The following is a 57,671-nucleotide window of genomic DNA, read 5'->3' as shown; positions in this document are numbered from 1 at the left end:
CTTGAAAGAAGAATATTATTTATGCATATGTTGCATTTCATAGATAAAAGTATCTGCATCCACTTTTTTGTCTACCAATGACAATGCTTTTGCAATAATGTAATCTACGTTGCTTGGTGTAAATCCAAGGGCAACACTTATCTTTTTTAGAAGCACTTCTTGTTTATCTTCAAGATGATGATCAACATGAACCATTCTTGTTAAATCATATAAACGCTCTAAACGTTGAACGTAAGAATACGGTGGATTGATCGGATATTTTAAAGGATCGCTAAGAATTTCTTCGTATTCCGATTCTGTAATTTCTAAACGAGCAGCAAGTTTGTCTAAAAAGGCTTTTTCTTCTGGATATACAACTCCATCTGCTAGTGCTACACGTACGATAGCAGAAAAGTGTCCTTTATTTCTTTGCTTGAATTCGCTATCAAATAATTCTGAAAATGACATAATTAAAAGTATTTTTGTTAAACAAAGATAAATTTTATTTTAATTTAACAATTTTAAAATTCTCATAAATTTAACTTTTCTTTATTGAAGGATTTGGCTTCTCGAATATTTAAGTTTGAAAATTAATCGTAAGTTTACAGCCCCTAATTATTTAATTGCAATACACCTATGTCACAATTTTGGATTTATTTTCAAATAGGATTAAAACACGTTTTAGATATCAATGCTTACGATCACGTTCTTTTTTTAATCGCCTTAACCGTTCCGTATTTATTTAAAGACTGGAAAAGGATTTTTTTATTGGTTTCTCTTTTTACAATTGGTCATACCTTGGCTTTAATTCTTTCTGTTTACGGAATAATTGCCATAAAAGTAAATATTGTAGAATTCCTGATTCCGATTACAATTCTCGTAACAGCTCTTTATCATTTATTTACAGCAGGAAAGACCTCAAAAAATGATGGCGTAAATCTGGTATTTTTCATAACTTTATTCTTTGGAATTATTCACGGACTAGGTTTTTCTAATTATTTCAAAATAATTTTAGGAGGTTCTGCAACCTCAAAATTGTTACCTTTGGGAGAGTTTGCCTTAGGAATAGAAGCTGCTCAACTAGTAGTAGTTTTTGTTGTTCTGGTAATTTCATATATAGTGCAGACTGTTTTTCGTTTTTCAAAACGCGACTGGGCACTTGTAATGTCGGCTTTTATTATTGGAGTTGTAATTCCGATGATTATTGAAAGCCCAATTTGGAACAGATAAATTAAATGGAAGTAAAAAAACGGAATAAATACGATAAAGCATATCTGAGAATTGCAAAAGAGTGGAGTTTGCTTTCTTATTGTAAACGTAAACAAGTTGGAGCTATTATCGTAAAAGACAGAATGATCATTTCTGATGGTTACAATGGTACGCCATCTGGATTTGAAAATTGTTGCGAAGACGAAGACGGATTAACCCGCTGGGATGTTTTACACGCCGAAGCAAATGCCATTCTAAAAGTAGCTAGATCGACTCAGTCTTGTGAAGGCGCAACATTGTATATCACGCTTTCGCCTTGCAAAGAATGCAGTAAATTAATACATCAGTCAGGAATAAAAAGAGTGGTGTACAAAGATGGATATCGTGACGATTCTGGAATTCAATTTTTAATAAAAGCAGGTGTAGAAGTAGAACATATTCCTGTTTTGGAAGAGTAATGAAATTTAATTCGAAATATTTGCCGATCGTAATAGGAGCAACTTTTGCCCTTGGAACAATTGCCGGAAGCCTTATGAATGCTCCTGCAAGCGACCAACTTTTGGCTAAAAATTACTCTAAAACCAAGCTTAATAAACTTATTGATTTTATCAATACCGAATATGTTGATAGCGTCAATACCGATTCGATTGTAAACCTTACAGTCGATAATATACTTTCTAAATTAGATCCGCATTCAGTTTATATTCCGCCAAGTGAACAGGCTGAGGTTGCCGAAAGCATGAAAGGAGATTTCGTCGGAATCGGAATCAATTTTTATATGTATAAAGATTCGGTAGCGATTATAAAGCCAGTCGAAAACGGTCCTTCAGCTAAAGCGGGAATAAAATCTGGCGATCGTATTTTATTTGCAGGAAAAACCAAATTATATGGCAGAAAATTGCCTTCTGATAGTTTGTTTTCTAAATTAAAAGGCCTTCAAGGTTCAGAAATTGAATTGACTGTTTTTAGAAAATCAGAACAAAAGAAATTAAAGTTTAAAGTAAAACGAGATATCATTCCGATTAAGAGTGTTGATGCTTCTTTGTTAGTTGGGGATAATGTAGGTTACATCAAAATAAACCGTTTTGCAGAAACTACTTTCAACGAGTTCAAAACAGGTTTAACGAGATTAAAACAAAAAGGAATTCAGTCCCTTGTAATTGACCTTCGCGACAATGGAGGCGGTTATATGGAAGAAGCGATTGCCATTGCAGATGAATTTTTGAAAGACAAACAATTAATCGTTTTCACAAAAAGTAAAAACGGTTCTACCGAAAAAACATACGCCACAAAAGCAGGAAGTTTTGAAACAGGTAAGGTTTATGTTTTAATTAATGAAAATAGTGCTTCTGCAAGCGAAATCTTAGCTGGAGCAATTCAAGATAATGATCGCGGAATAATTGTCGGAAGGCGCTCTTTTGGAAAAGGTCTAGTTCAAAGAGAAATGGATTTCAATGACGGATCTGCAGTACGATTAACTGTAGCACGTTATTATACTCCGACAGGAAGATCCATTCAGAAGCCATATAAAAAAGGAAATGAAGAATATTTTAAAGAATCTGAATCTAGAATCGCAACTGGCGAATTGTATGCAAAAGATAGCATAAAAGTGGCCGATTCTTTAAAATTTAAAACTCCGAAAGGTAAAATTGTTTACGGTGGCGGCGGAATTGTTCCTGATGTTTTTGTTCCAATCGAAGCAGAGCACGGAAATGAAAATGTTGCTTATTTATTGCAAACAGGAATTGTTGGTCATTTTGTTTTTGAAGAATTAGACAAAAACAGAAATGCTTTTGCAGGAGATAGTTTTGCTGGGTTTTTAGCTAAAATGAAAACTTCAGATGTGTATTTCAAAAAATTCAAGAATTATATCCTAATGACAGGTTTAGATTTGAAATTGGATAAAACGAAAGCACTTGTGAACCGTTATATTACCGCTGAATTCGCCCGACAGCTTTATGGAGAATTGTATTATTATGATGTAATCTTAAAAGAAGATGCCATGATGAAAACAATTCTAGCTCCAAAGAAATAACTTCAATCTTTATATCATGAAAATAGAAACCGTTGTTAATGCAGAAATCGAACTTCTAACTGCCATTAAAAAATCGGATGTTTTGGCTTTGGATACAATTCTTCATGATGATTTATTGTTCAATATGCCAGACGGACAAACCATCACTAAAGATTTCGATTTACAGACCTACCGTTCTGGAAAGATTAAAATTGATTCTTTGGAAGGTTCTGATCAAATCGTTAATATAATTGGAGATTCGGCCGTAGTTACTGTTACAGTCGCATTAAATGGGTCTTATGATGGCAATCCGATTAACGGAGTTTTCAAATACATAAGAGTTTGGAAAAAAATAGGAAAAAATCTAAAGGTTATTGCAGGAAGCTGCGTCCAGCTGGCATAATTTTGAAATAATATGAAGCCACAGATTAAAAAAATTAACACGGATTATAAAATCCTTTTAATCTTTTTAATCTGTGGCTAAAGAAAAAATAGTAATCTTGGAGATTATTACACATTTAAATATTTAAAAATGAAAAATCTAAAAAGAATAAGTTTTCTAGTGCTTTTAATGACTTTTGTAATCTCTTGCACAACTATGAAAAACGATACAAATGCTGTAGTTTCAGGAAAAGTGGATGGTATAGAAGCTGGTAAAGACGGCTACACAGCCAAAATTACAACAGATGCTAAAGAAGTTTATTTTGCCACAATTAGCATTGTAAACGTTGGTGGACCTCAAAACTACAAACAATTAAAAATTGGAGATGTAGTATCTGTAAAAGGAGAAAAATGGAAAAGTGAGGACGAAAATCACATTAAAGTGACAGAAATTGTTTCGGTTAAATAAAAAAAGTCACTCAAAAAAATAAACCATATAAGTGATATAAGTTCACATTATACTTTGCGTATAGATTAAATGAACTTATATCACTTATCTGGTTTAATGATTTTATCGAATACTATCGTGAGCGTGAGTCTGCACGCCGTTATTCCATAAAGTAAGAATATCTGTTGCTACAGCAGCGCCACTTCCGGCAGCAATTGCCAATTGACTTCTCCATCCGGCTAAAGTTCCGATTACATAAATGCCGTCAGCAACTTTATGATCTTCGTTTTTTAGTTGAATTCGTTGTTTTTCTGGAAGTGCTTTTTTGTGAGGTTCAACAAATTGCATTAAACCTTCAATGTCGAAAGTATTGGCTGAACCAATTCCGACCACGATATTTTTTGTTTTGTATGAATTCTTGTTGGTCACTACTGTAAATTCAGGATAACTGCCCTCAATTTTCATTACTTTCTCATTTGGAATCTGAGTAATATGTGGGTAAGTTGTTGCTAAATCCTGTGTACTTTCAGTTAGAAGCTCAGAACCTAATTTTCCTGGAGTAATTCCGTAAGCGTTGTAAAATATTGCCTCTTGTAAAGAAGAATTTTTCTGATGAGTAAAAATTCCTATTTTTTTGTCAGTAACAAAAGTTTTATTTTTTGCGGATCCTAAGACTAGAGCACAAGACATTCCAGATACTCCTCCGCCAATAATTAAAACATCAAACATATTATCTGTTGTCATTCATTTTTTCTTCAATTCTTTTCGAAATTCTAAAAATCAAAAGAATCAAAACAGCGCAAAATGAAGCGGCGATTCCAATAAAAGCTACCATACTATCTCCTTGAAAAGGGTTTTGAAAGTCTAATAGCGTAATATTAAAAACAATTAAAGCTAATGCCAAAAGCACTAAGATTGAAGTGAAAATTTTCATAAGGTTGTTTTGTTTTTGCCTAAAATAATAAAGTAAAACTTTATGGAGAAATTGCCTTAAAGTTGTATTTTAGAAATTTTACGGGGTAAATGTATAAAAATAAATTTTAGACAAACAAACCTTTAACATTAGCAGCGAATAATTTAACAGCAATTGCTAAAAGTATCACTCCAAATGTCTTGCGAACCACTCCAAGTCCGTTCTCTCCCAATAGATTTTCTATTTTTTTTGAAGACTTTAAAACGATGTATACCAAGGTGATATTCAATACAATTGCAATGATAATATTAATGGTATGAAACTGAGAACGAAGCGATAATAAAGTTGTCATAGTTCCTGCTCCGGCAATTAAAGGAAAAGCCAAAGGCACGATAGAAGCAGAACCTGGTTCTTCATCACGATAAATTCTGATTCCTAAAATCATTTCTAAAGCAAGAAAGAATAATACAAACGATCCTGCAACGGCAAACGAATGAACATCGATACCAATTAAATTTAGTAAACCTTCCCCAACAAAAAGAAAAACAATCATAATAGCTCCTGCTACAATAGAAGCTTTTTCAGATTCGATGTGTCCGACTTTAGCTCTTAAATTTACAATAATCGGAATTGAGCCAACAATATCAATTACGGCAAAAAGCACCATACTAACGGTAATGATTTCTTTAAAATCGATTTCTAACATATCGCTTTGATTTTTAGGGTTTAAAAAACTGCTGCAAAAGTAGTTAATAAAGTTAGGTGTTTTTTCGACACAATGTATTTTTGTTATAAAAACATGTTTTATTGGTTAAAAAAGTGATATTTATAACAATTGATAATTTAACCGCAAAGATTCGCAAAGAAATTACGCAAAGTCCGCAAGGCTAAAAATTAATAATATTTTGCTCCCGATAGCTATCGGGATTGCGTAATTCTCCTACGCACTTTGCGGTTAAACATTTACAGTGTTTTATCTGTTTTCTTTGACTATCTTTGCGCTTTATAAATTACAGTATTTAATATCATGTTTCAGTTAGGTAAAACTATTATTTCAGAGGACATTCTGGAAAAAGAATTTGTGTGCAACTTGTCTGCTTGTAAAGGAGTTTGTTGTGTTGATGGAGATGCGGGGGCGCCTTTGAATGAGGCTGAAACCAAAATATTAGAAGAAATCTATCCAAAAGTGAAACCTTTTTTACGAAAAGAAGGAATTGAAGCAATCGAAGCTCAAGGAACTTGGGTAAAAGGAACTGATGGAGATCTTGAAACTCCGCTTATTGATAATAAGGATTGTGCGTATGTAATTTTTGACGGAAAAACTGCGTTATGCGGAATCGAGCAAGCATATAATCAGGGAGTAGTTGACTGGAAAAAACCAGTTTCTTGTCATTTATACCCAATTCGTGTAAAAGACTTCACAGAATTTGCAGCGGTAAATTACGATAAATGGGATATTTGCGATGACGCTTGTTCGTTAGGGAAAGAATTAGAAGTTCCGGTATACAAATTTGTGAAAGAGGCGCTTATTAGACGCTTTGGCGAAGATTGGTATTTGGAGCTCGAAAAAGTAGCCGAAGAGCATAAAAATTCATAAAAAAACAGCCTATTTGATAGGCTTTTTTTATGCGCTTTTTTGACTCGAAAAAATAAAATTTTGACTCAAAAAAAACTTTTTAAAACTATTCAAAATTTCTTGTTTTTTATATTTAAAAGTCTATATTTTACGGGCTATGAGCTTTAATTATTTTGTATAAATAATTCATTTACAGTATTTTGATTATTGTATGAAAAATGTTTCAAAAAATTAACGTTGTTAAAAACTACAGCAAATTGTGAATAAGTTTGACTTTCATTTTTGGCGTTAATTGACAATCTTTGTAGTCTATTGAATTAGTAAAAAATTCGGTATAAAAATTAAATAAAAATTGTCATGTCTCAAGTAGAACCAATCTTACAAGAAAATAAAAATCGTTTCGTTATTTTTCCTATCAAACATCATGATATTTGGGAATGGTATAAAAAAATGGAAGCTAGTTTCTGGACTGCTGAAGAAATCGATTTGCACCAAGACTTGACAGATTGGAATAATAAACTTAATGACGACGAAAGATATTTCATTAAGCATATTTTGGCATTCTTTGCGGCTTCTGACGGAATCGTAAACGAAAATCTTGCTGAGAACTTTGTAAACGAAGTTCAATATGCTGAAGCTAAATTTTTCTATGGTTTCCAGATCATGATGGAAAACATTCATAGTGAAACATATTCTTTATTAATTGACACATACGTTAAAGACGAAGCAGAAAAAACAGAATTGTTTAATGCTTTGGAAGTATTCCCAGCTATTGCAAAAAAAGGAGAATGGGCTTTAAAATGGATCGAGTCAGATTCATTTGCTGAAAGGCTTATTGCTTTTGCTGCAGTTGAAGGAATCTTTTTCTCAGGCGCTTTCTGTTCTATTTATTGGTTGAAAAAACGTGGTTTAATGCCAGGTTTAACTTTCTCTAATGAGTTGATTTCTCGTGACGAAGGTGTGCACTGTGATTTTGCAGTTCACTTGCATAATCACCATTTAGTAAACAAAGTTCCAAAAGAAAGAATTAAAGAAATTATCGTTGATGCTTTAGATATCGAAAGACAATTTGTTACAGAATCTCTTCCAGTAAGTTTAATTGGTATGAACGCTACTTTAATGACGCAATATTTAGAATTTGTTGCTGATAGATTATTAGTAGAATTAGGTTGCGAGCGTGTGTATGGATCAGCGAATCCGTTTGATTTCATGGACATGATTTCTCTTCAAGGAAAAACTAATTTCTTTGAAAAACGTGTTGCAGAGTATCAAAAGTCAGGTGTGATGAACAATGACAGCGATGCTCAAAAAATTTCATTCGATGCAGATTTTTAGACAACAAAGAATACTTTTAGCGTCTATCTTCTAGAGACGCTAAAAAAGATTACAGGAATATTTTAAGGTTGAATCTCTTTCCCCAAGTCGCAGGTTCAATAGCAATTTTTGACGCATTTAAATTCGATTTTCGAATTTGAAACGAGTGACTATTGAGAATTTGGTAATTCTCTAAAATTAATTTAAAAACACGCAATGTTTAAGTACTAGAGTTCGTTCTCTAGTTACTTTCATTTTTTCAATAACTATAAAAGGTAAGCTTATGTATGTAGTAAAAAGAGATGGCCACAGAGAGCCCGTAATGTTTGATAAGATTACAGAAAGAATCAAAAAATTGTGTTACGGCTTGAATGAGCTCGTAGATCCAGTAAAGGTAGCCATGAGAGTTATCGAAGGATTGTATGATGGGGTTTCGACTTCTGAATTGGATAATCTTGCAGCAGAAACAGCGGCTTCTATGACAATTGCGCATCCTGATTATGCTCAATTAGCAGCTCGTATAGCTATTTCTAATCTACATTCAAATACTAAAAAATCTTTCTCAGAAACGATGAAAGATATGTATCACTACGTAAATCCAAGAAATGGACAGGATGCTCCATTAATTGCAGATGATGTTTACAAAGTGATTCAGGATAATGCTGCTTTTTTAGATTCTCATATTATTTATACAAGAGATTTTAATTACGATTACTTTGGTTTCAAAACCTTAGAACGTTCTTATCTTCTTAAAATAAACGGAAAAATTGTTGAGCGTCCACAGCACATGTTAATGCGTGTTTCTGTTGGTATTCACTTAGACGATTTAAAATCGGTTATTGAAACTTACGACTTAATGTCTAAAAAGTTCTTTACGCATGCAACCCCAACGTTGTTTAATGCAGGAACTCCAAAACCTCAAATGTCTTCTTGTTTCCTTTTGGCAATGCAAGATGATAGTATTGATGGTATTTATGATACATTAAAACAAACAGCAAAAATCTCGCAGTCAGCGGGAGGAATTGGACTATCTATTCATAATGTTCGTGCGACAGGATCTTACATTCGCGGTACAAACGGAACTTCAAACGGAATTGTTCCGATGTTGAGAGTTTTCAACGATACGGCTCGTTACGTAGATCAAGGTGGTGGAAAACGTAAAGGAAGTTTTGCGATTTACATCGAAACTTGGCATGCTGATATCTTTGATTTCTTAGATTTAAAGAAAAACACAGGAAAAGAAGAAATGCGTGCGAGAGATTTATTCTTCGCAATGTGGACTTCAGATTTATTCATGAAACGTGTTCAGGAAGATTCAACTTGGACTTTAATGTGTCCTAACGAATGTCCAGGACTATATGATGTTTACGGAGAAGAATTCGAAGCATTATATACAGATTATGAATTTAGAGGAAAAGGTAGAAAAACAATCCGTGCACGTGAATTATGGGAGAAAATCTTAGAATCTCAAATTGAGACAGGAACTCCTTATATGTTATATAAAGATGCAGCAAACCGTAAATCGAACCACAAGAATTTAGGAACTATCCGTTCTTCTAATTTGTGTACAGAGATTATGGAGTTTACATCTAAAGACGAAATTGCAGTTTGTAACTTGGCTTCTATCTCATTACCAATGTTTATTGATAATGGAGAATTTGATCACCAAGCACTTTACAATGTTACAAAACGTGTAACTCGTAACTTGAATAAAGTAATCGACAGAAACTACTATCCAGTAAAAGAAGCTGAAAATTCTAACATGCGTCACCGTCCAGTTGGTTTAGGTGTGCAAGGTTTAGCAGATGCTTTCATTATGTTGCGTATGCCGTTTACAAGTGATGAAGCTAAAAAACTGAACCAAGAGATTTTCGAAACTTTATACTTTGCTGCTGTAACCGCTTCTATGGAAATGGCAAAAGAAGAAGGACCGTATTCAACTTTCGAAGGTTCGCCAATGTCACAAGGAGAATTCCAACACAATATGTGGGGAATGAAAGATGAAGAATTATCTGGCCGTTGGGACTGGGCTTCATTAAGAAAAGAAGTTGTAGAGCATGGAGTTCGTAACTCATTGTTGGTTGCACCAATGCCAACTGCATCTACTTCTCAGATTCTTGGAAACAACGAAGCTTTCGAACCATATACATCAAACATTTACACTCGTCGTGTATTGTCTGGAGAATTTATCGTAGTAAACAAACATTTACTAGAAGACTTAGTAAAACTTGGTTTATGGAACGAAGATTTGAAGCAAGAAATTATGCGTCATAATGGATCTGTTCAAAATATCGATAAGATTCCGCAAGACTTAAAAGACCTTTATAAAACAGTTTGGGAAATGTCGATGAAAGATATTATTGATATGTCTCGTCAAAGAGGATATTTCATTGATCAGTCTCAATCGTTGAACTTATTCATGCAGGATGCAAACTATTCTAAACTAACGTCAATGCACTTCTACGCTTGGCAGTCTGGTTTAAAAACAGGAATGTACTACTTAAGAACAAAAGCGGCTGTAGATGCGATTAAATTTACATTAAACAACGATAAAAAAGAAGAGACAGCACCATCTTTAGTTCAGGAAACTGAGGCAATCAGCGTTGAGGATTACAAAGCGATGCTTTTAAAAGCACAAGCTGCAGATCCTGAAGATTGTGAAATGTGCGGATCTTAATTATTTTAGATTGTAGATTTTAGATTTTTAATTTGATATACGAAAAGCAGTTATTGTAATGATAGCTGCTTTTTTTATAGCCACGAATTCACGAATTTTATTTGGAAAATCTGTGAAATTATATTTTATAATCATAATGATTTGAGTCAATTTGTGAATTCGTGGCAAAAAAAACTTAGATCCTCAGCATCTTAAAACCTCAGAAACTCATTTTAATATTCTCATTTTAAGCCGATTTTTTTATATTATCATACAAAACCTGCTAAATTTGTTAAGAAATCCCTTTTTGTTTCATAAAATGCAATCTTTTTTTTGGTGCACTAAAAATAATTTATACATTCGCAGAGAATTTAAAACAAAACACAAACAAAATGGCAAGTAACCGTTTTTATTTTAGCAACTCTTTTTATTTCTTCTTTAGTAGAAGTGAGGATTGTGCTATGGTTATTTGAGAAAAATTTTAAGACAAATAAAACTAATATACAATCCTGATGCAAATCAGGATTTTTTTTTGACTATATGACAACGAAAATTGCAATACAAGGTATTAAAGGATCATTTCATCATCAGGTTGTAAAAGAGTATTTCTCTGAAAATGTGGATATTGATGAATGTTTGTCTTTTGAAGAATTGATCGACAGCCTTATTGCCGGAAAATCTGATCAAGCTGTAATGGCGATCGAAAATTCAATTGCAGGGCCAATTATCCCAAATTATGCATTGATTGACAAGAATAATTTACACATAATTGGAGAGCATTATTTAAACATTCAGCAGAATTTAATGGCTTTAAAAGGTCAGAAAATTGAAGATATTAGAGAAGTTCATTCGCACCCAATGGCACTTTTGCAGTGTATGGATTTCTTGAAACAATATCCAAATATCAAATTGGTTGAGGATAAAGATACAGCTGAAACAGCAAGAAGAATTCAGGAAAAACAATTGACTGGAATTGCGGCAATTGCAAGTGTAACGGCTTCTGAAATGTACGATCTGGATATTATTGCGTCATCAATTCAAACGATCAAAAATAATATGACTCGTTTCGTAATTATTAAAAAGCAAAATTCATTTTTGCCAGAAAGCGAAATCAATAGAGCTTCTGTAAAATTTGAATTAGATCATAAAAGAGGAAGTTTAGCTGCGGTTTTGAATGTAATGAGCGATTGCAAACTGAATTTGACAAAAATCCAGTCGCTTCCAAAAATAGAAACACCTTGGAAATATTCATTCTTCGTAGACGTAACATTCGAGAAATACGAAGATTTCGCAAAAGCCAAAGCGTTATTAAACATAATGGCAGAATATTTCAAAGTGTTGGGAGAATATAAAAACACAAAACCTTTGACTGAGTCATAAATTTTAGTCATAAAGTTGGAAAGTCGAAAGTCTTAAAGTCAAAAAAATAAATTAAAGAGTTTAAAAGAGCCTAAAGCCTAAAGCTTACGGCCTAAAGCAATAAAAACAATGATTACAACAGCAAAACGATTAGACACAGTTGAAGAATACTACTTCTCATCAAAACTAAGAGAAGTTCGTCAGTTGATGTCTGAAGGAAAATCGATCATCAATATGGGAATTGGAAGCCCTGATTTGAGTCCGTCAAAAGCAGTAATTGAAGCAGTCGCTACAGCAATTCAAGACGAAAACGGACATGGTTATCAAAGCTATCAGGGATTACCAGAAATGAGGCAGGCGATGGCAGATTTTTATCGTGATCAGTTTGGTGTTGAAGTGAATCCGAATAATGAGATTTTACCTCTTATGGGTTCGAAAGAAGGAATTATGCATATTTCGTTAGCCTTTTTAAATGAAGGCGATCACGTTTTGATTCCGAATCCAGGTTATCCAACTTATACTTCGGTAACCAATTTGGTTCAGGCAGTTCCGGTTTATTATGATCTGAAAGAAGAAAATGGATGGGAACCGGACTTTGAAGCTTTAGAAAAATTGGATCTTTCGAAAGTAAAAATTATGTGGCTGGGTTATCCGCACATGCCTACAGGAGCTAGAGGAAGTTTAGCGTTATTTGAAAAATTGGTTGCTTTTGCTAAAAAACACAACATCTTATTGATCAACGACAATCCGTATAGTTTTGTTTTGAATGATAATCCGATGAGTTTGTTGCAAGTTGAAGGAGCGAAAGATGTGGCTTTAGAATTGAATTCGCTAAGTAAAACATTCAACATGGCTGGCTGGAGAGTCGGAATGGTTTTAGGAAATCCTGAAATTATCGATGCAGTCCTAAAAGTAAAAAGCAACATGGACAGTGGAATGTACTACGGAATTCAAAAAGGCGCAATCGCAGCGTTAAAATGTGATAAGTCTTGGTTTGAAGACCAAAATAAAATTTACAGACGCCGAAGAGAATTAACAGAGAAATTAGCTGAAAAGTTAAACTGTAAAGTATATAAAGAAGGAGTTGGTCTTTTTGTTTGGGCAAAATTGCCAGAAGGAATTGAATCAGCAGAAAAGTTCATTGACGAAATATTATATGAGAAGCATATTTTCATTACACCGGGAACCATTTTTGGAAGTAACGGTGAAGGATATATCAGATTCTCATTGTGTGTAAAAGAAGAAAAAGTACAAGAAGCGATTGATCGATTTTAAGTATTAAGATTTCCTGCAAGGTTTTAAAAACCTTGTAGGTGTGAATTTGAAAGCTTTAATTATAAACCTACAAGGTTTTTAAAACCTTGCAGGAAAAAGAAAGAATATGAAAGTATACGTAATAGGAATAGGGTTAATAGGGGGTTCGATGGTGTTAGACATCAAAGGACGTTATCCTGATGCGACTATTTTAGGAATCGATAATAACGAAAAACATTTGCAAGAAGCAATTGATCTTGGAGTTATTGACGAAGCAGGAAACTTTGAAGATTTACAAAAAGCAGATTTTGCAATTGTTTCGGTTCCTGTAGATGTAGCGCTAACGGTTTTACCTAAAGTTTTGGATGCCGTAGGAGAAAAAACGATTGTTTTTGAAGTAGGATCTACTAAAAAACCAATTTGTGAAGCAGTGGCCAATCACCCAAAAAGAAGAAATTTTATTGCAACGCACCCAATTGCCGGAACAGAGTTTTCGGGACCATCGGCAGCAATAAGAGGTTTGTTTCAAGGAAAGACAAATATTATCTGTGAAGTCGAAAAGACAGCTTTTAAATTACAGGAAAAAGCATTAAATCTTTTTACTTCAATTGGAATGAGAATTCGATATATGGATCCCGTTTCGCACGATAAACACATTGCTTATGTTTCGCATTTATCGCACATTAGTTCGTTTATGCTTGGAAAAACAGTAATGAACAAAGAAAAAGACGAACAGGATATTTTTGATATGGCGGGAAGTGGATTTGAAAGTACGGTTCGTTTAGCAAAAAGTTCGCCGGCAATGTGGACACCGATTTTTAAGCAAAACAAAGAACACGTTCTGGAAACTTTAGAAGCTTACATTGCAAATCTCAGTCGGTTTAGAGATTTGTTAAAAGATGAAAATTATAATGCCATTTTTGAAGAAATGGAAAGCACAAATAAAATAAAAGAAATACTAAACGGATTAACAACAACTAAAAAGTAAATTAGAATTAAGATGGAAAATAAAAAAGAAATGAGAAAGTGGTTAGAAGATTTCAATTTAAATCACCCACTTGTGATAGCTGGACCTTGTAGTGCAGAAACTGAAGATCAAGTTTTGAAAATCGCTCACGAATTGAAAGATTCAAAAGTAAGCGTATTCAGAGCTGGAATCTGGAAACCAAGAACTCGTCCAGGAGGATTTGAGGGTATTGGAGAAATTGGATTAAAATGGTTGCAAAAAGCAAAAGCTGAAACTGGTTTATTAATGGGAACTGAAGTGGCAACTGCGGCTCACTGTAAATTAGCTTTAGAATACGATATCGACGTTTTATGGGTTGGAGCACGTACAACTGCAAACCCTTTCGCAGTTCAAGAAATTGCTGATACACTAAAAGGAACAGATAAAATTGTTTTGGTTAAAAATCCTGTAAACCCAGATTTAGCTTTATGGTTAGGTGGTGTTGAGCGTTTACACATGGCAGGTATCGAGAAATTAGGTGTTATTCACAGAGGTTTCTCTACTTACGAAAAAACAAAATACAGAAACATTCCAGAGTGGCAAATTGCTATCGAATTGCAAAATAAATTCCCTGATTTACCATTAATCATCGATCCATCTCACATTACTGGAGATCGTAAAATGATTTTCGAAGTAACTCAAGAAGCTTTAGACTTGAACTACGATGGTATGATTATCGAAACACACATCGATCCAGATAATGCTTGGTCTGATGCAGCTCAGCAAGTTACTCCAGATGCTTTGAAACAAATCATTAAAGATTTGACTATCAGAAAAACGGATGATACTACAGACGAGTACAGCCAAAAAATGAAAAAACTAAGAGCAAACATCGACGTTTTAGATGCTAACTTATTAGAATTGTTAGGAAAACGTATGAAAGTGGCTGACGAAATTGGTCAAGTGAAAAAAGATGCAAACGTTGCGATCCTTCAAAATAACCGTTGGAACGAAATCTTAGGAAAAATGATTCTAGAAGGTGAGAAAAAAGGTCTTACTGAGGAATTCGTTTTAAGAATGTTTAAAGCAATTCACCAAGAAAGTATTGGTCACCAAGAGAAAATTTTCAATGCATAATTTTTTCTAAAACACATAAGTGGTATAAGATAATTTAAGATTGAAAAATTTTTGTTATTGAGTTTAATTATATCACATATTTAAAATTAGATTGTTTTTTAAAATCCCTATTGCTTTGAAAAAAGTGATGGGGATTTTTGTTATAAAAAAGCTTGTGTTTATATTCACTTATATAACTTATATGGTTTAAATTATTCATTTATCTTTGCAAAGAATTTAGTTTTAATCTAAAGTCCGCAATCTAAAATTAAAGAATGACAGGAACCGTTTATAAATCTACAGGAAGTTGGTATACCGTAAAATCGAAAAATGGAGATTTTGTCGAATGCCGCATGAAAGGGAAATTCAGAATAAAAGGTATTAAAAGTACCAATCCTATTGCTGTAGGTGATATAGTCGATTATGAATTAGAGGAAACATCTGATGCCGTAACAGGAATGATTCATAATATTCACGAAAGAAAAAATTATATCGTTCGTAAATCGGTTAACTTATCTAAGCAGATTCATATTATTGCTTCAAATATCGATCAGGTTTTTTTATTGATTACAATCGATAATCCGCCAACAACTACAAGTTTTATTGATCGTTTTTTAGTTACAGCTGAAGCATACGGAATTGAAGCTATACTTGTTTTTAATAAAATTGATACTTTAACAGAACAGACTTTAGACGATCAGCTTTATTTGCAGCATATTTATTCTGAAATTGGATACAAATGTCTTCGTATTTCTTCGACAGAAAATAAAGGCGTTGACAAGCTAAAAGAAATGATGATCGGTAAAGTTAGCATGTTCTCTGGACACTCAGGCGTTGGAAAGTCAACTTTAGTAAATGCACTTGAACCAAGTCTTCATTTAAAAACTTCGGTCATTTCAGAACAAAGCAAACAAGGACAGCATACAACTACTTTTGCCGAAATGTATGATTTATCTTTTGATGCCCGAATTATCGATACTCCAGGAATTAAAGGTTTCGGAATCGTTGATATGGAACCATCAGAAATTAGCGGTTATTTTCCAGAATTTTTTAGACTTAAAGATCAGTGTAAGTTTAACAACTGTTTACATAAAGAAGAACCGCATTGTGCCATAAAAGCAGCTTTAGAAAAAGACGAAATTGCTTGGTCTCGCTACAATAGCTATCTGAAAATTCTTGAAGGCGACGAAGAGCATTATCGAACTGATACTTATGGAGAAGATCGTGCTGCGAGTGATGAAACAAGAAAGTAAATAAATTCCAATTTTTAAATTCCAAATTCCAAAACAGAATACGGAAATGATTTTATTGTAGAGATGCACTGCAGTGCATCTAATACGTTGATATCAAAATCTTTTTAATCCGTGTAATCTGTGGCTAAAAATAATAGTAAAGAATGAGAGTAGTTATTCAAAGAGTTTCTCAGGCATCTGTAACAGTTGATAGTCAAAAAACAGCAGATATTAAAAAGGGTTTATTGGTTTTAGTCGGAATAGAAGATGCCGACACGCAAGAAGACATTGATTGGCTTGCGGGTAAAATCATTAAAATGAGAATTTTTGGAGACGAAAACGATGTTATGAACTGCTCAGTTCAGGATATTGACGGCGATATAATTGTTGTTAGTCAGTTTACGCTTCACGCATCAACAAAAAAAGGAAACCGTCCATCGTATATAAAAGCTTCAAAACCGGATTTTGCAATTCCTACCTACGAGAAGTTTGTTCAAACAATAGAAAAAGAGTTTGGCAAGAAAGTGCAAACAGGGATTTTTGGTGCAGATATGAAAGTAAATCTTTTAAACGACGGACCTGTTACCATTGTAATGGATAGCAAAAACAGGGAGTAAAAATATTATTAAACATTTGTTAAGGATTTCTGAAAATAATATATATTTGACGAAAATCCTTACTAATGAAAATCCTTTTTTCCGCATTATTTTTACTCTTCATAAACCTTACTTCATTCGCTCAAAAGAGCACTTATCCTATTCTTTCTATTCCAGATAGTTTAAAACAGAATGCAAATGCAGTTCTTCGTTTAGACCAAATGGATATTGTTATTGCTTCACAAAGAAGTATGAATATCAAGATCCAAAGAGTTGTTTCTGTTTTAAATGAAAAAGGATTAAGAGACATCAATGCCTACAATCATTATGATAAAACAACTTCGGTAAAAAATATTGAAGCTGTCGTTTATGATGCATTAGGGAATGAGATAAAAAAAATCAAAAGAAAAGACTTTAAAGATCAAAGCGCGGTAGGAGGAAGTACTCTTTTTTCAGATAGCAGAGTGCTTTATTTAGATTATACTCCTATTTCGTATCCTTTTACGGTTGCCTTTACGTGCGAAGTCGAAACTTCGAATACTGCATTTATACCAAAATGGTATTTTGTTGGAGGTTATAATGTAAGTATAGAAAAATGCTTGCTGAATGTTACTTTTCCAAAAGGATTGGGCTTTAAGAAAAAGGAGTTCCGATTTGATGACTTCAATATAAAAAAGACAGCAGACACAGAAACCAATTTAAGTTACTTAGCGACAAATATTGTAGCTCAAAAACAAGAAGATCTTAGCCCTTCCCCTTCAGATCTTTTTCCTAAAGTTATGATGGGGTTAGAAAATTTCCACTTAGAGGGAGTTGACGGAAATGCAACTACTTGGGAAGCATTTGGTAAATGGTATGGTGATAAAATCTTAAGCGGTACAACTGTTTTAACAGAGGAGACAAAAACAAAAATCAAAGCTTTGGTTGGCGATGAAAAAGACCCAGTTAAGAAGGCTAAAATAATTTACGATTATATGCAGAAAAAATCGCGATATGTGAATATTGCGATTGGAATTGGCGGCTGGAAACCGATGTTGGCCAACGACGTTGATCGCTTAGGATATGGAGATTGTAAAGCATTATCAAATTATACAAAGGCACTTTTGCAGGTTGTAGACGTTCCATCGTACAACACGATTTTATATGGTGACCGTTACAAGGAAGATATTCAAACTGATTTTGTGTCGATGCAAGGAAATCATATGATTCTGGCAATTCCTAATAAAGATAGTTACATCTGGTTAGAATGTACTAGTCAAGATGATCCGTTTGGATATCAAGGAACTTTTACAGATGATCGTAATGTTTTGGTTGTAAAACCAGAAGGCGGTGAGATTGTAAGAACTAAAATCTATGATGATAAAGGAAATATACAAGATGGAAAAGGGGTTTACACAATCGATCAGGCTGGTAATTTTTCTGGTGTTTTAAAAATTGCATCACAAGGAAGTGTATATGCTTCTAAATCTCGAGTAGAAACGATGCCACCAAATGAAAAAGAAGAACATTATAAAGATTACTGGGATAATATTAACAATTTGAAATTAGGTAAAATCACTTTTACAAATGATAAAGAAAATATTCGTTTTACTGAAGATGTTCAATTAAGCGCAGCAAATTATGGTACGCTTTCGGGCAATAAAATGATGTTTGTAGTTGACGCTTTTAATCAATATACAGGAAGTGTAAAACGAATTAGAAACCGTAAAAATCCATTTCAAATCCAGCGCGGTTATTTAGATACAGATGAAATTGAAATCAATCTTCCAGAAGGTTTTAGCATCGAATTTCTACCTTCAAATTATGAGCTAAAAGGAAAATTTGGAGAATATAAAACCGAAATCATTAAGAAAGACAATAGCAAGCTAACCTACAAAAGATCTATGTTGTTAAACAAAGGAAAATATTCTAGCAAAGAATATGATGAGTACCGCTTGTTTATGGAACAAATTTCTAGAAACGATAATGCCAAAATAATATTGACCAAAAACTAACAATTATAACCCAAAACCAACCAAAAATTACCAATGAAAATTATTAAACTATTTACGTTATCTGCGATTTTATTATTTTCTCCCAAAATAATTTCGCAGGAATTCAAGCTTGGAAAAGTAACTGTTGCCGAACTTGAACAAAAGGTGCACCCGAAAGATTCTTCGGCAGTTGCGGCCATACTTTTTGAGAAAGGACAAAATGTTTTCGACTACGATCAAGACAATGGTTTTACAATGCAGTTGGAAGTAACAGCTAAAATTAAAATCTATAAAAAAGAAGGCTACGATTGGGCCACAAAAAAAATAAGATATTATATAGCAGGAAACGGATCTAAAGAGAAAGTTCTTATTTCTGACGCGACAACATATAATTTAGTTAACGGAAAAATTGAGAAAACTAAATTAAAAGGTGAAGCCGAATTTGATGAAGCAATCAATAAATATTGGGCTCAGAAGGTTTTTACTATGCCAAATGTTAAAGAAGGTTCTATTGTTGAATTTAAATATATAATAAAAAACAACAGTATTGGAAGTCCAAGAGATTGGAATTTTCAGAGCACAATTCCTGTAAATTATTCGGAGTTTAAAATGTATGTTCCAGAATATTTTGTTTACAATAGAAATTTTAAAGGATATGTAAGTCCAAAAATTATTGAAGAAAAAAACAATAGATCAATCCAATATACATACAGAGAAGGCCGAAATGGAGTTGTGAGCGGAAGTGCTTCACAAGAAAAATTGGATTTTATAGAAACAAGAACAGCTTATATTGCAGAAAACTTGCCAGCGTTAAAAGATGAAAATTATGTTAATAATATTGATAATTATACTGTAAGTCTAAGTCAAGAATTATCAATGACAAAATATCCTAATTCACCATTTAAGACCTTTTCTACAGATTGGAATTCGGTGGTAAAAACAATCTATGATTATGACGATTTTGGACCTGAATTAAATAAAACAGGATATTTTGAAGAAGATTTGAAAAAACTGCTCGTAGACTCGAAAACGCAAGAAGAGAAAATATGGACTATTTTTAATCATGTAAAATCGAACGTTAAATGGAATAACTATTTTGGTTATGGATGTGACAACGGAGTTAAAAAAGCGTACAAAGAAAAAACAGGAAATATTGCTGATATCAATTTGATGCTGACAGCAATGTTACGCTACTCGGGTTTAACTGCAAATCCGGTTTTAGTTAGTACGCGTTCAAACGGAATTGCTTTGTTTCCAAACAGAACGGCATTCAATTACGTAATTGCGGCAGTAGAAACTCCTAATGGATATATTTTATTAGATGCATCAGAAAAATTTTCTACACCAAATATTTTGCCTCTTAGAGTTCTAAACTGGTCAGGAAGATTAATACGAAAAGATGGAACATCTGAAGAGATTAATTTAATGCCGGAAAAAACATCTTCTGATAATGTTTTTATGACTTACAATATTGAAGCCGATGGGAAAGTAACAGGAAAAACCAGAAGACAGTCTGTAGATTATAATGCCATGATTACAAGAAGCAAAATAAGCAATCTTAAAGAAGAAGAATATTTAGAAAAACTTGAAAATGGAAATAATAAAATAGAAATAAGTGAATATTCTAAAACCAATGAGAATGATATATTGCTTCCTATGGTTGAAACTTATTCATTTACTGGAAATAATTTTTGTGAGCTTATTGGAGAGAAAATTTATGTAAGTCCAATGTTATTTTTTACCAATGATAAAAATCCTTTCAAGCAGGAGGTAAGAGAATATCCAGTTGATTTTAGCTATCCTTTCGCCGAGAAATATAATATTACAATTAAAATTCCAGATGGTTTTGCGGTTGAAACATTGCCAGCTCCTGCTGCTGTAACAATGGAAAGTAATCTGGGCGCTTTTAAGTTTAATATATTGGCTAATGGGAATACCTTACAGTTGGCTATTTTACATCAAATCAATGAAGCTATTGTATCTCCTGAAAAGTACGAAATGTTGAAGGAATATTATAAAACAATGATTGCAAAAGAAACAGAAAAAATCGTTTTAAAACGTATTTAAAATGAGAACTTTCTTAATTTCTATTCTTCTATTTTGCGCATTTCTGAAAATGAATGCGCAAAACGTTTCTTTAGGAAATGTTACAATAGCGCAGTTAGAAGAAAAAAGGCATCCTAAAGATTCTGCCGCTGTTGCTGCTATTTTGTATAGTAATATTGCTATTGATCTTAATGCAAATGGAAACTCCCAAAAGACGACTACAAAGAAAGTTAAGATCTATAAAAGTGAAGGATATAATTTGTCAAATGTCCTGATTTATTTTGCAGCCGGAAAACTTAGTTACGTAAATATAGTAAGCGCTTATACCTACAATTTGGTAGACGGAAAAATTGTAAAGACAAAACTGAAACCTGAAAACGAGTTTATCGAAAAAACGAACAGCAGTTATTGGATCAAAAAAATAGCTTTTCCAGAAGTAAAAGAAGGTTCTATTATAGAGTATCAATTTACAGAAGGAGGAGGGTTTTCAAGTCTTTATCATTGGAATATTCAGGAAAATATTCCAGTTAATTATTCTGAATTAAAAACAACTCTTCCAGATGCTTTTGAGTTTAAAAGAAATCTGAAAGGTTTTTTTCCTCCTAAAATAACTTCAAAAATAGCGAACACTTACCATTATATTGCAACAGAAACCACTTATGTTTTTCAGAATCTTCCAGCAATGCGCGAGGAAGCTTTCGTAAATAATATGGACAATTATAGAACTGGAATTTCTTTAGAGTTAGAAAGAATTGCTGTTCCTGGACAGTTTTATAAAACATTTTCATCAGACTGGACAAGTGTTGCCAAAACGATTTATGATTTTGATTCTTTTGGAGTAGAATTGAACAAATCTGGCTATTTTGAAGATGACCTGAAAGTTGTATTAGAAGGAAAAGTTAAACCTGATGCAAAAATTACAGCGATTTTAGAATATGTAAAATCAAATGTAAAATGGAATCAGCATAATGGATATTCTTGCGAAAAAGGAGTTCGAAAAGCCTACAAAGAAAAAACAGGAAATAGCGCAGATATTAATTTGATGCTTACAGCAATGCTTCGAGCGGCTAAACTTACTGCGAATCCTGTTTTAATTAGTACACGCTCTAATGGGATTGCTTATTTTCCAAATTTAAATGCTTTCAATTATGTGATTGCCGCAGTTGAAACTGGAGACGAAATGATATTGCTCGATGCAACCGATCCATATTCAACTCCAAACGTTCTTCCTTTAAGAGATTTAAATTGGATAGGAAGATTGATTCGTAAAGACGGAACGTCAGAAAGTATTGATTTAGCACCTAAAAAATTTGCTGCAGATAATATTGCAGTAGATTATACAATTGAAGCGGGAGGAAGAATAAACGGAAAAGTAAGATGTCAGTACACAGAGCACAAAGCAATGAACTGCAGAAATAGTTTTGAAAATCTTAAAGAAGACGTTTATCTAGACAATCTTGAAAATAAATATGATAAAATTGAAATAAGCGATTACAGCCGTACAAATGAAAAAGATGTTTTGCTGCCTGCAGTAGAAAGCTTTTCGTTTACAAGTGCCAATTTGTGCGAGGTAATTGGAGATAAAATATACGTTAAGCCAATGCTTTTTTTTGCTAGTACAAAAAATCCGTTTAAGCAAGAAACAAGAGAATATCCCGTAGATTTTGGATTTCCTTTTTTAGAGAAGTACAATATTAGTATTCGAATCCCAGAAGGATATACTCTAGAAACAGTTCCTCTTGCAGGCGTATTGGTTATGGAGGAAGATCTTGGAGTTTTTAGATACAATATTGCAGTCAACGATAATGTACTGCAATTATTAGTGTCACATCAAATTAACTCCTCTATAATATCTAGAGAACAATACGGAATTCTGAAAGATTACTACAAAGAAATGATCACAAAACAGACTGAAAAAATAGTTTTAAAACGTATTTAATTATGTTGCGATTTCTCCTAGTTTGTATTCCCCTTTTTTGGAGTACAATGACAATTCAAGCTCAAAATTATGAATTAGGCAAAGTAACAATTGCAGAATTAAAAGAGAAAGTTCATCCTAAAGATAGCAGCGCACCCGCTGCTATCTTGTTTAAAAAAGGAAGGACTTATTTTGGTTATAACAAAGATGTTGGGTTTTATGCCAATCATGTCTGTGAGGTAAAAATCAAAATTTATAAAAAAGAAGGTTTAAGCTGGGCCGACCAGAAAGTGCGTTTTTATATTGGTTATGAAAAATTAAATGAGGACCGTTTAGAATTTTCTGAAGCGGTTACGTATAATTTGGAAAACGGAAACATTGTAAAAACTAAATTAGACAATCAAGGAACATTCAAAAATAAAATTAATCAATACTGGAAAGAAAAGACTATTACATTGCCAAATGTAAAAGTAGGTTCTGTTATAGAATACAAGTATGTTTTAAGATCTGAGAATCTTGGGAAATTTCCAGATTTTGATATTCAGTTTAATATTCCGGTAGACTATTTTTATTATAAAACTCAAATTCCAGAATTTTATATTTATAAACCAATTTTAATTGGAGGAATTCCACTCGAAACAGAATCTAAATTCACAAATGGCAGTCAGAGTTTTGATAACGCTTATAGTCAGACAAGCTCATTTAGCTATAAACAAATTGAAACCTTTTATACAGGAAAAGATGTTCCCGCTTTAAAAGAGGAACCATACATTAATAATCTCGAAAATTATCGCGGAAGCATTCAGCAAGAACTAGAGAGAGTTCGACTTCCAGATCAGCCTATAAAAGATTACAGTTTAACATGGGAAGGGGTAGCAAAAACTATTTTTAAAGATGATAGTTTTGGTAAACAGCTTAATCAAGCCTCTTTATTTACAGATGACTTAAATAAATTGCTGCCAAATGTAGAGGATAAAAATGAAAGATTAAATCTGATTTTTACTTATGTCAAAAACCGAATGAATTGGAATGAGATTAATAGTTGCTACACAGAAAAAGGAGTCGAAAAAGCGTATAAAGATCAGACAGGAAATGTTGCTGAAATTAATTTTATTTTGATAAATATGCTTCGTGCGGCTGGTATAGAATCCAATCCTGTTTTGGTAAGCACAATTCAAAACGGACTTCCGGTTTATCCAACAAGAACAGGATTTAATTATGTTATAGCAGCAGCCGAAATTGATGGTAAAAGAATTCTTCTAGATGCATCTCATAAACTCACAGCTCCCAATATTTTACCATTAAATGTATTAAATTGGAAAGGAAGGCTGATCAAAAAAGATGGAGCTTCTGAGGAAATCGAATTAGATCCAATAATACTATCTAAAGAAATTTATAGTCTTATAGTTAAAATACATCCCGATGGTAAAATGAATGGCCAAGGCAGGATTCAACACACAGATTACGATGCTTACAGTTTTAGAGTAGAAAACAATGCAAAATCAGAAGACGCTTATCTTGAAAAATTTGAAAATAGATTGGGAGGTTTGTCTGTCTCAAATTATAAAATAGAGAATCAGAAGTCAAATTTAGATCAATCGGTTATAGAGACTTTTTCTTTTGATTCAAGCAACCGTTCAGATATTATTGAAGGGAAGATTTTCGTAAATCCTCTATTGTTTTTTACTCAAAGTAAAAATCCTTTCAATCAGGAAAAAAGACAAATGCCTGTCTATTTTGGATATAAAAACTTAGAAAAGTTCAATTTTAATATTGAAATACCGCAAGGATATACTGTAGAATCACTTCCAAAACCAGTCAGAATAGCATCAGAGGACAAGAAGATGTCCTTTATCTTAAATTTTTCGGCTACAGAAAACAAAATTCAAATTGTGAGCCAAAAAGAAATCAACAGTAGTATTTTTGCAGCGGAGGATTACGGAATGATAAAAGAGTTTTTTCAGAAGATGATCGTAAGCCAAAATGAAAAAATAATTCTTAAAAAGATATAAAAGATGGATTTGAAAAATGCACAGTTAGATGTTGATACTTGGATAAAAGAACACGGAGTTCGTTACTTTAATGAATTGACTAATATGGCGCAGCTAACCGAAGAAGTTGGTGAAGTTGCCAGAATTATTGCTCGCCGTTATGGAGAACAATCTGAAAAAGAAAGCGATAAAAACAAAGATTTAGGAGAAGAACTTGCAGATGTTGTTTTTGTTGTGCTATGTTTAGCAAATCAGACAGGAATTGATTTACAGGCTGCTTTTGACAAAAAAATGGATCTAAAATCGGTTAGAGATAAAGATCGTCATAAAAACAATGATAAATTGAAATAATTGTGAAATATCGCTCATAAGTTTTGAATTATGAGTTTTGAATTTTGAATTATGAATGTGGAGTGGTAAATTGCGGGGCTGAATTATGTTTCTAATCATTCCTAATTCATAAGTCACAACTTACAATAAAAAAAATGAATTTAAAACTAAGCACGAATTCAATATTTACTATTGATGATTCGCAACTAAATATTACAGGTTCAAAAAGTGAAACGAACCGTTTATTGTTATTAAAAGCATTATTTCCAAATATCACTTTAGCCAATACTTCAAACTCTGATGACAGCGAAGTGATGCAAAAAGCTTTAGCAGGAAATGACGAAATTGTAGATATTCATCATGCTGGAACTGCAATGCGTTTCTTAACTGCTTATTTTTCGGTTAACGAAGGAAGAGAAGTAGTCTTGACAGGTTCTAGCAGAATGCAGGAGCGTCCGATTAAAATTTTGGTTGATACTTTAAGACAATTGGGTGTTGAGATTTCTTATGAAAAAGAAGAAGGATATCCGCCAATTCGAATTAAAGGAAAAAAAGTTACGGCTTCAAAAGTAAACTTGGCAGCAAATGTGAGCAGCCAATATATTTCGGCTCTTTTATTAGTGGCTTCAAAATTAGATAATGGTTTAGAATTGACTCTAGAAGGAGAAATTACTTCGATTCCGTATATCAAAATGACTTTAGCATTGCTTAATGATTTAGATATTAAAACAAGTTTTGAAGGAAACGTAATTAAAGTTTTCCCGAAAGAAACAGTTGAATCTAAAGAAATGGTTGTAGAATCTGACTGGAGTTCGGCTTCTTATTTCTTTAGTCTTGTAGCTTTGGCAGATGCTGCAAAAATAACTTTAAGCAGTTATAAAGAAAATAGCCTTCAAGGAGATTCAGAATTAGTTTCTCTTTACGAAAAAATGGGAGTGAAAACGACTTTCCAAGACAATAAAATGACTTTGGAGAAAGTAGCTGGATTTAATTATCAAGATGTAAATTTCGAATTGAATAATACGCCAGATATCGCTCAAACTATTGTTGTGACTTGTTTAGGTTTAGGAATTGGATGTCACCTAACAGGACTTCATACTTTAAAAATCAAAGAAACAGACCGACTAGAAGCTTTAAAAATTGAGCTTACAAAATTAGGAGCTAATATTTCTGTGACTAATGATAGTTTGACTTTAGAACGTTCTGATAATATAAAACACGATATTCACATTGCAACTTACAACGATCACCGTATGGCAATGGCATTTGCACCTTTAGCAATAAAAGTTCCAATTATTATTGATGATGCCGAAGTAGTTTCTAAATCCTATCCAGATTTTTGGAATGATTTAAAAGCCTTGAACTTTCAAATTTCAGAATTGTAATTTTTGAACCATATAAATTCATTTAAATTAAAGTTCGATAAAACATAGCCTCTGGTTTTAACCAGAGGCTTTTTTATTTGTGAATTTGATTGTACTCATAAAGTTTGTCATTTCGACGAAGGAGAAATCTCCACAAGAAGCTCTACAAAGATTAGCTTATTGGAATGGAGTTACTTACTAAGATTTCTCCTTCGTCGAAATGACAATAATATGTTGAAAATCTTTTTTATAGAAAAAAAGCACTTTTAACGCATCTCGAAACCTCACAAAATCAAGGACTTTTGAAAATAAACGTCAAAACACTTGACAACGCCTATCTCACAATCGTATATTTGCAACCGATTTAAAATTTTAGATAAACAAATCTAAAAACGACACTCTAAAATCAACAATTCAAATATGAAATTATCACACTTCAATTTCAATTTACCGAAAGAACTTTTGGCTGAATTCCCAGCAGAAAATAGAGATGAATCTCGTTTAATGGTAATTGACCGTAAAAAAAACACTATCGAACATAAAATGTTTAAAGACGTTATCAACTATTTTGATGACGGAGACGTTTTAATTCTAAATAATACAAAAGTTTTTCCTGCACGTTTGTACGGAAACAAAGAAAAAACTGGAGCTAGAATTGAAGTTTTCTTATTAAGAGAATTAAATTCAGAGCAACGCCTTTGGGATGTTTTAGTAGATCCAGCTAGAAAAATCCGTATTGGTAATAAACTTTATTTTGGTGATGACGATTCGTTAGTTGCTGAGGTAATTGATAATACAACTTCTCGTGGTAGAACTTTACGTTTCTTATACGATGGATCTTACGAAGAATTTAGAAACAAATTGACAGAACTTGGAGAAACTCCAATTCCTAAATACATCAATAGAGACGTTACTCCAGAAGATGCAGAAAGATACCAAACAATCTATGCAAAAGAAGAAGGAGCTGTAGCGGCACCAACAGCTGGTTTACACTTCTCAAAACACCTTTTGAAAAAATTAGAAATCAAAGGAGTGAACTTTGCTGAGGTAACTTTACATGTTGGTTTAGGAACTTTTAACCCAGTTGAGGTTGAAGATTTATCTAAACACAAAATGGATTCTGAGGAATTGATTATTACTCAAGAAGCTTGTGATATTGTAAACGAAGGAAAAGCAAAGAAAAAACGTATTTGTGCTGTAGGAACAACTTCTATGCGTGCAATCGAAAGTTCTGTTTCTTCTGCAAATACTTTGAATCCATACGAAGGATGGACAAATAAATTTATTTTCCCTCCTCACGATTTCAGTATTGCAAACTGTATGATTACAAACTTCCACACACCAAAATCAACATTATTGATGATGATTTCTGCTTTCTGTGGACATGATTTAATGAAAAAAGCATATGACGAAGCAATCAAAGAAGGATACAAATTTTATTCTTACGGAGACGCGATGTTAATTCTTTAATTAGAATTTATAGTATAAAAAGACCCGACAAGTTTTATAACCTGTCGGGTTTTTTATTTGTTTCAAGTTTCAGGTTTCAAGTTTGACATTCGTTGAGAAATTTTAAACGCAAAGAACGCAAAGTTTTTTTGCTCAGTATGTGTTTACCAGAAACAAAAGAACGCAAAGCTTTACGAACTTAGCGTTTATAAACGTTAGCCTTGATAAAAAAAGACTTTGCGCGTTAAAAAACACACAAAGCATATCAATCTGAAACAAAACAAACAATTTTTGTTATTTTAGCAGGCAAAACAAAAACACAATGACTTTTCAAAATACACGCGAATTTGCACGAGAGCTAGATTCGAAAGACGCATTAAACCATTATCAAGAACAATTTATTTTTCCTAAAGTAAATGATAAACGAGTAATCTATTTTACTGGAAACTCTTTAGGATTACAACCAAAACGTACCAAAGCTTATATAGATGAAGTAATGAATGATTGGGCAGAACTTGCTGTCGAAGGCCATTTTTATGCCGAAAAACCTTGGTGGGATTATCAAGAAAGGTTTGCTGAACCATTGAGTAAAGTTGTTGGTGCACTTCCGTCTGAAGTTACAGTGATGAATACTTTGACAGTGAATCTTCATTTGCTGATGGTTTCTTTTTATCAGCCAAAAGGGAAACGCTATAAAATTATCTGCGAAGAAAAAGCTTTCCCATCAGATCAGTACATGTTTCAAAGTCAAGTGAATTTTCATGGTTACAAACCTGAAGATGCGATTGTAGAAATAAAACGTAGAGAAGGAGAACATAATATTCGTCTGGAAGATGTCTTAGCCAAAATTGAAGAAGTTGGCGATGAACTGGCTTTGGTTTTAATTGGTGGAGTAAATTATTATACAGGGCAAGTTTTTGATATTAAAACCATAACTGCTGCAGGACAAAAAGTTGGAGCAAAAGTAGGTTGGGATTTGGCTCACGCTGCTGGAAATATCAAATTAGAACTTCACGATTGGAATGTAGATTTTGCTGCTTGGTGCAGTTATAAATATATGAATTCGGGTCCAGGAAATGCTTCGGGTTGTTTTGTTCATGAAAAACATCATAACTCAGATTTGCCAAGATTTGCAGGTTGGTGGGGACACAATAAAGAACGCCGTTTTAAAATGGAACCAACTTTTGATCCGGTTCATGGTGCAGATGGATGGCAGATTAGTAATCTTCCCGTTCTTTCTCTAGCACCATATTTAGCTTCAGTAGAAATGTTTGCTGAGGTTGGAATGGATGCTTTAATTAAAAAACGTGATCATATTACTTCTTATCTAGAGTTTATTCTTCATGAAATTGATAAGGAAGTAGAAAGTACTTTTGAAATCATCACGCCTTCAAATCCAGAAGAAAGAGCTTCTCAATTATCGGTATTTTTGCACGGAGAAGGAAGAGCTTTATTTGATTATTTAATGAAAAACGGAGTAATTACAGATTGGCGTGAACCAAACGTAATTCGTCTGGCGCCTGTTCCTTTGTATTGTTCTTATGAAGACATGTATGATTTTGGGCAAATTCTAAAAAAAGGGATTTTAGGGAAATAAAAAATAATCTGGCAATCCCGATGCCTATCGGGAGCGAAGGCACAAAGTTTTTTGAAGCCACAGATTAAAAAGATTAAAGAGATTTTTTTCTAAATAGCCTCCAGCTTTAGCTGAAGGTATTAAAGATGATGTTAAGAAGGTTTTAGCCAAACTAGTTCAGTTTTGGCTAAAGCCTTTTTCTTTTGATCGCTTTTTCATCCAGCTAAAGCTGGACGCTATTGAACTTAAAAAGATTAAAACTTTGCGTTTCTGCGACTTTGCGAGATTAAATCATTTAGCTTAGAAAACAAAACTCCGCGAGAACCAACCATCAATCTTCAAATCTTATAAATTTTCTGAAAAATTCTGTAATAATCATTATAGCAGATATTAAGAACTTTGTAATGTATAATTTTTTAAAACTTATGATCATGAAAGGCTTATATATTTTATTAACCGTGATATTTTTAACTTCTTGCCAAAATCAGAGCAAAGAAGATGTAAATAAAGCCAAGCAAGCCAGCATTGATTCAATGAAAGTTGAAATTAACAAACAGCGTGTTATCGATTCGATGAAGACTGAAATGGCGAAATTAAATGAGGAGAAAATCGAAGCTCAAAAAGAAAAAGTTGTAGTAGTACATCAACAAGCAAATAGTGCAGCAGCGCCGGCGGCGACACCTAAAAAGAAAGGCTGGAGTGCAACGGCTAAAGGTGCTGTAATTGGTGCAGGAGTTGGTGCAGCAACTGGAGCAATTGTCAGTAAGAAAAAAGGCGAAGGCGCCATTATTGGTGGTTTAGCTGGAGCTGCAGTCGGAACTGGAACTGGAGCTGTTATTGATAGCAAAAACAAGAAGAAACAATAATTGTATTTTAGAAATAAAAACAAACCCCAAATTAGAAATAATTTGGGGTTTTCAATTTTAAACCAACTCTGAAACGGGAATTTTAATACCAACTAATTCTGATTTACAAAAATCGAGTTGCTCTATATGACCTTTAAAGACTGTTGTCGATTCAAATAAATTTTTATAATACTCAATTCCATCTAACAGATTAGATTTAAAAGAATTCCATTTTTTAAGTTGAGCTGTTGTAAGTTCTCCAGAAACAGATTGAATTTCGTTTCTAAAATAAGTGACATACATTTTAAGCTCTTTTATAAACAAGTTTGGGCGCTCGGTTCTAATAATCGATTTTCCTTGATAAATATGATGAATCATATCTTTTAAAGAAACTTCTTGATCAAAATAAGCTAAGTTTGGGCCTGGACAAATGACAACGCCTTGCGCTTGACCTTTTATTTTTATATCATTTTCTAGATAAGAAGCATTGGCCAGACCAACACATAAACATGATTTTTCGGTAATCTTGACTTTGCTTTTTTCAAATTCATCAGCAGATAGCGAATCTCTTTTTGCCTCTAATTCTTCCAATTTTATATCCTGATATTTTTTTGAAGCTGTGCAAATTCCGTGTGGGTCGTATTCTTTGCTCAATGCTAAAAATTTCTTCGGACAAGAGCTTCCAGCTTTATTCTCATGAATTCGTTTTTGTTTTAAGAATTCGTTTGTAGTTCCTTTCAAAGTGTTGAATGGAACTCCCAAAGGTGAAATATTACTTAAGTAAAAATCATCTTCTTTGGCTTTCATCAATAAATTACGAGTTTCTTGATCTACTGATGTTGCTTCGGGAACTAATAAAAATGGTGACCCCCAACCTACAGAATCAACTTTATATTCGTCTAATAAAAACTCATGTTCTGCTGCTGTTCCAACTCCGCCTTGAACGGTAATTTTTAATTCTAAAGGATTTTCAGGGAAATGCTGATTTTTTGTCTGTAAAGCTTTAATCATTAATTCGTGGGCAGATTGTATCAATTGATCTTTTTTCTGCTTGAATTCCTCTAAAATGGTGCCTAATAAGAGCCCGTCAGTTGCAAAGGCATGTCCGCCACAATTTAATCCCGATTCAATTCGATATTCAGAAACCCAAAGTCCTTTTTTTGCTAAGAAATTTCCCTGAATCATAGCTGATCTAAAATCGCTTACTTTTAAGATGATTTTCTTCTTTAGCTCATTATTTTCATTTGGAAAAAAATCTTTGAAGTTTTCAAAATAACCAAACAATCTCGGATTCATTCCTGCAGAAAGTACAACAGAAGATTCCAAATTACTATTGGCAAAACCTCTTAAAGCTGCGTGTGCATCATTAAACTCAACTGGAAGTTGTTCATTTTTGACAAAATTATCTTTGTCTAGTTTCGTCATGATATTCACATCGATTTCTCCTGGAAAAAGATGCGATTCAATGTAATTTTGAATGTTTTCTTTAAAGGCAATTCCGTCATCCAATAAAGCCTGAAATCCCTTTTTAATATCAGAAGTATTCGGCAGCATTGACATGAAGTTTTCTAAAGCCGTTTTGCTTTCTGCCAATTCTGTTTTGAAGTTTTCGAATTTCTCTTTTACAATTTTATCGACTAAATTTAAATAAGAGGTAATTCTCTCAGCACGGTAATCATGAAATTTTTGAGTGATTTCTTCGTAAGGAATGTTGAATTTTGTGCTGTAAAAATTACGCATCTTTTCAATTAAATCATCGTCTGCGAGAGCCACAACCGATGAAATTCCATACTGCGCGACTCTAATCGGACTGTCTATCGTATAAGCCAATCCCATTACCGGAATATGAAAAGTATGCAGATTTTTTTTTGTCATTTGTATTCGGATTAAAATAGAAGCAAATGAAAAAAAATATTTCCTCCTAAAACCTGATAAATGTCAGGTTTGAAAGGGATTGCGGATACTGCAAAAAGATTGCTGCGAATTGCACAAATTTTCTCGAATTTTTCTTTTTTTTACAATACGGATAAAAAATTAGTGTCAATTTGTGCAATTCGTGGCTAAAGAATAATATCCTAAATCAAAATCTTCTTCAAAGATTCTGCAATACTTCTCCACAAAAGGTTGTAGAACGATCTGTCTTGAAGCCTTTCTACTTCGATTTCTGCAGTTTTGGCTTCGTCTTTCGAATCGTTTTTTACCAGTAAATTGGCAACAGCTGTTTTAAGTTTTGCCTCTTTTTCAGGATTTTTCTTTTTGTATAATTTGACTTTCAGATCTTCATAATCTAAAGAAGCATTTCCTTTTGAGCCATTGTCATTACCATAGAAATTAAAACGGTATTTATTGAAAGTTCCAGTGAAAGTCGTATTAATATATGGTTTTGTGAATCTTGTCATTCCTTGAACATTAAAATTCGAAATTACGCCTTGAATATGAAATCCATCACTTTTGTCTAAAACATTAAAACTCCAATCGACATCAAGAGGAGAATTTTTCATGAAAATGCATTTGACTTTGATTTTTACATCATCTGTTTTTTTCAAACCAAAACCACTTCTCAAATTAGTTGCTTGCAGATTGAATTTATCGAAAGTTAAAATTCCTGGACCTTTAGCAAAATCAAGTTCTTCTTCGTAAACCAGTTTCGATTTCAAAACTTGTAAAGTGTCAACTTGAAGCGGAAATTTTAGATTTCGCAATAAATGATTGTACAGATATTTTTTGCTTGGATCGTCTTTCAACATTTTTCCGCGGTAAATATTAGCATCAAAATGGTGAATGACCAGTGAATTTGCTTTGAAATAAAACTGGTTATTTTTGAAACCCCAGTCCATTTTTGCGACTTGAGCCGAATCGAATTTTAAATTGTAAATATCTTTTTCTTTTTCAAGACGTTTTAGAAATTCTCTACGCTCAAATTGAGGAAGATTAGAGAAATTATTAATCTTTAAGAAATTCTTTTCGGTGCTTATTTTTCCAATATTGATGTAATAAAAACCATTTGGTCTGTAAAACAAACTGTCGCAAACGAGAGCGTATTTTTTATATTGAATCGGAATTTTTTCTTTTAAAGTAGCATCGGTAATTAAAATGCCTTCCAGTTTTAAAAGTATTTTTTTTATACTAAAAATAGGTTTATCTGTATCTAAAGAAACAACATCAACCGATCCTTCGTTGAGGTAAATATTAGAAACTGCAATAATTTTTCGAAACGGATCAATAATTTCTTTTTCAATGCTTTTGCTGTTATTGATTAATTTTTCGCCTTTTTTGTATAAAATGATTCGCGGTTTATTGATAATTATACTTTCTGCCTGAATGATATCGCGAAAAGCCAAATCCCAAATATTGAAATGTTTTATAGTGATAGATTCAATTTTAGAAAAAAGTCCATTTTTGCTATCTTTCGGTTCGTTTTTCGGACTAACCAATAAAGTCTGTGCGTTGATATTTCTAGAAAAAAGAGAGACTTCAATTTTTTCATAATTGATATTATAAGCCGTTTTGTTTTTTTCGTGAATAATAATCGGAAGTTGTTTTTTGATCCAATAATTCAAGCCAACATTCGCAAGAATTACAATTGCAAACAGAGAAATTACAACAATCGCTATTTTTTTATAGATTGACATTTATAGTATTAATTTTAAATACATAAATTTAGACTTTAAAAGAGCTTTGTTTCTTATAAAATTTTAAAGAAAAGTTATATCATTTTGAATTTTTATCCTTTTTTAGAATATGAGAATAATTAAAAAAATCTTGTTGACCGTATTGGTTCTTGTGGTGATTCTTGCGATTGGTTTGTGCGCTTATATTTTTCATTTAAAACCGAAATATGAAGGTTCTGTACAATTGAATAATCTCGAGAAAGAAACCACAGTCTATTTTGACGATTTTGGAGTGCCTCATATTTATGCAGATTCTGAAAAAGATGCTATGACCGCCTTAGGTTATGTACATGCACAGGAAAGATTATGGCAAATGGAATTGTTACGCCGAATTGCTCCAGGACGTTTATCCGAACTTTTTGGAGGTGTCGCGCTTAAAAACGATAAGTTTTTTGCGGGAATCGGAATCGAAGAAGCTTCGGCAAAAGCCATTGCAAAATTGGATAAAAACAGCGAAAGTTATAAATTGACTCAAGCGTATTTAGATGGAATCAATCAATATCTAGAAGAAGGAGTAACGCCAATCGAGTTTACTTTGGTGGGTGTAAAAAAGCAAAAATTTACTATAAAAGATGTTTATAATATTTTTGGATATATGTCTTTCAGTTTTGCCATGGCTCAGAAAACAGATCCGCTATTGACCGATATAAAAAATAAATATGGAGCCACTTATTTGAAAGATTTAGGAATTGAAGGAGAATTTAATAATACAAGAATTAAAATCTCAAAAGAGAAAACGGAAGAGTATACTGAGATTTCAAAATCTATAACTGCCATGTTGGATCAATCTCCAATTCCTCCATTTGTTGGAAGTAATAGCTGGGTTGTTGGGCCGCATAAATCAAAAACGGGAAAAGTTATTTTTGCTAATGATCCGCATATTGGATTTTCGCAACCTGCAACTTGGTACGAAGCTCATTTAGTTACACCAAAGCATGAATTGTACGGCTGTTATTTGGCTGGAACTCCGTTTCCGCTTTTGGCACATAACAGAGATTATGCTTATGGTTTGACCATGTTTGAAAATGATGACATCGATTTTTATCAACAAAAAAATAAAGCAAACGATGTTTCGCAATATCAAACGCCAACTGGTTTCGATAAATATGAAATCAGAAAAAAAACGATAAAAGTAAAAGATTCTTCGGATGTTGTCCTGACGGTTAAAATTACTCGCCACGGACCAATTATGAATGATTTTATAGATCGTTTAGATAAGAAAAATCCAATTGCAATGTCGTGGACTTATACTAGAGAACCAATCTTGATTCTAGACGCTGCTTATGGACTTTCGCATGCCAAAAATACAACCGACTTTAAAAAGGCGGTGTCTTTAATTGCAGCGCCAGGATTAAACGTAATGTATGGTGATGCAAAAGGTAATGTAGCTTGGTGGGCAAGTGGAAAATTATATAGACACAATGAAGGAGTTAATACGCATTTGATTCTAGACGGTTCAAGCGGAAAAGACGATATTACGAAGTTTTTAGATTTCGAAAAAAATCCATCATCAGAAAATCCAGCATGGGGATATGTTTATTCGGCCAATAATCAGCCAGAAGCTATTGACAATGGTTATTTGTATCCAGGATATTATTTGCCAGAAGATCGCGCTAAAAGAATTTCAGAAATTCTAGATGCAAAATCTGATTGGGATAAAGAAGCCATCAGCAAAATGATTTATGATAATACTTCTGATATTGCTGTTGAAACGACAAAAAATTTAATTGCAACTTTAGATAATAAACCGCTTTCGAATAACGAAAAAGAAGTTATAAATACTTTAAAATCGTGGAAAGGAACCACAAATATTGAAGATGTTGCGCCAACGATTTACAACAAATGGATTTATTTGTATTTGAAAAATACGTTTGAAGACGAAATGGGCAAAGATAATTTCAATTTGTTTTTGGGAATTTCTCTTGGAAAGCAAGTTATCGCGAATCAAATTAAAAATGAAAATTCGGTTTGGTGGGATAATATAAAAACAAAAAATGTGAAAGAAACGAGAACAGAGGTTGTTTCAAAATCTTTTCATGACGCTGTTATTGCTCTACAAAATCAGTTAGGAGAAAATATTTCAGAATGGAATTGGGGAAAAGTACATACTGTAGAACATGAACATCCGTTAGGAAAAGTCAAAGCGCTTCGCGGATTATTTAATGTTGGTCCTTTCAATTCTCCTGGTTCAAATGAAGTGATTAATAATTTATTTTTCGGATTTAATGACGAAGGAAAATATTATACCAAAGGCGGACCTTCAACAAGAAGAATTGTTGATTTTTCCGATGTAGAAAACAGTTGGAGTATTTTGCCGACAGGACAATCTGGAAATCCTTTCAGTAAACATTATAGTGATCAAGCCGAAATGTACAACGAAGGAAAGTTCAGAAAAATGAAATTGAACAAAGAAGAGATTATAAAAACTTCGACCAAACTGGTTTTAAAACCGAAGAATTAACTTTTATTTCAAGTTTCAGGTTTCAAATCATAGCCTCTATAATCTTTGTCAAAGTTTCAAACTTTGACAAAGATCTGTTTGCAAATAAAAAACTTTGAACCTTTGTCTCTCTAAACCTTACTTCAAAAGATATTTTCCCTTAACAATATCATTGGCAAAAATGTTCAGATTATTAGAAAGAACTTTACTTGTCGTCATGAAATTTTGAGATTGATAAGCCGTGTCTTTTTCGTAAGCTTTTAAAATAGTTTCCAATTCGACTTCATTGTGTCTAGCAAAAATATTATAAATCGCATCTCTGAAATTTTTATAATTTATGCTTTCAGTAATTTCCATTGCTTTTTGATCGTTCCAGCCTTCTTTTGCAGAAGCTTCATTTATTTTCACTAAACAAAAATCAATTACATAATTTTTATAATGAGCAGCTTCGATAATTTTATCAATTATAATTTTATTTTGCTGGGTTGGCATCAATGGCTGATTGTTTTGCGAGAAAGATTTAGAAGAAATAAAAAGGCATAGCAATACAGAAAGAAAACTGTAGTTTTTTAGATTTTTCATAGGTTATTCAGTTATTTTGGGTAGGGCTAAAATAGTATTTTAAAAAATAAATTGCCAAATTTGAGTGTTCCAAGTTGTAACAAAAAACTCCGATAAAATAGATTTTGATTCTACTTTATCGGAGTTGTTTGAGAATTTTTTTTAGATAAAAGTATTCTCAGTTTATTTTTTAGAAAGTTCTTCTAAAACTTTTTTACCGCTTTCGTTGGTTGGGTCCAATTCAACAGATTTCTTATAATTAGCAATTGCCATTTTTTTGTCTCCGTCTGCTAAATAAGCTTCGCCTAAACTATCGTAAACATTTCCAGATTTAGGAAAAGCTTCTACGTTGATTTTGAAAACCTCAATAGCTTCTTTCTTTTTTCCAGTTTGCAATAATTGATATCCAACTCGGTTCATGTCGCCTTCTTTAATTGCATAAGTAGGATCATTTTTTAGCTTTTTAAAAACATCAGTTCCTGCAACGGCACCTTTTTCTGTGTAAACATCTAATAAATCAAGAGCCAATGATTTTTTCGGCTGATTAAAAGGCTGATTGTACAAAATAGAACGAATTGCTGTATTCATTTCGCCTAAAAGAGTTCCACCAGTATTATTCAATAAAACAATAAGAATTTTATTTGCCGGAATGCGCGAGATGATTGTGTTAAATCCGTTGATGCCACCTCCGTGTTCAATAACGGTTAATTTATCATTTCCGTTCAGAATTTCATAAGTTGACCATCCGTATCCGTAAAAACCATTCCAAGCTTTTATGTATGGTTTGTATAACGATTCCATACTTTTTGCAGAAAGCAATTTATTGGTATAAAGTGCTTGATCCCACAAATACAAATCTTCTACAGTAGAATACAAAGATCCAGCAGCGTACGGAATACTCATGTCGATATAAGCAGCATTCACAATTTTATTTCCTTCCTTCTCATATCCAGCAGCTCTGTTTTTTATAATTAAATCGCTGTGATCGTAACCAGAATTAACCATTTTTAAAGGTGTGAAAATAGTTTCCTGTAAGTTCTGCTCATATGTCTTGCCTGTGATTTTTTCGATAATATAACCTAACAAGAAATAACCCGAATTGCTGTAATTGAATTTTTCGCCAGGTGTAAACTCAAGAGGCAAATCCCAAAATGTCTTTACGAAAGCTTCTGGAGTATAAGGATTTTTTGCTTTGTCTTTAAAAAAGTTTGGTGCATTAGTATAATTTGGAATTCCAGAAGTATGAGTCAGCAAATTATGGATCGTGATTTTACTGCCATTTTCTTTTGGATAATCTGGAAGATAAGTTGTAATAGGAACATCCAATTTTATTTTTCCTTCTTCGGCCAATTTTACAATTAAAAGTGCCGTAAATTGTTTACTGATAGAACCTAATCTGAATTTGGTGTCTGGCTGATTCGGAATATTCCATTCCATATTTGCAGAACCAAAACCTTTTTTGAAAATTACTTTTCCGTTTTCAGCTACCAAAGCCGAACCGTTAAATTGTCCGTATTCGTTGTATTTGTTTAAAAGCTGTTCAATTTGCTGTGCTTTATCTTGAGCAAAGATGCTAAAGGATGAAAACTGAAAAGCGACAAAAAGTGCAATAAGCTTGATTGATTTTTTCATAATAGATTGATTATGGTTTAAGATTAATGAATGATTCGTTTTTTGATTGATGATTGAAACTGATCAACTAAAAGATATTCAGAAAGTTATCTCGAAATTACGATTTTTTTCATGAAATAAATTTAGGCTCTAAAATGTTAGACGAATGATTTGCGATTTGGTTTCAGTATTAAGCTAAATTTTTTATTTTTTTTTTCAGAATAAAAAAAGTAGAGCACAGACCAAGTACTATAAAAGTAGGCCTATGCTCATAACTAACAAATATTTTCAAGCAATATTAAGATGTCAAAACTTTACTTATAAGCACTAGTAGAAGGATAAATAAATTTAGCATGTTTTCAGATTAAAGTTAATATCTGATTGAAGTGGAAAATTATTTTGTTTCGATATCGACTATTTTTCTGCCATTTTCTCCAAGATAATGAACAACAATATTTTCGTAAACTTTGTAACCGTCATCAACATTGGTAAAAATGATTAAACCTTGTTTCGTCTTTGGCAGTAAAATAACAATAGTCTGAACACCTTGATCGGCACCACCATGCGAAAGAGCGTAGTTTTCATTTCCTAAATCATAAATTTCAAAGCCTAAACCAAAGTATTTGTTTTTTTTGGTCTGGACTTGATGCGAAATCATGTCCTTAAAAACTTTTTCACTTAACCCTTCACCATTCATTACGCTCGATAAAAATCTGCCATAATCTTCAATCGTGGTCAATAAATCGTCTGCTGCGTTTGCAGATTTATTTTTTGTCGGTTCATAAGCATTGCCGTTTTTGTCAAAATTGACGGCATATCTCGAAAGATCTATTTTATCATTCCAAATTAATTGAGAATCGGTCATATTTAAAGGTTCAAAGACTAATTCTGAAGCCAATTGATCTAATGTTTTGTGGAATTTTTTCTCTACCGCTTTTCGCAGATATTCAAATCCTTCTCCAGAATACTGGTATTGAGTTCCAGGTTTAAATTTGAAATCTAATTTTTTAGACTCATTAAAAGACCTCCAGTTAGGAAAACCCGTTTGATGGCTCAAAACAATTCTCGTGGTTAGTAATTTTAAATTAGGATCTTTCGCAATATCAGGATCGATCCAATATTTATAAAGCGGTTCATCCAAATCCCATTTACCGGCGCTTACTAATTTTAAAACAGTTATAGCAGTTACAGGTTTGGTTAACGAAGCCACATTCCAAATTGTATTATATGGAGCTGAAACGCCTTTTTTGAGTTCGCCAAAAACTTTTACCTGTTTTAGTTTTCCGTCTGCAATAATTCCGATTCCCAAAGCTGGAACATTATTTTCTTTCAGCCATTTTTCGGTTTCCAGATCATTATCAAAAAGATTTGATATGCCAGCGGTAGAACTTGTTATTTGATGATTGTAACTAAGCGATCTAGCTAATTTCCAATCTTTATTTTTTAAAAGCCATAGATGAGTAAATTTGGCAAAACTTCCTGCTTGTTCTGCATTTCCAGCAGAGCTTTCATAAAAACGATGCGTTCCCATTTGAATCGCACCGTATAAAATGCCGTTTTTGTATAAAGGATAAATCTCAGTACTTCCGTCTATTAATTCTCTTCGATAATTATATTTTCTTGTTGGAGAACAGATTCCGCTTTGAAATGTTTTTAAAAATCGTGCTTTGTCGGAAATGCTGTCTTTGTCGTGATAAAATTCAAAATCTTCTGTGTAAAGATTTTCAAATTGTTTTATATCGCAGGTATTAAAACCAATATTGAAAAGAAGACTGTCTTTTGACATAATGGTTTTGTATAAAGCAGAATTTTTAGCTTCCTGAGAAAATCCAAATTGAATTTGGATGAATAAAATTCCAACTAAAAGATATTTTAATTGAAAAAAAGATTGATTGATTTTCATTTGTAATTGATATTGATTGATGATACAGCAAAAGTAAAGCAATCAAAACTCGTAAAATTGTACAAATGCGAAAAACTTATCTTTTATGAGAAAGAAAATAAGAATCGGGATCGAAAGTTTTTGGAGTGGTTTTAGTCACGTCTTTAAACTTTTTGATAAAATGCGACTGATCAAAATATTTATTGTAAAGCGCAATATCAGTCAGTTTTAGTTTTTCTAAATCCGAATTTACCATTTGATCCACCGATTTTCTAAATTTCAAAATCTGAATGTATTTTTTAATCGTTAATCCGGTTGCAGTTTTAAACTTAATCTGAAGCAATCGTTGTGAAGATTTTAATGCTGTACTGATTTCAGAAACTGAAATTTCATCTTCACGAAGTCGTATTATCTCGCAAATTTTTTCAATGGTATTTTTTTCTGAATTTAAATCAGACAAAGTTTCAAAGTAGGTATTTATTGTATTTAATACAATTTCGATGTTAGAATTGGTCTGAATTTTAAAAGGAAGTTCTGCAGCATCAATTTTAATAATTGAGTCTGTAAAATTGCTTAAATCGTATTTTGGAAACATTGAAAGCGCCCAAGTGTGAAGCTGAATAATGGTAACTTTAGTTTTCTGCTGTATATTGACCAAAACTTTATTAGTCATTTGCGAACAAAAGTAAACACCTTCGTTCATTTGATATTTGGCTTTACTGGTATGAACTTCAATAGAATTTCCAGTTATAAGAGCTAGATTAAAACAGCCATTTGGCAGAACAAGTTTGTTTTCGATTAGGCTTTCGCCGACGCTATTATCGAGACACCAAACTTTATTGACAAACCGTTCCGCTTTTACGGTTACATAATGTTCTGAATATAGCTGCATTTTTTTTTAGATTGATTTGTCAATTTGATTTCAAATTTAGGTTAAAAAGAGAATGATGCAAAAATGAATACCCATAAAAAAACAGGTTTCATTTTATAACTTGAAACCTATTTGAAGATGGCAAGTGGCTAATTTTGTATGAACTAGATTTAAATTTGATTGGTATTTTATCCCTAATTCAAGTTTAAATCTAATTATTATGAAAAAAATCATTCCTTGTTTGTTTTCATTATTTCTTCTTGCAACGGCCTGCAAGAAAGAAATCAAAGTAAATAATGAAAGCGTTTCTGCAGATTCTTCAAGTGTAGACGGCTATGAGTTTGTTGGTGGATATCCAACAGAGGCAACTATACAAAAAGCATACGATGATGCCGATCTTAATCGTGCGATTCAAACCTATAAATTTTTCTATCCAACCGTTTCGGGCGCAGCAATTGGTCTAGGAAATCTTGAAATAGGAGTAAAGGCCAATTCCGTTTTTGGAACATTAGATACAAAACCAGGTCAAATAGGGTATACATTAAATTCAGATACACCTTATGCACCAGTAGTTTTAGATTTATCCAAAGGTCCTATGGTTGTCGATATTCCTACAGGTCCGCTTATTGTTGTTGCCATGGATGTTAATCAGCGTTGGGTTGCCGATATGGGAATTCCGGGGCCAGATGCAGGAAAAGGAGGCAAGCACTTAATTCTTCCATTTGGTTATAAAGGGCCAATTCCATCATCTGGATATTATATTTGGCATGCTTCATCTGATAATCTAACTGTTGGTGTGCGTTCGCTTCCTGTTGGTGGAGATGTAAAAGGAGCTTTAGAACGCTTAACAACAGTAAAAGTTTATCCGTTCAATAAAACTTCTGATTGGAAAGAACCAAAATGGCTTCAATTGACTGACAAACCGCAAAATAGTACACCGTTAAAATATGAGACCACTTTTAAGTATTGGGAAGTTTTAAAAGAAATTATCGATCGTGAACCATCTTATGATGGATATCGCAATTATTATGGAGAATTGGCAGTGCTTGGAATTGCAAAAGGAAAGCCTTTTACGCCAGATGAGCGTATGAAAAGTATACTTTCAAAAGCAGCAAAAATTGCTAATGCTCAAATGCGTGTGCAATCGTTTGCCGATCGTCGTCCAGATCGTATAGTTTGGAAAGATCGCCAATGGGAATGGGTTGGGCTTCGCCCTGAAAATGGAGATTTTAATACCGAGAATTATGTTGATATAGATGCGAGAGAAACTTGGTTCTACCAGGCAATTGGTGCTTCTCCAGCTATGTTTAGACGTCAGGAAGGTTCAGGATCTTTATATTGGTTAGGATTGAAAGACAATACAGGAAAATATGTTGATGGAAGTAAGACCTATAAACTTACACTTCCTACACCTGTACCAGCAAAACTTTTCTGGTCTGCTACAGTTTATGATGCCGAAACGAGAAGCCAGATTGCTACAGACCAAAATAAAGCAGCACTTCGTTCTATGTTTGAGCTTAAAGATAAAATAGGAGGCAAAACAGTTGATTTGTATTTTGGACCAAAAGCACCTGCAGGCAAAGAAGGACAATGGATAAAAACAATTCCAAATAAAGGTTGGTTTGTTTACATACGTATTTATGGACCAGAAAAAGCCGCTTTTGATGGAAGTTGGAAACCAGGAGATTTTGAAGAAGTAAAGTAATCTATTTTTAAAAGATAAATTAATTCAAAAACAGGAGCCGACTTTAAAAGTCGGCTCCTGTTTTTTTAGATAAAGTGGGAGAAATTGTCTTCTTTAGTTTTCGCCCATTCCTCCAATATAATACTAAAATAAACGTCATCTTTACTTTTTCCTTCAGAGTCAACATAATTATTTCTGAAAATTCCTTCTTTCACAGCTCCCAATTTTTCAATAGCTTTCTGTGATCTTTTATTCTCTAGATCTGCGCTAAACTGAATTCTCCTAAATTGAATTTGTTCGAAGCCAAAATTCAGCAGTTCAAATTTACACGCTTGATTTAAGCCCGTTCCTTGAAACTCTTTTCCGTACCAAGTCCAACCAATTTCGCATTTTTGGCTCGCGTGATTTAAATAACCGTATCGTGTGCTTCCTGCAACTTTGCCTGTAGCTTTATCAATAATTAAAAAAGGATAACAAATTCCGTCCGCTTTTTGTTTTAATGTACTTGAAATATAGTTTTCAAAATCTTGATCGTTTCGAAGATACATTCCCATATATTTCCAGATAGCATCATCAAAAATGATTTTCTTGAGTTCTATATTTCTTTCACTTTCAAAAGGAATTAAAAGAGCTTTTTCATTTTCTAAAATAATCTCTGATTGTAAAATTTCGCTGTTCATGAATTTTGTTTTTATTGAATGAATTAGATAGAAAACGAAATTAGTTGTTTAATTTTTTCAAATAAACTAAATAAAATAACAATTTGTTATATTTTTAAAATCAAGAAAACTGAAATAGCCTTTTCAAATCACTATTTGCGAACAATTTGTTCATTTATTTTACGGCTCATGTATTATTATTAGTTATTTTTACGACCCAATATTAGATTTTCCTCGATGCAAACTTCATTAAAAATTGCTGTTGTTGGTTCTGGACTTGTAGGGTCGCTTCTGGCAATTTATCTTAAAAAAGCGGGTCACTCTGTTCATGTTTATGATCGTAGTCCCGATATTCGAAAAATAAATTTTTCTGGACGTTCTATTAATTTAGCAATGTCTAATCGTGGCTGGAAAGCTTTAGATGCAGTAGGTGTTGGCGATGCGGTTCGAGAAATCGCGATTCCGATGGATAAACGTGCCATACATTTGGTAGATAAACTGAACTTTCAGAATTACGGTCAGGAAGGCGAATCTATTTATTCTATTTCAAGAGGAAAATTAAACAGAAAAATGATCGATCTTGCTGAAGAAGCTGGAGCTGAATTCCATTTTGAACAAAAAGTTTGGGACGTTACTTTGAACGATGCCACACTTCATATTGGAGAAAGCGAAAGAGGAGAGTGGGAAGAAAGAAAGTTTGATATGGTTTTTGGTGCCGATGGAGCTTTCTCTAGAATTCGCCACAGAATGCAGCGCCAGAGCATGTTCAATTATTCTCAAGAATTTTTGAATATGGGATATAAAGAATTGAATATTCCAGCAAATCCAGACGGAACACATAAATTAGATAAAAATTCATTTCATATTTGGCCCAGAGGCGAGTACATGTTAATTGCGCTTCCTAATCTTGACGGAAGTTTTACCTGTACTTTATTTATGCCTTTTGAAGGAGAAAACTCTTTTGAATCGTTAACAGACCGCAAGATGGTCGAAGATTTCTTCGAGAAAAATTTTCCAGATTCTATTGAAGTTATTCCAGAATTGGCAAATGATTTCTTTAAAAACCCAACAAGTACTCTAGTTACGATGAAGTGCTTTCCGTGGACTTACGAAAACAAAGTTGCTTTGATTGGAGACGCTTGCCATGCCATAGTTCCATTTTACGGACAAGGAATGAATGCAGGTTTTGAAGATATTACCGTTTTAAACGAAATGATTGAAAAGTACCAAGATGATTGGAAGAAAATATTTGCTGAATATCAGATCTCAAGAAAACCAAACGCAGATGCAATTGCAGAGCTTTCGTATCGAAATTTCTTAGAAATGAGTACCAAAACGGCAGATGAAAAATTCTTGTTGCAAAAGAAAATTGAGAAAATCTTTTCAGACAAGCATCCAGACAAATGGATTCCGCTTTACAGTCGAGTTACTTTCAGCGATCGTCCGTATGCCGAAGCTTTAGCAATCGGAGATTATCAAAACGGAATTATGGAAGAAGTCCTTCGAATGGAGAATATCGAAAATATTTGGAACGGTCCTGAAGTAGAAAATAAAATTCTCGCTTTATTAGAACAGGCTTAAGTTTTTTCTAGTCCGTATTTGAATAAGTAAAATTAACCTTTGTCATAAAGAAAACCCGACAGATTTTAAAACCTGTCGGGTTTATTTTTTACTTTTTTAAGAATTTTGATAAAACTCCAAAAACACCTCTTATAAAGGTAGCGCTTGTTACCACTTTCAAAACAGATTTGGTAACGACCTCTGTAGTGCTTGGTTCTGCTTTTGATGATTTCGCAGGAGCTTGCTCTTCTTGTTTTGCTGCAGCTTCAGAAGCTTGTGCCAGCTTCTTGTTTAAAATTTCAAAAGCACTTTCGCGGTCAATTTCTTCAGCGTATTTCTTTACTAATTTCGATTTACCGTTTATCTCGTCAATTTCTTCAGCAGACAAAACATCCATTCGGCTCATTGGCGCACGCATCATTGTGGCCACAAGAGGAGTTGGTATACCTTTTTCATTAAGAGCAGTTACCAAAGCTTCTCCAATTCCTAAACTCGTTAATAATTCATCAGTCTTATAATAAGGAGAAGTAGGATAGTTATCCGCTGTTTTTTTAATTGCCTGACGATCGTTTGCTGTAAAGGCTCTCAACGCGTGCTGAATTTTTAATCCTAATTGAGCCAAGACTCCACTAGGTACATCCATAGGGTTTTGAGTAACAAAATAAAGTCCAACACCTTTAGAACGAATTAATTTTACTATTGTTTCTATTTGCTCCAAAAGCGCTTTACTAGCTTCATTAAAAATTAAATGCGCTTCGTCAATAAAGATAACCAATTCGGGTTGGCCAGCATCTCCTTTTTCAGGCATTTTCTGGTAAATTTCAGCCAAAAGACTTAACATAAAAGTCGAGAACAATTTTGGTTTATCTTGAATATCTGTTAGACGTATGATATTAACATAACCTTTCCCATTTTCATCAATTCGCATTAAATCGTCGGTTTCAAAAGACAATTCGCCAAAAAACAAATCTCCACCTTGTTGTTCCAATTCTATAATTTTTCTAAGAATTGTGCCTGTTGTAGCAGTTGAAATTTTTCCATAACTGGCAGCAATTTCATCTTTACCTTCCTCAGTAATATAATTAATTACTTTCTTAATATCTTTTAAGTCTAATAAAGGCATTTGAGTATCGTCGCAATATTTGAAAATAACTGCAACAACTCCAGCTTGTGTATCGTTTAAATCTAGAATTCGCGAAAAAAGAACTGGTCCAAACTCAGAAACCGTTGCACGCAGACGAACTCCATTCTGTTTAGATAAAGACATTAATTCAACGGGAAATGCAGCTACATTATAAGGTATATTTATTTTGGCATGACGTTCTGTAATAAAACCTTCTTCTTTACCTTCTTTGGCTATACCACTAAAATCACCCTTAATATCCATCATTAAAACAGGAATTCCAGCATTAGAAAGTTGCTCCGAAAAAACCTGAATTGTTTTGGTTTTTCCTGTTCCAGTTGCACCCGCAATTAATCCATGACGATTTAAAGTTTTCAGCGGAATTTTGACATGAGCTTCTGCAATTGGCTCACCATCAAGCATTGCGCCTCCAAGTATAATGCTGTCTCCCTTCGAGGAATACCCCGTATTTATATCAGCAATAAAATTCTCTTTTTTATTCATGTTTTTATTTGTAATTTAGATTGTTATATGAGTATTGCTTTGTTTTTGGGCACTTTTTATGTGGTTTTTTTTAGTAAGAAAAAGCTTTTTTTGATTGAAAATTTAATAAAAAAAAAATTCGCAGCTTTTTAAGAAGATATCAAAGGAATCTTTGAATATTTACTAAAACGTTGTAATTTTTCTAATTATCGTCCTTTTTTTTGTTTTATCTAAAAAATGATGATGGCAATTTAATGAGATATTTTTTAATTTGAAGTTAAATTTCGGTCAATTAAATTAAAAAAAGTTTTTTTATTTAAACTAAACGTATAAATTTGCTCCTCTACAAGTTAAATATAACTAAAAAATAAAAATTATTTAAAACTATTAAAATTAAAAAAAATGGCAAACGTTAAAGTTAAAAAAGAAAGCACTTCAAATGGCGGAGGAATGATCACTGGAATCATTATTGTAGCGTGTATCTTAGTAGGGGTGTTTATTTGGAAAGTAATCATGGGGGATTCTGCGAACTTCGAAGGAGGTAATCCAGAAACAGGACATCCAATCAATACATTAGGACAAGTATATAAAGGAGGTTTCATCGTACCAGTATTATTAGGTATGTTTTTAATGGTTGTTGTTTTTTCTATTGAAAGATTTATTGTTATCGGTAAAGCTGCAGGAAAAACTAACCTTGACAAATTCATGAAAAGCGTTCAAGGTAGTATTAAAGAAGGAAACATCGAAGCTGCTATTGCTTCTTGCGACAAACAACAAGGTTCAGTTGCAAACGCAATTAAATCAGCTTTAGTAAAATACCAAGATGTTAAAAAAGAAGGATTCAACAGCGAAGAAGCTTCAGAAGTAATCCACAAAGAAATTGAAGAGGCAACTTCATTAGAAATGCCAATGTTAGAGAAAAACATGACTATTATCTCTACTTTAGTATCTTTAGGTACATTAGGAGGATTATTAGGAACTGTATCTGGTATGATTAAAGCGTTTGGTGCGTTAGCTTCTGCTGGTACTCCTGACCAAGCTGCTCTTGCAACAGGTATTTCTGAGGCACTTATCAACACTGCAACAGGTATCTCTACTTCTATCTTAGCAATTATCTCTTACAACTTCTTTACTGCTAAAATTGACGATTTAACTTACTCTATCGATGAGGCTGGTACTACAATCGTGAATACTTACAGAAAATTCAGAGGAAGTTTAAGACAATAATTAATTTTTGATTTTTTATCAAAAAAATAAAATAAAAGATAATGGCTAAAATTAAAATGAAAAAGAAGTCTACATCGACAGATATGACTGCGATGTGTGACGTAGCGTTCCTTTTGCTTACGTTCTTTATCTTAACCGCTACTGCTAAAGTGCCAGAGGCATTACCTGTAGATATGCCTGCTTCTGTTGCAATAAGTAAACTGCCAGATACTGATTTGGCTATTATTACAATAGGAAAAGGGAAAGTCTTTTTTGACATCAAAGGAAGAGAAGTTCGTAAAAGAACTCTTGAAGGAATGGGTGCAAAATATGGTATTGAATTTTCAGAAGAAGATAAAACCAAATTTGCTCTTATGGACGATTTTGGTGTGCCAATTACAGGTTTAAAGCAAATCATTGATATGAAAGCGGCGGATAGAACCAAAGCAAACCAGCCTGGAATTCCTTTGGATTCATTAGATAATCAATTAAAAGAATGGCTTCTAATCTCTAGAAGAGCTACAATTGATTTGGATGACAAAGAATTGCAGATTGCGATTAAAGGAGATGCTAAAGAAGAATATCCAAGAATTAGAAAAATTATGGATATTTTGCAAGATCAGAAAATCAATTCCTTTAACTTAGTTACAGGTAAAAGAGGAAGAGACTTTTAATTAAAAAATATACACTAAGATGGCTGAATTAAATACCGGCGACGGCGGTGGTGGTAAAGGTGGTAAAGTAAGAAGTAAAAAGCAGAATTCGAAAGTCGATTTAACAGCGATGGTGGATTTGGCATTCTTATTGATTACATTCTTTATGTTAACTACTTCGTTGTCAAAACCTCAATCGATGGATTTATCATTGCCGAATAAAGAGCCAGATGATAAGCCAGTAGAAGATACAAAGGTAGATGAAAATCGAACAATGACAGTAATGTTAGGAGGCGATAACAAAATGGTTTACTATATGGGGTTATTGGCATCACCAAAAGTGGGGCCAAAAGATATTGCATATGGTAAAGATGGAATCCGTAGAGAATTGTTAAAACAAAAGAAAAACGTTTTAGCTTATTCTGCTGCTTTAGGGAAACCTAAAAACGGAATCATTGTGATCATTAAACCAACGAAAAAATCAAATTACCGTAATTTGGTTGATATCTTGGACGAAATGGCTATCACTGGAGTTGAGACGTATGCAATTGTTCCTGAGTTTACACCAGAAGAAACAAAAGTGATAGATAAAAAATAAGAGCAATCTTAGATTTTGTCGACTTAAAAATCAAGAAGTATGAAATTAGATATTATAAAAAATCAGTGGCTTGATATCGTATTCGAAGGACGTAATAAGATATATGGAGCATACGAGCTGAGAAAATCAAACGGAAAAACAACTGTGAAAGCACTTGTTATTGGTTCTCTTATCTTTAGTGCTGCTGTTGCTGCTCCTCTTATCGCGAGTTTGTTACCAGACTCAACAGAAGAAGAAGAGGTTAAAGAGGTTAAGATGGCTGCGGTAAAATTGCCTCCTAAAAAAGAGGAAATTAAGCCTAACATGCCACCACCACCGCCGCCGCCGCCAAAAGTGGATCAGGTTAAATTCGTTAAACCTGTGGTTGCAAAAGCGGAAGAAGTAACTGAAGACCCACCAAAAATTGTTGATTTAAAAGACAAAAAAGTTGGTGCTGAGACTATCAAAGGAGATCCAGATGCAGTTTTAACTGTTGATGAGCCAGTTGGAAAAGGACCAGTAGCAGAGGTGGTACAAGAAGATAACACTGTATATAATACAGCTGGTATCGAAGTAAAACCAGACTTTCCAGGAGGTATTGAGAAATTCTACAAATTCGTAGGAAACAACTACAAAACTCCAGAAGAAGAAGGTTTAAAAGGTAAAGTTTACGTTACGTTTGTAGTTGAAAAAGACGGGTCATTAACAGATATTAAAGTTTTAAGAGATATCGGTTATGGTACAGGAGCAGAAGCAATTCGTGTTCTTAAAAAATGTCCAAAATGGACTCCCGGCGAGCAAAATGGTAAAAAAGTTAGGGTATTATACTCTCTTCCTATTACTATTCAATCTGCAGAATAATGTTAAAAGATATGCTTAATAATATTCAGAAGAAATCGCTCAAAGAGCGATTTCTTCTTGTTTTAGGAATACTGTTTTTTTTAATATATCTTGTACTCGGTTTAATGATTATGTTTTGGGAAAAACTTCCACTTAATATGGAACCGAAATATAGATATGCCTTTGGTGGATTACTGATTGTATATTCTGGAATAAGATTTTTAAGATTAATTAATTCAAAAGAAGAATAATTATGTTGAAATATAGTAAGGCTTTAGGTTTGGTTGTTTTTGTCTTTTTGTTTGCCATGTGCAACCAAAAAAGCAAAAGTGAAACTGAAAAAGAAACCATTTTAAAAGGATCACTTGATATTGCGGTTGATGAAACGGTAAAGCAAATTGTAGACGATCAGGTTGCTGTTTTTGAAGGTACTTACTATGATGCAAAAATTACAGTAAAACCAAAATCTGAAGCTGAAGTAATTAATGATTTATTAAATCAAAAAGCTAAAGTTGCAATTACAACGCGAGATTTAACTCCTGAAGAAATTGCTCGCTTTGACAAAAGCAAAATTAAACCAAGAGTAACTCCTTTTGCTCATGACGCTATTGCTTTTATTTCTAATAAAAACAATAATGATACATTAATTGCGTTGAAAAGTGTGATTGATTTCATGCAGGGTAAAACGGATGGCAAAATTAAAGGCCTTGTTTTCGATAATCCTAATTCAAGCACGGTTCGTTACATGAAAGAATTGGCGAAAGTGAATGAAATACCTAAATCTGGTGTTTTCTCATTTAAAACAAATAATGAAGTGATCAAATTTGTTTCTGAAAACGACGGTATGATTGGTGTTATTGGCGTTAATTGGTTTTATCAACCAACACCTGATATGAAAGAGACAATTAATAAAATAAATGTCCTTTATGTTAAAGGTTTGGATAGTAATGAATATTATAGTCCTACTCAAAACGACTTAGAAATAGGGAAATATCCTTTGGCACGTGATTTGTTTATTATCAATTGTCAAGGTTATTCTGGATTAGGAATGGGCTTTGCTTCATTCATTGCTGGAGATATTGGACAACGCATAGTTTTGAAATCAGGATTGTTGCCATACAAAACTCCAGGACGAAAACTGAAAATTAGAAGTGAAATTATAAAAGATAAAGAATAAATTAATTACAATAAAGATGAATAAATTTAAAATTTTTAGTCTTGCATTAGTTGTGTCGGCTACGGCAACTAAAGCGCAGGATATCAACCAAGCAAAGAAGGCAATCGATGCTGAACAATTTGATAAGGCAAAAACTATCCTTAAATCAATCATCAAAGCTAAACCTTCAGACGGTGAAGCAAATTTTGTTTTAGGAAATGTTTATTTGAATCAATCTGTTATCGATTCTGCAAAAATCTATTACAATAATGGATTACAAGCTTCAGACAAGAAAAACTTAAGCTATATTGGTTTGGGTCAATTAGATCTTGATGCTAAAAACACAGCTGCAGCTCAAGCTAATTTTACTTTAGCGACTAAAGACATGAAGAAAAAGGATGTAAATGAATTTATTTACATTGCTAGAGCTTACATGAATTCTGATAATCCAGACTATAAAAGCGCAACTGATATTTTAAAAAGAGCTTTATTAGTTGATCCTCAAAATGCACAAGCATTATTGGCTATTGGAGATGCTTACTATGGAGCAAACAATCAAAATGATGCTTACAAAGCTTATCGTGATGCTTTTACAGCTGATAATACTTTATTGAGAGCAAAAATGCAATTAGGAGTTTTATTAAAAGGTGCTAAATCTTATGATGAAGCAATTAAATCTTTTAATGAGGTTATCGCTCTAGATGCAAACTACGGACCAGTTTATAGAGAGCTTGCTGAAACATATTACAAATGGGCAAGAAACAAACCTTCTACAGCTAAAGTTAACTTGCAAAATGCAATTACAAACTATGAGAAGTATTTAAGTTTGACAGATTACTCTCTTGATTCTAAAATGCGTCATGCAGATTTCTTGATTTTGGTTAAAGATTACAAACAATTAGAAACTGTTGCAAACAAAATGATTGCTCAGGATAAAGTAAATCCTAGAATTTTCAGATATTTAGGTTATGCAGCATATGAAAACGGAAATGTTGATGTAGCGATTAAATCTCTTCAAGATTATATCAATACTCCATCTAACAAAGTAATTGGTAGAGATTACTATTATTTAGGACTTGCTAAAATTAAAAAAGGAACTGCAGCTGATGGTACAGTAGATCAAGCAGCTTTTGATTCAGGTTTGGCTGATATTAAAAAAGCGGTTGAATTAGAGCCTCTAGTAGTAGAAGAATTTGCAGATTTTGGAAAAGAATTATTCGGAAAAAAACAGTATGCACAAGCTGCAGCTATTTTTGAACTTGGAGCAAGTAATCCAGAATCTAAAAATTATTTAGATGACAGTGTTTATTATGGAATTTCTTTATACTATGGTAATGCTAGTAAACCAAAAGAAAGCCGTGATGCTGTTGCTTTAGGAAAAGCAGATGCAGTTTTTGATAAAATTTTAACTACTGCTCCTAGTTATGATGAAGCATACTTGTACAAAGCTAGAATCAACTCTTTATTAGACAAAGATGATATGATCATTAAAAACTATGAAGAGTATGTTGCTAAAATTTCTGCAAAAGGTGCTGAAGAAGTAGCTAAACCAGCTGTAGCTAAGAAATTTGTTGAGGCTTACAATGGTATTGGTGCTGCTTATGCTAACACAGATAAAGCTAAAGCTATTGAGTATTTCAATAAAACTTTAGTATTAGATCCAGCAAACTCATATGCTACACAATCTATAAAAGCTTTAAAATAATTAGAGGATTTTAAGGAATATATAAAAACCGATAGTTCAAAAAACTATCGGTTTTTTTGTTCCGTATATTATTGACTATCTTTGCACTCTTAAAATATTAAAATGTTACCAAAAGAAATACAATTAGAAGTAAATAAAGGAGCAATGCTTCCTTTGATGGAAGAGTTTTATACCATTCAAGGAGAAGGTTCACATACAGGACGAGCTGCTTATTTTATTAGAATTGGAGGATGTGATGTGGGGTGCCATTGGTGCGATGTAAAAGAAAGCTGGAATGCTGAGCTTCATCCGCCAACAAGTGTAGATTTAATTGTAGAGAATGCTGCGAAGTATGCTGATACAGTTGTTGTAACTGGTGGAGAGCCTTTATCTTGGGATATGACGCTTTTGACAAAACGTTTAAAAGAAAAAAATCTAAAAGTACATATTGAAACTTCTGGAGCTTTTCCATTGTCGGGAACTTGGGACTGGATTTGTCTTTCGCCAAAAAAGAATAAGTTGCCTACTCAAACAGTATATGATAATGCGCACGAATTAAAAGTGATTATCTATAACAAACACGATTTTATTTTTGCAGAAGAACAAGCAGAATTAGTAAATGATAATGCGATTTTATTCTTGCAACCAGAATGGAGTAAAAAAGAAGAAATGACTCCACTGATTGTTGATTATGTTATGAATAATCCAAAATGGAGAGTTTCATTACAAACGCATAAATATCTTAATATTCCATAAAACAAAAAATCTCTTCACGCGAAGAGATTTTTTTGTTTTTATAAGTATACAACTGTGTAAAAAGTAAACATTCGATTACTTCCAGTTTTTGTGTTTTTTTAAAGCTATAATATGTGCTAAGTGATGATTTCCATGCCAAGCATACATTCCAATAATTTTTTTGAGTTTGTTTTCTGAATTATCTGCAGGATGTATAAAAGTTTTTTCTAAATCAGATTCAGATAAATTTCTCATAATATAGCCCAATCGAAAGTGAAGTCCCTTTAATAAATCTAGAGTTGGTTGAATAGGCATTGTCAAATTATCGTTTAATTCAGACCAAAGAACTTCATCATAAGCTTTAATAACGGGATTATTTTCTGTTAATGTCCATTTAATTCTGACGTAACAGTTCATGTGGCTTTCGGCACAATGATGAATGACTTGTCTTACGGTCCAACCGCCAGGACGATATGGGGTGTCTAATTGTTCGTCGGTTAAGTGAATAGTTTCTTTTGCTAATCTTTCTGGAAGAGTTTCAATTTCTTTAATTTTTTCAGATAGATATTCTTTTGTGTAATCTTGAGGGATAATAAATTTTCCAATAGGATATTTTAACTTCTCTAAATCTAATTCTTTCATGGTTTTTTATGGTTTGTTTTAAATTGAAAGTTTAGCTAAATAATCATAATGTTCACCTTCAAGGACTAGTTCACAATTTAAACCATTAGCAATTGCTGCATTTTGAAGCGTATTATAATCCAAATACAACCAGTCAAAAGATTCTTCCTTCTCTCCTTTGTAACTAATATTAAAAACTAATTCACCGTAATAATCGTTCTCAGACGGAATCCATTTGCCGCCGTCTTCATCTTCATCAAACATATAAATGATGTCGGAGCTGTCAATTAAAATTTGTCCGCCAGGATTTAAAAGAGATTTTAATTTAGATAAGTATTTGTTGCAGTTTTTTAACTGGCCAAAAATACCTGTGCCATTCATTAAGAGCAGGATCGTGTCAAATTTTTCTCCTTCAAAATCTAAAACATTTTCAACTTTAGCATTTTTTATTCCTCTAAGGCGACAGGTTTCAATTGCTTTTTTTGAAATATCAATAGCGGTTACTTCTAAATTGCGTTCATTTTGTAGCGATAAAGCATGGCTTCCCGCGCCACATCCTACATCTAATATTTTTCCTTTAGCCAATTGTAAAGCTTTTTGCTCAATTTTAGGCATTTCGTTATAAGTGCGGAAAAGATATTCAACACTCATTTCGTCTTCTTCAGAGATTGAAGTTTCGGTGATAATGTCTTCAGGTGAATTTTTGGTGTAAAAATCAAATATCGCCTTCCCAAAAAGATCTTTCATTGTTTTAGTTCAAAGTTTAAGGTTTCAAGTTCAAAGTTGTTTAATTTTGCAAATCAACTTTAAATAGTAAACTTGAAACAGATTTTAAATAACTTAAGTAAGTTAGCCAAAGATAAGCATAACGAGAATAAAAAGTATTTCGATAAGCTTAAAAAGAAGCCACCTAAAAATTTAGATTATATTATGCAAGATTTGCACAATGCTGAATTTAAAAGAACGGATTGCTTAAAGTGCGCTAATTGCTGTAAAACAACAGGACCATTATTTACTTTGGCAGATATTGAGCGAATTTCAAAACATTTTAGACAAAAGCCGCAACAGTTTATCGATCAGTATTTACGAATTGATGAGGATAAAGATTATGTTTTGCAAAGCGTTCCATGTACATTTTTGGATAACGAAAACTATTGTATGATTTATGATGTTCGCCCAAAAGCTTGTAGGGAGTTTCCTCATACAGATCGAAACAAATTTTACCAGATTTCAAACTTAACTTTGAAAAATGTCGAAATATGTCCAGCGGCATTTAATATTGTAGAAGAAATGAAAAAGAAACTGCCATTATAGATAAAAACAAGTAATTGTTTCTGAGAATATATTGATTTCCTTTTTTAAGGTGTATTTTTGGGAAAGGAATAATTAAACAACATAAAGAAAACTCGTAATTTGAATTTAGAATATTTCATAGCCAAAAGACTTATTACTGCAAAAGATTATAAAAGCAGTATATCGGCACCCATTATAAAAATTGCTATTTCGGCAATCGCAATCGGAATTATCATGATGATGGTTTCTGTAGCGACTGGAATTGGTTTGCAGAAAAAAATTCGCGAAAAAGTTTCTGCTTTTAATGGCCAGATTATAATTTCTAATTACGATAATAACAATTCAGAAGTTACAACAGTTCCAATTTCGAAGAAGCAAGATTTCTATCCTAATTTTAAATCAGTTCCAGAAGTAAGTCATATTCAAGCTGTAGCTAGCAAAGCGGGAATAATTAGAACCGAAAATGCTTTTGAAGGAATAATATTCAAAGGAGTTGGTGCAGATTACGATTGGAATAATATTAAAGAATATATCGTAGAAGGTAAATTGCCAGATTTTACAAAAGCATTGAATGAAGATGTTATTATCTCGAGATTTCTTGCTGATCGCTTAAATTTGAAAATCGGAGATCAATTCAATACTTTTTTTATTAAAGAGGAGCAAGGTAAGCTTCCAAACAGTCGTCGGTTTAAAATCGCAGCCATATTTAATTCAGGATTTCAAGATTTTGATGCAACATATATTATTGGCGACATCCGACATATTCAGAGAATTAATAAATGGAACGAAAACGAAGTTGGAGCGTTTGAGGTTTTTGTCAAAGATTTTAATGAAATTAAATCAATAGGAAATAAAATCTACGAAGAAACATCATCTAATCTGGATACGAAAACCATTATAGAAAAATACAGTTATATTTTCGATTGGCTTCAGTTGTTCGATTTTAATATTGTAATCATCCTAGGAGTTATGATTCTAGTTGCTACCATTAATATGGTAGTGGCATTGTTAGTTCTTATTTTAGAGAGAACTCAAATGATTGGAATTCTAAAATCGATGGGAGCAAATAACTGGTCAGTTCGTAAAATATTTTTATATAATGCTTTTTATTTAATTCTGCGAGGGCTATTTTGGGGAAATTTAATAGGGATTTCAATTCTGTTGATTCAGCAACAATTCGGAGTAATTCAATTAAACCCTGAAAACTATTATGTAAATCAAGCTCCTGTTTATCTAAATTGGATTTATGTACTCTTATTAAACCTGCTTACTGTTGGTGTTTGTTTTTTGGTGCTATTAATCCCCTCTTATATAATAACCAAAATATCTCCTGTAAAAGCAATTCGTTTCGATTAAGTAAAAAGGAAAATGGTAATATCAAATCCGACAGTTTTTTAAAAGCTGTCGGGTTTGCTTTTTATATGTATATAATATAAGTATGAAATATGATGCCGGGCAGACGCGAAGCTTTAAGCTTTAACGGTAAATGGGAGCCGTTTGCGGCTATGGGCTGGAATCTTTTGCGGCCGAAGGCCTTCCCAAAAAGGATTTCCGCTCCCATCGGGGCTAAATGGGCTGTTTTTGATAAGGGGTTTTTTGGAAAAGGAGAGCTTAGAGATTGAAAAATTATGCAAAAAAGAGAGCCGAAGACTAAAAACTCCGCAAAATTGGGAAGCGGAACCCCGCGTAAAATATGAAAACAATAAAGAGATTAGGAAAAACCCTGCAGATTCTGAAAAAACTGTGATCTGTAAAGGGTGTGTTATGAGACAGTTAAGAAAAAGATTGAAAAAAGATTAAAAAAAGCGGACAAAAAAGCTTGGAAAAGCGGAAAAAGGTTCTACTTTTGCACCCGCAACAGCGAAACGCTCATCGA

51 protein-coding genes are annotated in these 57,671 nt (G+C 33.0%); 37 read left to right on the top strand and 14 right to left on the bottom strand.

All coding sequences use genetic code 11. The annotated features are described in order from the left end of the window. Window positions 1-15 precede the first annotated feature (15 nt). The gene (locus tag AC1Q5Z_RS07115; protein WP_198855464.1) at window positions 16-447 is read right to left on the bottom strand and encodes a TerB family tellurite resistance protein; all 432 of its coding nucleotides are present in this window, start codon (window positions 445-447) and stop codon (window positions 16-18) included. 168 nt (window positions 448-615) lie between these two features. Here AC1Q5Z_RS07115 and AC1Q5Z_RS07110 point away from each other — a divergent pair, with 168 nt between their 5' ends. The 5 genes from AC1Q5Z_RS07110 to AC1Q5Z_RS07090 all read left to right on the top strand — a co-directional run bounded on the left by AC1Q5Z_RS07110 (window position 616) and on the right by AC1Q5Z_RS07090 (window position 4,052). Next, window positions 616-1,209: a HupE/UreJ family protein gene (locus AC1Q5Z_RS07110; RefSeq protein ID WP_492444145.1), complete on the top strand. Its 594-nt coding sequence runs from the start codon at window positions 616-618 to the stop codon at window positions 1,207-1,209. 5 nt (window positions 1,210-1,214) lie between these two features. Further along, entirely contained in the window at window positions 1,215-1,646 is a 432-nt protein-coding gene (locus AC1Q5Z_RS07105; RefSeq protein ID WP_248728441.1) for a deoxycytidylate deaminase, read from the top strand. Beyond that, a complete protein-coding gene (locus AC1Q5Z_RS07100; RefSeq protein WP_343589183.1) occupies window positions 1,646-3,223 on the top strand; it encodes a S41 family peptidase in 1,578 nt (525 codons plus the stop codon). The genes AC1Q5Z_RS07105 and AC1Q5Z_RS07100 overlap by 1 nt, the downstream gene beginning before the upstream one ends. 16 nt (window positions 3,224-3,239) lie before the next feature. Beyond that, on the top strand, window positions 3,240-3,605 hold the full coding sequence (locus tag AC1Q5Z_RS07095; protein WP_286967770.1) for a nuclear transport factor 2 family protein: 366 nt from the start codon (window positions 3,240-3,242) through the stop codon (window positions 3,603-3,605). Between the two features lie 129 nt (window positions 3,606-3,734). After that, a complete protein-coding gene (locus tag AC1Q5Z_RS07090; protein WP_343589187.1) occupies window positions 3,735-4,052 on the top strand; it encodes a hypothetical protein in 318 nt (105 codons plus the stop codon). A gap of 102 nt (window positions 4,053-4,154) precedes the next feature. Here AC1Q5Z_RS07090 and AC1Q5Z_RS07085 read toward each other — a convergent pair whose 3' ends face one another. The 3 genes from AC1Q5Z_RS07085 to AC1Q5Z_RS07075 all read right to left on the bottom strand — a co-directional run bounded on the left by AC1Q5Z_RS07085 (window position 4,155) and on the right by AC1Q5Z_RS07075 (window position 5,650). Beyond that, window positions 4,155-4,760, bottom strand: a complete 606-nt coding sequence (locus AC1Q5Z_RS07085) for an FAD-dependent oxidoreductase (protein ID WP_308854053.1) — start codon at window positions 4,758-4,760, stop codon at window positions 4,155-4,157. Window position 4,761: 1 nt separating this feature from the next. Next, window positions 4,762-4,965 carry a hypothetical protein gene (locus AC1Q5Z_RS07080; protein ID WP_095928256.1) on the bottom strand — a complete coding sequence of 68 codons (204 nt, stop codon included), beginning with the start codon at window positions 4,963-4,965 and terminating at the stop codon, window positions 4,762-4,764. A gap of 106 nt (window positions 4,966-5,071) precedes the next feature. Beyond that, window positions 5,072-5,650, bottom strand: coding sequence for a MarC family protein (locus AC1Q5Z_RS07075; RefSeq protein WP_492444144.1), 579 nt, complete (start codon window positions 5,648-5,650; stop codon window positions 5,072-5,074). A gap of 321 nt (window positions 5,651-5,971) precedes the next feature. Between AC1Q5Z_RS07075 and AC1Q5Z_RS07070 the strand changes: the two genes are divergently transcribed. The 18 genes from AC1Q5Z_RS07070 (at window position 5,972) to AC1Q5Z_RS06985 (ending at window position 30,506) form a co-directional block, all read left to right on the top strand. Next, window positions 5,972-6,541, top strand: a complete 570-nt coding sequence (locus AC1Q5Z_RS07070) for a DUF3109 family protein (RefSeq protein ID WP_492444143.1) — start codon at window positions 5,972-5,974, stop codon at window positions 6,539-6,541. Between the two features lie 336 nt (window positions 6,542-6,877). Beyond that, window positions 6,878-7,855, top strand: coding sequence for a ribonucleotide-diphosphate reductase subunit beta (locus AC1Q5Z_RS07065; protein WP_198855471.1), 978 nt, complete (start codon window positions 6,878-6,880; stop codon window positions 7,853-7,855). A 262-nt stretch (window positions 7,856-8,117) separates the two neighbouring features. Next, complete coding sequence (locus AC1Q5Z_RS07060; protein ID WP_492444142.1) at window positions 8,118-10,511, top strand: ribonucleoside-diphosphate reductase subunit alpha; 2,394 nt, start codon at window positions 8,118-8,120, stop codon at window positions 10,509-10,511. A gap of 519 nt (window positions 10,512-11,030) precedes the next feature. Beyond that, entirely contained in the window at window positions 11,031-11,870 is an 840-nt protein-coding gene (locus tag AC1Q5Z_RS07055; protein WP_111425077.1) for a prephenate dehydratase, read from the top strand. A 108-nt stretch (window positions 11,871-11,978) separates the two neighbouring features. Further along, a complete protein-coding gene (locus AC1Q5Z_RS07050; protein ID WP_343589196.1) occupies window positions 11,979-13,124 on the top strand; it encodes a pyridoxal phosphate-dependent aminotransferase in 1,146 nt (381 codons plus the stop codon). A gap of 106 nt (window positions 13,125-13,230) precedes the next feature. Next, on the top strand, window positions 13,231-14,091 hold the full coding sequence (locus AC1Q5Z_RS07045; RefSeq protein WP_492444141.1) for a prephenate dehydrogenase: 861 nt from the start codon (window positions 13,231-13,233) through the stop codon (window positions 14,089-14,091). Window positions 14,092-14,103: 12 nt separating this feature from the next. Then, entirely contained in the window at window positions 14,104-15,186 is a 1,083-nt protein-coding gene (locus AC1Q5Z_RS07040; RefSeq protein WP_091494827.1) for a bifunctional 3-deoxy-7-phosphoheptulonate synthase/chorismate mutase type II, read from the top strand. A gap of 254 nt (window positions 15,187-15,440) precedes the next feature. Further along, a complete protein-coding gene (gene rsgA / locus AC1Q5Z_RS07035; RefSeq protein WP_198855475.1) occupies window positions 15,441-16,418 on the top strand; it encodes a ribosome small subunit-dependent GTPase A in 978 nt (325 codons plus the stop codon). 143 nt (window positions 16,419-16,561) lie between these two features. Then, window positions 16,562-17,014, top strand: coding sequence for a D-aminoacyl-tRNA deacylase (gene dtd / locus AC1Q5Z_RS07030; protein ID WP_343589201.1), 453 nt, complete (start codon window positions 16,562-16,564; stop codon window positions 17,012-17,014). 65 nt (window positions 17,015-17,079) lie between these two features. Then, window positions 17,080-18,987, top strand: a complete 1,908-nt coding sequence (locus AC1Q5Z_RS07025) for a DUF3858 domain-containing protein (RefSeq protein WP_343589203.1) — start codon at window positions 17,080-17,082, stop codon at window positions 18,985-18,987. Window positions 18,988-19,020: 33 nt separating this feature from the next. Continuing rightward, entirely contained in the window at window positions 19,021-21,033 is a 2,013-nt protein-coding gene (locus AC1Q5Z_RS07020) for a DUF3858 domain-containing protein (RefSeq protein ID WP_492444140.1), read from the top strand. Between the two features lies 1 nt (window position 21,034). Beyond that, the gene (locus tag AC1Q5Z_RS07015) at window positions 21,035-22,951 is read left to right on the top strand and encodes a DUF3858 domain-containing protein (protein ID WP_492444139.1); all 1,917 of its coding nucleotides are present in this window, start codon (window positions 21,035-21,037) and stop codon (window positions 22,949-22,951) included. A gap of 47 nt (window positions 22,952-22,998) precedes the next feature. Next, complete coding sequence (locus AC1Q5Z_RS07010; protein ID WP_492444138.1) at window positions 22,999-24,942, top strand: DUF3858 domain-containing protein; 1,944 nt, start codon at window positions 22,999-23,001, stop codon at window positions 24,940-24,942. 3 nt (window positions 24,943-24,945) lie between these two features. Further along, a complete protein-coding gene (locus AC1Q5Z_RS07005; protein ID WP_012022600.1) occupies window positions 24,946-25,272 on the top strand; it encodes a nucleotide pyrophosphohydrolase in 327 nt (108 codons plus the stop codon). A 134-nt stretch (window positions 25,273-25,406) separates the two neighbouring features. Further along, entirely contained in the window at window positions 25,407-26,636 is a 1,230-nt protein-coding gene (gene aroA / locus AC1Q5Z_RS07000) for a 3-phosphoshikimate 1-carboxyvinyltransferase (RefSeq protein ID WP_492444137.1), read from the top strand. 399 nt (window positions 26,637-27,035) lie between these two features. Next, entirely contained in the window at window positions 27,036-28,085 is a 1,050-nt protein-coding gene (gene queA / locus AC1Q5Z_RS06995; RefSeq protein ID WP_198855482.1) for a tRNA preQ1(34) S-adenosylmethionine ribosyltransferase-isomerase QueA, read from the top strand. A 301-nt stretch (window positions 28,086-28,386) separates the two neighbouring features. Continuing rightward, the gene (gene kynU / locus AC1Q5Z_RS06990; protein WP_492444136.1) at window positions 28,387-29,661 is read left to right on the top strand and encodes a kynureninase; all 1,275 of its coding nucleotides are present in this window, start codon (window positions 28,387-28,389) and stop codon (window positions 29,659-29,661) included. Window positions 29,662-30,071: 410 nt separating this feature from the next. Beyond that, entirely contained in the window at window positions 30,072-30,506 is a 435-nt protein-coding gene (locus tag AC1Q5Z_RS06985) for a YMGG-like glycine zipper-containing protein (protein ID WP_343589214.1), read from the top strand. A gap of 57 nt (window positions 30,507-30,563) precedes the next feature. On the opposite strand, the gene AC1Q5Z_RS06980 is transcribed toward AC1Q5Z_RS06985, so the two are convergent. After that, window positions 30,564-32,360, bottom strand: a complete 1,797-nt coding sequence (locus AC1Q5Z_RS06980; RefSeq protein ID WP_343589216.1) for a hypothetical protein — start codon at window positions 32,358-32,360, stop codon at window positions 30,564-30,566. A gap of 200 nt (window positions 32,361-32,560) precedes the next feature. Further along, window positions 32,561-34,117: a hypothetical protein gene (locus AC1Q5Z_RS06975; protein ID WP_343589218.1), complete on the bottom strand. Its 1,557-nt coding sequence runs from the start codon at window positions 34,115-34,117 to the stop codon at window positions 32,561-32,563. A gap of 109 nt (window positions 34,118-34,226) precedes the next feature. On the opposite strand from AC1Q5Z_RS06975, the gene AC1Q5Z_RS06970 reads away from it, so the two are divergent. Next, window positions 34,227-36,617 (top strand): penicillin acylase family protein, encoded by a 2,391-nt coding sequence (locus tag AC1Q5Z_RS06970; RefSeq protein WP_492444135.1) that lies wholly within the window; start codon window positions 34,227-34,229, stop codon window positions 36,615-36,617. A gap of 117 nt (window positions 36,618-36,734) precedes the next feature. Here AC1Q5Z_RS06970 and AC1Q5Z_RS06965 read toward each other — a convergent pair whose 3' ends face one another. From AC1Q5Z_RS06965 to AC1Q5Z_RS06950, 4 genes are all read right to left on the bottom strand, one after another. Further along, window positions 36,735-37,178 (bottom strand): hypothetical protein, encoded by a 444-nt coding sequence (locus AC1Q5Z_RS06965; protein WP_198855488.1) that lies wholly within the window; start codon window positions 37,176-37,178, stop codon window positions 36,735-36,737. A 162-nt stretch (window positions 37,179-37,340) separates the two neighbouring features. Continuing rightward, complete coding sequence (locus AC1Q5Z_RS06960; protein WP_492444134.1) at window positions 37,341-38,789, bottom strand: serine hydrolase; 1,449 nt, start codon at window positions 38,787-38,789, stop codon at window positions 37,341-37,343. 373 nt (window positions 38,790-39,162) lie between these two features. Beyond that, window positions 39,163-40,671 carry a serine hydrolase domain-containing protein gene (locus AC1Q5Z_RS06955; protein WP_492444133.1) on the bottom strand — a complete coding sequence of 503 codons (1,509 nt, stop codon included), beginning with the start codon at window positions 40,669-40,671 and terminating at the stop codon, window positions 39,163-39,165. Window positions 40,672-40,747: 76 nt separating this feature from the next. Then, complete coding sequence (locus tag AC1Q5Z_RS06950) at window positions 40,748-41,542, bottom strand: helix-turn-helix domain-containing protein (protein WP_343589224.1); 795 nt, start codon at window positions 41,540-41,542, stop codon at window positions 40,748-40,750. A 199-nt stretch (window positions 41,543-41,741) separates the two neighbouring features. Here AC1Q5Z_RS06950 and AC1Q5Z_RS06945 point away from each other — a divergent pair, with 199 nt between their 5' ends. Next, a complete protein-coding gene (locus tag AC1Q5Z_RS06945) occupies window positions 41,742-43,226 on the top strand; it encodes a DUF1254 domain-containing protein (protein WP_492444132.1) in 1,485 nt (494 codons plus the stop codon). Window positions 43,227-43,291: 65 nt separating this feature from the next. Here the strand turns inward: AC1Q5Z_RS06945 and AC1Q5Z_RS06940 are convergent, their stop codons facing one another. Next, on the bottom strand, window positions 43,292-43,885 hold the full coding sequence (locus tag AC1Q5Z_RS06940) for a GNAT family N-acetyltransferase (protein ID WP_343589228.1): 594 nt from the start codon (window positions 43,883-43,885) through the stop codon (window positions 43,292-43,294). Between the two features lie 216 nt (window positions 43,886-44,101). On the opposite strand from AC1Q5Z_RS06940, the gene AC1Q5Z_RS06935 reads away from it, so the two are divergent. Continuing rightward, window positions 44,102-45,445 carry an FAD-dependent oxidoreductase gene (locus AC1Q5Z_RS06935; RefSeq protein ID WP_198855494.1) on the top strand — a complete coding sequence of 448 codons (1,344 nt, stop codon included), beginning with the start codon at window positions 44,102-44,104 and terminating at the stop codon, window positions 45,443-45,445. Window positions 45,446-45,533: 88 nt separating this feature from the next. Here the strand turns inward: AC1Q5Z_RS06935 and AC1Q5Z_RS06930 are convergent, their stop codons facing one another. After that, complete coding sequence (locus tag AC1Q5Z_RS06930; RefSeq protein ID WP_492444131.1) at window positions 45,534-47,051, bottom strand: helicase HerA-like domain-containing protein; 1,518 nt, start codon at window positions 47,049-47,051, stop codon at window positions 45,534-45,536. 381 nt (window positions 47,052-47,432) lie between these two features. On the opposite strand from AC1Q5Z_RS06930, the gene AC1Q5Z_RS06925 reads away from it, so the two are divergent. The 8 genes from AC1Q5Z_RS06925 (at window position 47,433) to AC1Q5Z_RS06890 (ending at window position 53,902) form a co-directional block, all read left to right on the top strand. Further along, on the top strand, window positions 47,433-48,257 hold the full coding sequence (locus AC1Q5Z_RS06925) for a MotA/TolQ/ExbB proton channel family protein (RefSeq protein WP_198855496.1): 825 nt from the start codon (window positions 47,433-47,435) through the stop codon (window positions 48,255-48,257). Window positions 48,258-48,298: 41 nt separating this feature from the next. Further along, window positions 48,299-48,910, top strand: a complete 612-nt coding sequence (locus AC1Q5Z_RS06920) for an ExbD/TolR family protein (protein ID WP_095928222.1) — start codon at window positions 48,299-48,301, stop codon at window positions 48,908-48,910. 19 nt (window positions 48,911-48,929) lie between these two features. Continuing rightward, complete coding sequence (locus tag AC1Q5Z_RS06915) at window positions 48,930-49,487, top strand: ExbD/TolR family protein (protein ID WP_492444130.1); 558 nt, start codon at window positions 48,930-48,932, stop codon at window positions 49,485-49,487. A 39-nt stretch (window positions 49,488-49,526) separates the two neighbouring features. Then, a complete protein-coding gene (locus AC1Q5Z_RS06910) occupies window positions 49,527-50,327 on the top strand; it encodes an energy transducer TonB (RefSeq protein WP_492444129.1) in 801 nt (266 codons plus the stop codon). Next, the gene (locus AC1Q5Z_RS06905) at window positions 50,327-50,557 is read left to right on the top strand and encodes a hypothetical protein (RefSeq protein WP_111286913.1); all 231 of its coding nucleotides are present in this window, start codon (window positions 50,327-50,329) and stop codon (window positions 50,555-50,557) included. Before AC1Q5Z_RS06910 ends, AC1Q5Z_RS06905 begins: the two co-directional genes overlap by 1 nt. Before the next feature lie 2 nt (window positions 50,558-50,559). Beyond that, entirely contained in the window at window positions 50,560-51,483 is a 924-nt protein-coding gene (locus tag AC1Q5Z_RS06900) for a PstS family phosphate ABC transporter substrate-binding protein (protein ID WP_492444128.1), read from the top strand. 16 nt (window positions 51,484-51,499) lie between these two features. Beyond that, window positions 51,500-53,167: a tetratricopeptide repeat protein gene (locus AC1Q5Z_RS06895; RefSeq protein ID WP_492444127.1), complete on the top strand. Its 1,668-nt coding sequence runs from the start codon at window positions 51,500-51,502 to the stop codon at window positions 53,165-53,167. 102 nt (window positions 53,168-53,269) lie between these two features. Then, complete coding sequence (locus tag AC1Q5Z_RS06890) at window positions 53,270-53,902, top strand: 7-carboxy-7-deazaguanine synthase QueE (protein ID WP_198855500.1); 633 nt, start codon at window positions 53,270-53,272, stop codon at window positions 53,900-53,902. Window positions 53,903-53,977: 75 nt separating this feature from the next. On the opposite strand, the gene AC1Q5Z_RS06885 is transcribed toward AC1Q5Z_RS06890, so the two are convergent. Together AC1Q5Z_RS06885 and AC1Q5Z_RS06880 are read right to left on the bottom strand one after the other, a co-directional pair. After that, complete coding sequence (locus AC1Q5Z_RS06885; RefSeq protein WP_492444126.1) at window positions 53,978-54,523, bottom strand: YfiT family bacillithiol transferase; 546 nt, start codon at window positions 54,521-54,523, stop codon at window positions 53,978-53,980. A gap of 18 nt (window positions 54,524-54,541) precedes the next feature. Next, window positions 54,542-55,249: a class I SAM-dependent methyltransferase gene (locus tag AC1Q5Z_RS06880; RefSeq protein ID WP_343590013.1), complete on the bottom strand. Its 708-nt coding sequence runs from the start codon at window positions 55,247-55,249 to the stop codon at window positions 54,542-54,544. Window positions 55,250-55,321: 72 nt separating this feature from the next. On the opposite strand from AC1Q5Z_RS06880, the gene AC1Q5Z_RS06875 reads away from it, so the two are divergent. The 3 genes from AC1Q5Z_RS06875 to AC1Q5Z_RS06865 all read left to right on the top strand — a co-directional run bounded on the left by AC1Q5Z_RS06875 (window position 55,322) and on the right by AC1Q5Z_RS06865 (window position 57,595). Then, entirely contained in the window at window positions 55,322-55,816 is a 495-nt protein-coding gene (locus AC1Q5Z_RS06875) for a YkgJ family cysteine cluster protein (RefSeq protein ID WP_095928213.1), read from the top strand. Window positions 55,817-55,915: 99 nt separating this feature from the next. After that, complete coding sequence (locus AC1Q5Z_RS06870; RefSeq protein ID WP_343590017.1) at window positions 55,916-57,151, top strand: ABC transporter permease; 1,236 nt, start codon at window positions 55,916-55,918, stop codon at window positions 57,149-57,151. Between the two features lie 240 nt (window positions 57,152-57,391). Next, a complete protein-coding gene (locus tag AC1Q5Z_RS06865) occupies window positions 57,392-57,595 on the top strand; it encodes a hypothetical protein (protein ID WP_492444125.1) in 204 nt (67 codons plus the stop codon). Window positions 57,596-57,671 lie beyond the last annotated feature (76 nt).

This window comes from Flavobacterium sp. GW823-FHT06G12 (genome assembly GCF_058794775.1).
The sequence above is the reverse complement of the archived record's forward strand: the minus strand, read 5'-3'. Positions and strand labels throughout refer to the sequence as shown.

What these genes read in the sequence shown, in the direction of transcription:
- AC1Q5Z_RS07045 (WP_492444141.1), top strand. Translation starts at nt 13,231, where the DNA reads ATGAAAGTATACGTAATAGGAATAGGGTTAATAGGGGGTTCGATGGTG.
- AC1Q5Z_RS07095 (WP_286967770.1), top strand. Translation starts at nt 3,240, where the DNA reads ATGAAAATAGAAACCGTTGTTAATGCAGAAATCGAACTTCTAACTGCC.
- AC1Q5Z_RS06935 (WP_198855494.1), top strand. Translation starts at nt 44,102, where the DNA reads ATGCAAACTTCATTAAAAATTGCTGTTGTTGGTTCTGGACTTGTAGGG.
- AC1Q5Z_RS06905 (WP_111286913.1), top strand. Translation starts at nt 50,327, where the DNA reads ATGTTAAAAGATATGCTTAATAATATTCAGAAGAAATCGCTCAAAGAG.
- AC1Q5Z_RS06985 (WP_343589214.1), top strand. Translation starts at nt 30,072, where the DNA reads ATGAAAGGCTTATATATTTTATTAACCGTGATATTTTTAACTTCTTGC.
- AC1Q5Z_RS07100 (WP_343589183.1), top strand. Translation starts at nt 1,646, where the DNA reads ATGAAATTTAATTCGAAATATTTGCCGATCGTAATAGGAGCAACTTTT.
- AC1Q5Z_RS07015 (WP_492444139.1), top strand. Translation starts at nt 21,035, where the DNA reads ATGAGAACTTTCTTAATTTCTATTCTTCTATTTTGCGCATTTCTGAAA.
- AC1Q5Z_RS06885 (WP_492444126.1), bottom strand. Translation starts at nt 54,523, where the DNA reads ATGAAAGAATTAGATTTAGAGAAGTTAAAATATCCTATTGGAAAATTT.
- AC1Q5Z_RS06980 (WP_343589216.1), bottom strand. Translation starts at nt 32,360, where the DNA reads ATGACAAAAAAAAATCTGCATACTTTTCATATTCCGGTAATGGGATTG.
- AC1Q5Z_RS06970 (WP_492444135.1), top strand. Translation starts at nt 34,227, where the DNA reads ATGAGAATAATTAAAAAAATCTTGTTGACCGTATTGGTTCTTGTGGTG.
- dtd (WP_343589201.1), top strand. Translation starts at nt 16,562, where the DNA reads ATGAGAGTAGTTATTCAAAGAGTTTCTCAGGCATCTGTAACAGTTGAT.
- AC1Q5Z_RS07075 (WP_492444144.1), bottom strand. Translation starts at nt 5,650, where the DNA reads ATGTTAGAAATCGATTTTAAAGAAATCATTACCGTTAGTATGGTGCTT.
- AC1Q5Z_RS07020 (WP_492444140.1), top strand. Translation starts at nt 19,021, where the DNA reads ATGAAAATTATTAAACTATTTACGTTATCTGCGATTTTATTATTTTCT.
- AC1Q5Z_RS07005 (WP_012022600.1), top strand. Translation starts at nt 24,946, where the DNA reads ATGGATTTGAAAAATGCACAGTTAGATGTTGATACTTGGATAAAAGAA.
- AC1Q5Z_RS06900 (WP_492444128.1), top strand. Translation starts at nt 50,560, where the DNA reads ATGTTGAAATATAGTAAGGCTTTAGGTTTGGTTGTTTTTGTCTTTTTG.
- aroA (WP_492444137.1), top strand. Translation starts at nt 25,407, where the DNA reads ATGAATTTAAAACTAAGCACGAATTCAATATTTACTATTGATGATTCG.
- AC1Q5Z_RS06940 (WP_343589228.1), bottom strand. Translation starts at nt 43,885, where the DNA reads ATGAACAGCGAAATTTTACAATCAGAGATTATTTTAGAAAATGAAAAA.
- AC1Q5Z_RS07060 (WP_492444142.1), top strand. Translation starts at nt 8,118, where the DNA reads ATGTATGTAGTAAAAAGAGATGGCCACAGAGAGCCCGTAATGTTTGAT.
- AC1Q5Z_RS06910 (WP_492444129.1), top strand. Translation starts at nt 49,527, where the DNA reads ATGAAATTAGATATTATAAAAAATCAGTGGCTTGATATCGTATTCGAA.
- AC1Q5Z_RS07110 (WP_492444145.1), top strand. Translation starts at nt 616, where the DNA reads ATGTCACAATTTTGGATTTATTTTCAAATAGGATTAAAACACGTTTTA.
- AC1Q5Z_RS07115 (WP_198855464.1), bottom strand. Translation starts at nt 447, where the DNA reads ATGTCATTTTCAGAATTATTTGATAGCGAATTCAAGCAAAGAAATAAA.
- AC1Q5Z_RS06880 (WP_343590013.1), bottom strand. Translation starts at nt 55,249, where the DNA reads ATGAAAGATCTTTTTGGGAAGGCGATATTTGATTTTTACACCAAAAAT.
- AC1Q5Z_RS07050 (WP_343589196.1), top strand. Translation starts at nt 11,979, where the DNA reads ATGATTACAACAGCAAAACGATTAGACACAGTTGAAGAATACTACTTC.
- AC1Q5Z_RS06930 (WP_492444131.1), bottom strand. Translation starts at nt 47,051, where the DNA reads ATGAATAAAAAAGAGAATTTTATTGCTGATATAAATACGGGGTATTCC.
- AC1Q5Z_RS06890 (WP_198855500.1), top strand. Translation starts at nt 53,270, where the DNA reads ATGTTACCAAAAGAAATACAATTAGAAGTAAATAAAGGAGCAATGCTT.
- AC1Q5Z_RS06960 (WP_492444134.1), bottom strand. Translation starts at nt 38,789, where the DNA reads ATGAAAAAATCAATCAAGCTTATTGCACTTTTTGTCGCTTTTCAGTTT.
- AC1Q5Z_RS07040 (WP_091494827.1), top strand. Translation starts at nt 14,104, where the DNA reads ATGGAAAATAAAAAAGAAATGAGAAAGTGGTTAGAAGATTTCAATTTA.
- AC1Q5Z_RS06945 (WP_492444132.1), top strand. Translation starts at nt 41,742, where the DNA reads ATGAAAAAAATCATTCCTTGTTTGTTTTCATTATTTCTTCTTGCAACG.
- AC1Q5Z_RS07105 (WP_248728441.1), top strand. Translation starts at nt 1,215, where the DNA reads ATGGAAGTAAAAAAACGGAATAAATACGATAAAGCATATCTGAGAATT.
- AC1Q5Z_RS07080 (WP_095928256.1), bottom strand. Translation starts at nt 4,965, where the DNA reads ATGAAAATTTTCACTTCAATCTTAGTGCTTTTGGCATTAGCTTTAATT.
- AC1Q5Z_RS07055 (WP_111425077.1), top strand. Translation starts at nt 11,031, where the DNA reads ATGACAACGAAAATTGCAATACAAGGTATTAAAGGATCATTTCATCAT.
- AC1Q5Z_RS06915 (WP_492444130.1), top strand. Translation starts at nt 48,930, where the DNA reads ATGGCTGAATTAAATACCGGCGACGGCGGTGGTGGTAAAGGTGGTAAA.
- AC1Q5Z_RS06925 (WP_198855496.1), top strand. Translation starts at nt 47,433, where the DNA reads ATGGCAAACGTTAAAGTTAAAAAAGAAAGCACTTCAAATGGCGGAGGA.
- AC1Q5Z_RS07010 (WP_492444138.1), top strand. Translation starts at nt 22,999, where the DNA reads ATGACAATTCAAGCTCAAAATTATGAATTAGGCAAAGTAACAATTGCA.
- AC1Q5Z_RS07070 (WP_492444143.1), top strand. Translation starts at nt 5,972, where the DNA reads ATGTTTCAGTTAGGTAAAACTATTATTTCAGAGGACATTCTGGAAAAA.
- queA (WP_198855482.1), top strand. Translation starts at nt 27,036, where the DNA reads ATGAAATTATCACACTTCAATTTCAATTTACCGAAAGAACTTTTGGCT.
- kynU (WP_492444136.1), top strand. Translation starts at nt 28,387, where the DNA reads ATGACTTTTCAAAATACACGCGAATTTGCACGAGAGCTAGATTCGAAA.
- AC1Q5Z_RS06955 (WP_492444133.1), bottom strand. Translation starts at nt 40,671, where the DNA reads ATGAAAATCAATCAATCTTTTTTTCAATTAAAATATCTTTTAGTTGGA.
- AC1Q5Z_RS06965 (WP_198855488.1), bottom strand. Translation starts at nt 37,178, where the DNA reads ATGAAAAATCTAAAAAACTACAGTTTTCTTTCTGTATTGCTATGCCTT.
- AC1Q5Z_RS06950 (WP_343589224.1), bottom strand. Translation starts at nt 41,542, where the DNA reads ATGCAGCTATATTCAGAACATTATGTAACCGTAAAAGCGGAACGGTTT.
- AC1Q5Z_RS07025 (WP_343589203.1), top strand. Translation starts at nt 17,080, where the DNA reads ATGAAAATCCTTTTTTCCGCATTATTTTTACTCTTCATAAACCTTACT.
- AC1Q5Z_RS06920 (WP_095928222.1), top strand. Translation starts at nt 48,299, where the DNA reads ATGGCTAAAATTAAAATGAAAAAGAAGTCTACATCGACAGATATGACT.
- AC1Q5Z_RS07065 (WP_198855471.1), top strand. Translation starts at nt 6,878, where the DNA reads ATGTCTCAAGTAGAACCAATCTTACAAGAAAATAAAAATCGTTTCGTT.
- AC1Q5Z_RS06975 (WP_343589218.1), bottom strand. Translation starts at nt 34,117, where the DNA reads ATGTCAATCTATAAAAAAATAGCGATTGTTGTAATTTCTCTGTTTGCA.
- AC1Q5Z_RS06895 (WP_492444127.1), top strand. Translation starts at nt 51,500, where the DNA reads ATGAATAAATTTAAAATTTTTAGTCTTGCATTAGTTGTGTCGGCTACG.
- AC1Q5Z_RS07090 (WP_343589187.1), top strand. Translation starts at nt 3,735, where the DNA reads ATGAAAAATCTAAAAAGAATAAGTTTTCTAGTGCTTTTAATGACTTTT.
- AC1Q5Z_RS07085 (WP_308854053.1), bottom strand. Translation starts at nt 4,760, where the DNA reads ATGTTTGATGTTTTAATTATTGGCGGAGGAGTATCTGGAATGTCTTGT.
- rsgA (WP_198855475.1), top strand. Translation starts at nt 15,441, where the DNA reads ATGACAGGAACCGTTTATAAATCTACAGGAAGTTGGTATACCGTAAAA.